The sequence below is a fragment of the Paenibacillus whitsoniae genome (assembly GCF_003955665.1).
Lineage (GTDB): Bacteria > Bacillota > Bacilli > Paenibacillales > NBRC-103111 > Paenibacillus_E > Paenibacillus_E whitsoniae.
Map to the genome: position 1 here is coordinate 1 of NZ_RXHU01000063.1, position 48,977 is coordinate 48,977.

Below are 48,977 nucleotides of genomic sequence, written 5' to 3' on the forward strand. Positions count from 1 at the left end.
TTGTTTGCTCCTGTACGTACTTAACGGCCTGCTTTTTAAACTCATCATTGTAGCGTTGGCGCTGCTCTCCCATCACGGACACCTCTCTTCGTTAAGTCTATTATCCCGGGTCACTTAACGTTGTGTCCACTATTTATTCTACATGCACGCGAGTGCTTATTTCACCAACCTCAAGCCATATATGCAGCAACTGGGTTCGTTTTGAATTGGTTTGCTTATACGATTGCATGGAGCTTCCCCTGTTTGTTCGTACTTCCGCATTCCCTCTGTGCCCCTCAATCCATACATTCACTAGACCATTAAGATAACGGAGATATCTTAATGGGTAGTTTAAAGTGAGCTATAAGGAAATAAGTTAGGTGAGCGAACTTATTTCCTGCAAACGAGCCGGAAACACGATGAAAACCCGTAAATAAGATAAGACCGTTATCTTATTTACGGAAATCAAGGGCAATCCGTGAAAATAAGTTATTGAAAGCAACCTATTGGGAGGAGCCACCGGCTTTCACATGTGAAAACTGACATTTCACGCTCGGCCTGCTGCCCTAACCTAACAACATTGCGTTCACGCGCGCGCTGCCCTGTGCGCCGCAGCGCGCGGCGTACAAACGCCGTCCCCCCGGGCCTGGCGGCGCCGACATCCTCGGATGGGCCCGCTTGCCCCATCCCTAACACAAACAAGCTGCCCGCCCACGGGGGCGAACAGCTTGCCTCACTGCCCAGCGGCGCACAGCCGCTGCTCACAGTCCCTGGCTGCTTCCCACGCCGGCCGCGCCAGCTTCAAATGCGAATGCCCGCGGAGAAATGGTTGTAATCATCCGCGGAAGGATCGAACGCCGCTTCGTCGTCGCTCGGTACCGCGTCCGCCGCCGCGGCGTAGCTGTCGGACCAATCCTCATTCACGGTATGCGCCGGAATGCGGATGGAGCCCTCCAGGTCGTACGCCATGGCGTAAGCCGCCTGCTCCGCCTGGGCCTGCTTCTCGACCATGCGGCCGCCGTGCGCCTGCGCAATCTCGATCGCGGAGGTAATCTCCTGCGCATCGAGATGGATGTGCAGCGTCGGCCGCGGCTCGCTCTCGAGCAGCTCCGGCTTGTAGCCGAGCTCTTCCAACGTATCCAGCGCCAGCAGCGCATCGCGCTTCTGCCCAAATTCAAAAAAGATAGGAACGAAGTCCTTCATCACCCTAGCCATCCTTTCTTCCTCTAAATGGAAAGTCTGTTTATAGGGTGCACCATTTGTTCCCGCTCTATTCCTGATCTCTTCTACGCCTACGTCTACTCCGCCAGCCCCGCCTGCACCATCCGCAGCAGTTCATCGTGATACGCCGGCACCGCGGCGACAACGAATTGCGCACCCGCAGGCTTGCCCTCATTCCCACCGTTCAACAGGCCCAGCGGCACACCCGCGAAGTCTGTCACCTTCACGCCCGCTTCCTGCGCCAGCAGCAGTCCGGCGTAGAGATCCTCGCCTTCGGAATCGTACAGCACGATGCCGTGCAGGTCGCCGCGCGCGAGCATCGCCCAAGCGATGGAGGGCGCCCAGAGGCGCAGCACTCTTTTCGTCGCAAACTCCAGATGATGACGAAGCCGAAGCGCGCGCAGGTTATCCTTTTTCACCACATGTCCCTGAATCCAGGAAATCGACGATTTCGCAAGCGCTCCCTGCGGATGCGGCGCAAGCTTCACGTCCTCCTGCCACGCGCCATCCCCATGTACTGCCGTATATGTGACGCCTAAATGCGAATCATAGACCACGCCCAGAATAATCTGACCTTGATAACTCAGCGAAATACAGACGCCGTATAGCGGCAGTCCAATCGCATAATTGTTCGTACCGTCCAAGGGATCGACATGCCAGACCCACTCGCTGGCCGCGCCCCCTTCCCCTGCTTCTTCACTATAAATACGATGCGTGGGAAACACGCTCATAATCTCATCGACGATCAGCCGATCTGCGAGCAAATCGATCTCCGTCACCAGATCTCCCCGCTCGTCCTTCATTTGGGTGCCAAGCTGACTTCCAAAACGGCTCCGTGCCAGCTCGCCAGCTTTCTTAGCCGCTCGTTCCGCCACTTCTCTCGCTAATGTCCACGTGCTCCGCTCCATTTGCTTCATCCCCTTTTTTGGACTTGTCATGTATTGTACATAGTTTACCATGAATTGCCTGAAAAGTTGCGGGGATGCGACTTCATTACATTGACAATCGCCCGTTCAATCTGTGATAATATAGCAAAATCAGACGACAAAAGCTGTCGAAAGGAGCAAGACGAGTATGGTAAAGCATCACCAGCATAAAATTTTGGATTGTACGATTCGCGATGGCGGTTTGGTCAACGATTGGGATTTCAGTGTTGAATTTGTTCAAGATATGTATCGCGGGTTAAGCGCGGCCGGCGTTGAATATATGGAAATCGGGTACAAAAACTCCGAGAAACTGCTCAAAGGCGGCGCTGCCGGTCCTTGGCGCTTCCTGAACGAGTCCTTCCTGCGTGATGTGATTACCAAAAAGACCGACACCAAGCTTTCCGCGCTTGTCGATATCGGCCGTGTGGATGAGAACGATATTTTGCCTCGCGAAGACAGCTTGCTGGACCTGATTCGTGTCGCTTGCTACATCAAAGACGTGGACAAGGGTCTGGAGCTCGTTGAGAAATTCAACAAAATGGGCTACGAAACGTCCCTGAACATTATGGCGCTTTCTCATGTCATGGAGAATGAGCTGACGGAAGCTTTTGAAGAAATTAATAAAAGCCCTGTCGATGTCGTGTACATTGTAGACTCCTACGGCAGCATGACCATGAAAGACATTGACTACCTGGTAACGAAATTCCAACGCCTGCTGCCTGAGAAGGAGCTTGGCCTTCATATGCACAACAACATGCAGCTTGCCTTTGCGAACACGATCACAGGCGCTGCCAAAGGCGTAACATTCCTCGATTCCTCCGTGTACGGCATGGGCCGCGCGGCAGGCAACTGCACGACGGAGCTGCTGCTGAGCCATCTGAAAGGCGCTCGTTACGACATCCGTCCGGTGCTGGAAATTATCGAGAAGCACATGATTGCGATGCGCGACAAATGGGACTGGGGCTACCTCGTTCCGTACATGATCGTTGGTGCGTTGGACGAGCATCCGCGTACGGCGATGGCGCTTTTGAATTCCGAAGAACGCAACAACTTCGTTGATTTCTACGATCGCCTGACTTCCGTCGAAACGGCTTCCGGCGTAAAATAACACAGCAAGAACCCCTCACATTCGGTCTATGGAGCGTACTCCATGCGGATGTGCAGGGGTTCTTTTTCCGTAGATGGCGTGTCCACGCCTTCGGCTACGATTTCATGATTTTCGCACCCACCACATAATTCTCCGCATACGCACGGTCAATCAGAAAAATAAAATCGTCATCCCGACGCGCCACATTTTTCTTACGGTACACTTCAATAAATTCGTTGTCAGCCAGATTCGTGCACGCCTCGTCGGTATAGATCAGACCGTCCTCCAGCCGTTTGAGCGCCTCCACCATGACTTCCCGTTTCTTGAGCTTGCCATAGATCTCCACATAGACGACCGCGCTGGCATCGTAGCTTTTCAGCATGATCGCGACTTTATTCAGCTTCGTCTTCACAGGTTCCAGCTTCTGCTCTTTCTCCTCCGATATACTCATCGCCTTCGCTCCCTTGTTGGTCATAGGTCTTTGCTTATAGTTTATGTGGAAAACGTCCAAGCGGACTAGGCTGATGGCGCCGTCCCGGGGCCGGATGTATGGTTATCCGCGGGGTTGAGAGACTAAGCAGTAGGAGCAGCCATAGGCTAATTAGGCACAAAACGTAGTGAGGTGAACGGCGCATGAGCCGAGTACTGCTGATTGAGGATGAAGAACGCATCGCCAGGGTGCTGCAGCTGGAGCTGGAGCATGAGGGCTATGACGTGCATGTGCGCACAGACGGAAAGTCGGGGCTTGCGGCGGCACTGAACGAAGGCGAATGGGGCATCGTGCTGCTCGATGTGATGCTGCCGGAGATGAACGGCCTGGAGGTGCTGCGGAAAATAAGGCAAGTGGATGCGGCGCTGCCGATTATTTTGCTGACGGCGCGCGATGCGATCCCCGACCGCGTCAGCGGTCTGGATCAGGGGGCGAACGACTACGTGACGAAGCCGTTTGCTACGGAGGAGCTGCTGGCGCGGATCCGCAGTCTTTTAAGAACGAAGAGCCTGCAGGAGCAGCCTCCCGAACAGCCGCATATCCTCAAGGTCGACGACTTGACGATGGATCTCAAGAGCCGGGCCGTCACCCGGGAAGGCACAGCCATAGAGCTGACGCCGACGGAGTTCGAGCTGCTCCGTTTTCTCATTCAGCACCAGGATGAGGTCATGTCGCGGGAGCAGATCATTTCCGAGGTGTGGGGCTATGATTTTATCGGAGACACGAACGTCGTGGACGTGTATATCCGCTACCTCAGGCAGAAGGTGGATAAGCCTTTTACCGTCAAGCTGATTCAGACGATCCGCGGCATCGGCTACTTGCTCAAATCAGGCGACGCCGCGGCAGACGACAAGACGGAGCCCGATGAGGAGGCGCCATGAGTCTCAAGCTGAAGCTGACCCTGTGGGTGAATGTTGGCTTGATGGTTGTGCTTTTTGTTAGCTTCACCTTCGTCTACTACATGTTCTTGCGTGTGTCGACCAATGGCGAGATTGAACTGTTAAAAGAAAAAGCGCGCACGCTGCTGCTGAACGACCTGCCTCACCACCCGGAGTTTTGGAAAACCGGCACGCAGATGGACGAGATGCTCATTCCGCAGGAGATGCTGCGCTACATTTTGCCTGATTCGTCTGTGGAGCATCAGATTTATTCGGACAGCAATCTGGTCCGGTATCCGGCCGTTTATCGCACTGAGGCGTCCAATTCGCTGATCAAGGACGATAACGGCATCTTGGTTTTCGTAAGAACGCCCGTCTACAAAGATGGCAAACAGGTCGCGCTGCTTGAAATCGGACGCAGTCTGCGCAAGCTTGGCGACTATGCAGATATGCTCATTTCGATTCTTATTTTGACGGCGGTCGGGGCGCTGGGGGTGACGCTCTTTGGGGCTTATTTTTATACCAATGTCCTCTTCCGCCCCCTTCAGCAGTTCATCAAGACGATGCAAAATATCGAGGAAAGCGGTTCGTTCCGCCATATCCCCTTGCCCGCCAACCATGCGAACGATGAACTCACCAAGCTGGGCACGACGTTTAACCGGATGATCGACCGGCTGCAGGAGATGTTCCGCAAACAGGAGCAGTTCCTCGCCGACGCCTCCCACGAGCTGAGAACGCCGCTCACGATTATTGAAAGCTATGCCAGTCTGCTGCGCAGATGGGCCTTGCAGAACGATCAGCTGCGCGAGGAAGCGCTTGGGGCCATCATTTCCGAGGCGGGACAGTTAAAACTGCTGACGCAAAACCTGCTCTCGCTCACAGGCTCTACCCGCAGCGACTGCGATCAGAAAATCGCCTTCGATCTGCTGCCGATCCTGGAGCAAACCGCGGCTTCGCTGCGCGTCACGTCCTCACGCGACATTCAGGTGCATGCGCGAGCCGCGGACGCCGAGCTGATCATTACGGCCGACCCTTATCAGATCAAACAGCTGCTCGTTATCCTCATAGACAATGCGCTCAAATACAGCCAAGCTTCTGTCGAAATCCGATATGAGGAGGCGGAGCAGAGCGTCACGGTTGAAGTCATCGATCACGGCATCGGCATTGCGGAAGAGGAGCTTCCGCACGTCTTCGACCGCTTCTACCGTACCGATAAAGCACGCAATCGCAAGCAAGGAGGCGCAGGTCTGGGCCTCGCCATTGCCAAGCATATCGTGGATAAACACCATGGCGACATCCGGCTCCGAAGCACGCTCGGCCTAGGCACGACGGCCAGTGTAACGCTTCCAAAGTCGTGTCAATAAAAACATTATCAGAAGATTCTCAGCGTTTTCTCAGAATCGGACTTCCTCCTTAGGGTAGCGCTTCTTGGCGCGTGTCGTGGTAAATAATAGGCCAATTTTCATCTGCTATACTGGGTACAGGTGAACGAGACACACACCTACAAGGGAGCTCAACGAATGAGCCTACCTGCAAGCATATAAGCGTCGTACGCACGCTTTCCTTATATAAGGCTTGCAAGACAACTCTAAGGAGGCAACCCAGATGAATAAGACAAACAACCTTACAACTACTTGGTACAAAAAATTAGTCGTGACCGCAATCGCGGCTACGATCGGATTATCCGCCGCTTCTTTCGTGCCTGGACAAGCCAGCGCTGCAACAGCTGACAGTACGCAAGTGAATGCGACAGCGCTTACGGCGTCCGCCACATCCGCGTCGTCCCGTGCGAGTCAGGTCATTTCCATCGGTAAACGCTATCTTGGCACACCTTACAAATTCGGTGCGAAAGCGGGGCAAACGCGGAACTTTGACTGCTCTTCTTTTACCCAATATGTCTATAAAAAAATCGGCATCAACCTGCCGCGCACATCGCAACAGCAAGCTCGCGTCGGTACGTATGTATCCCGCAGCAACCTGCGTGCAGGCGATCTAGTCTTCTTTTCCATCCCGGGCAAACCGGGCGTCATTCACCATGTAGCGATCTACATGGGCAATAACAAACTGCTGCAAACCTACGGCGCCGGCGGCGTTCGTATTACAGACATCCACAGCGGTACCTGGTCTTCCCGTTATATGACGGCCCGCCGTGTGATTCATTAATCGGCTTGTATAAGCAGCGCACCCCCTTGGGACCATCTCGGTCTTGAGGGGGTGTTGTGCGTTAATACCGGATGTAGGCCTCATGATACAGCTCCTTGAGTCCCCGCTTGCGCAGCTTGATCTCGAGCAGCCGCTGTTTGTAACGGACGCTGGCCGTTCGCGGCAGCACAAGCGTCGATAGCTTGATGATGCGACTTTTTTTACCATTCGCAAATCCCGTCAATTTGATGTGCGTCGACTTGACGAACACTTGAAGATTTCTGGCGTCCTCATCTTTCGGTATTTTCACCTTGATGATGACGTGCTCATGCGTTTCGAACACTTCATTCTGAATCGCTGCCGTGGAAAGCGTCGCTTCCAGGCCCGGCATCGCTTTTTTCAGCACGTCCTGTACATATCCTTCCGCCAGCATCATATTATCTAGAAAGGTCTGCCCTTTTTCGGCAAACGGCAGCTTCTGCCCGAGGAACTTTTCAACTTGTTCCCACTTCAGCCACGGATGCCGATTCAACCCGCTCATGCTCATCACCTCATTATGCTACCAGTATATGTGCCTACCCGGGCAAGTGACACCCTGCCAAAAAAACAGCCGCACCTCTAGGCGAATGCCTCATATACTGTACGTGAGAGATTCGCTAGGGAGGGCCTAACTATGCCAGCTATCGTCGGGAACGTCAAAATCATCAGCGTAGGCTCCAGCTCCGTCGTCCATTTTGGCGATTCTTTCATCATCGCGCCAGTGAGCACCTCCAAAACTTTTGCCGGCGCAGGCTCCTTCAATACCGGGGATTTCCCGCGCGTTTATAATGCGTACAGCACGACTGTCACGAACGATTCCGACCTGATTGAGGCGAACGCGAGCGGCAATATTCTTTAACCCGCGCTAGCCGGCTGGAAACGAGGTGTCCCCTTATGCACTGCACGATTCACCAGACAATTATGATCCAGCAGTTAAAAGTGAATTCCGTTTCCAACTCCTCCGTCCTGCAGATCGGCACAGCGGGCTCCATCCGCTCTCTGTCCAACTTGTACAACACCGGCGGCTTTGTGGAGCCTGCCCCCGAGCTGGGGACCACGCAGGTCAATCCCGTGACTCTGGTCCCGCTGCCGCCGCCAACGTAAGCTAAGGTAGCAAAAAAGGAAGGCCAGCACCGCTTCGAAAGGAGGCGCGATTTCCACATGACGACGCCGATCTCTTGGCAGCAATGGGCCCAGCACCTGTGCGCCTACGTCGAATTGCAAAAGCAGCGCATCGATCAATTGGAGCAAACGGTGAGCAAGCTTGATCAGACTGTTCAAGCGCTGACGCAGACCGTAAGCAGCCTGAAACAGACCGTCGACAAGCAGCAGGAAGACTTGAAGGCCGTGAAAGAAGAGAAACGATTCCATATCGATAAAATTGAATACAACTTCGACCAGCTTAAGGTCGAGAAGCTGGACGGCACGCTCACCATCGGCATTTCGCCGAGCACGCTGGATCAGATCGACGATTTCGCGGTGAACGGGTCCAATCCGATGAACGCCGCCGGAGCAGATCAGAACCCGTTCTATCAGGCGGGCCAGTATCAAGGGCACGCAGAGAACAGCAACCTCGGGCCGACGGTTGTTCCAGGCGGCATGCCCGACATTCGCGGCGGGAAGGACGCTGGCGGAGCGGCAGACACGCAAGCCAAGGCGCAGGGCATCCGGAAGGACGTGGCGATCGGCGTGGATCAGTATTTGAAATACGGCGTTCAGGCGGATATGGATAATCTCGAAGCCAAGTACCAGTTTCCCATCGACGAGGACTACCGTGAGCTCATTATCGGCGACATCCGCAAGCAGCTCGACATGCGCATCCAGCACTACATCAACCAGTACCGCGGCGTAGGCTTTAGCGAACCGATCGAAGCGGTAACGAGCAGCATCGTTGAAAAAACGCGGCAGGACATCTTCACCGCCATTGAAACGTACATATCGAGTCTACCGAAGAAAGAGGGGTAATTTATCATGTTAACACTTAACGTGGTCAACAAAGAGCTTTGCGTCGGAGATATTCGCATCGTCGGGGTTTCCAGTGCCTCGATTTTCCTAATCGGCGACACCGAAGTTGTCTCCCTCTCCTCCATGTTCGATACGCCGCCGGAGTCCGTCATCATCGCGCCGTTCGTGCCGCTGCCAACGGAGGAATAAGCCAGATGGCGCGCCTATCCATTGTTTCAAATCTGTATATGAGCACCGTCAGCTCCTCCAGCACCGTTCACATCGGGGATAACGTCAACACGACATTGAGCAATACCGTTTTTGCTGTGCAGCGCGAGGTCCCGTATTTTTATGACAATGAAGGCAGCTTTGCCGCTTACCCGTTCTATCAGCGGCCTTTTCCAATCCCGCAGCCGCCCGAACCTGTCACGATGTGCGTGGATAACTGGGGAAGCTGCATCCGTGTCCGCAACGTACGAGTCATTGGTGTCGCCGCCGCCTCCGTGCTCCAAATCGGCTCCAACCGGCTCAGTACCTCGGAATCCCGGATCAAAAACACCCGGCAGTTCGTCCTTGACAAGCCCGGCCCCCCTGGCCAGCAAACCTTCGTTCAAGTCGGCCAACCCGACCTCATCGGGCCGAATCCGCTGGCGATGGTGCATGTGAAGCAGAAGAGCGAGAAGTGAGGCGGCAAGCGTGAGCGCGGCGTGGGGCAACCTGGGGGCGGCAAATGCCGCGGCCTGCTTGGCTCCCGCGGTGAAATAAGAACGGTGAAATAAGAGGGGTAAATCCCTCTTATTTTTGATTTTTTGGGTTGTTTGCGCTGAATAAGAGGGGCTAGCCCCTCTTATTTGCTCTTCAACCCGCCATTTTGGGACCAAGCAGAAAAGTTAAGAGGGGTTTACCACCCTTAATTTAGAGATTTCTTGTTCTAGACGCAAAATAAGAGGGGTTGCATACGCTTACATCATCTCTGATGGCTCCTCTACTCGCCGCAGCAACTTCATCTCACCACAAACTAGTCGCTTTTCTTCACCTGCCCTGCCACTATTCCGCCGAACTAACCGATTCCCCACGTCTGCCGCTCTCCCAAAAAACTAGCTGCATTTCCACCTCTGTTACTCTACCGACAACTAACTGCTTCTCCCAAACCGCACCCTTCACCAAACTAGCTACTTTCCTCCTCTGCCACTCTTCCGACAACTAACTGCTTCTTCCAACCTGCCGCCCTTCTCCCAACCTGTCGCTCTTTCACCAAACTAGCTACTTTCCACCTCTACTACTCTCCGACAATTCGCTGCTTCTTCCAACCTGCCCCCCTTCACCAAACTAGCTACGTTCCTCCTCTGCCACTCTACCGATAACTAGCCACTTCCCCCATCCCCGCCAGAAAACGCAAAAAAGCGCAGGTCACCCCACGCTTTTCGTCGCCTGCCACGCGTCGATATTCCGCTGAATCTGCGCCAGATGCGTCTGCACGTGGCGAATGAAGCTTTGGAACAGGTCGTCCACGGAGACGTCCTTGCCATTATGGAAGGCTGCGCGCGCCCATTGCGCCTCCGCGAGCCGCCCATACACCAACGCATTGTACGCGAGAATCGCGTCAAACGCGTCCAAGCTGTCCGCCAGAGTGGCGTCGTTCGCGTGCGTGCTCGCGATCCAGTCGTCCTGCGCGTACAGCAGGTACGGCTCGCTCGGCTCCGCCAGGATTTTGCGCAGCCGAATGCTGTGCACAAAGCTGGCGTCCACCAAATGCGCGGCGATCTCCTGGATGCTCCATTTCTCCGGCGCCGGCTTCCACGCCAGAAGCTCCGGCGCTATCTCCGCCAGACGCTCGCGCAGCAGTGCGGACGTCGCCCGGTAAGGCTCAACCGAGCGACCTAAAGATTCCTTCGTTTCACTCATACCTCAACCGCTCCCCATTCCCGCAAAATATCTTCCGTATGCTCGCCTTTCCGCGGCGGCCTGCGATAAATCTCAAACGCATAGCTCGACAGCTTCACGGGATACCCCACCGTCGTCGTCGCCCCGCCGTTTGGCAGCGCAAGGTCATGCAGCAGGCCGCTTTCCGCCACAGCGGGGTCCTGCAAAATCTCTTCAAACGTATTAATCGGCGCGCACGGCACGCCTCGCGCATCAAAAATCGCCAGCCACTCCGCGGCCGTCTTCGTGAGGAACGACGCCTGCAGCAGCGCGGCCAGCTCCTTCTGGTGCTGCGCCCGCAAGGTCTGCGTGGCGAAGCGCGCATCGTCGGCCAGCCACGGCTGCCCGACCGCGTCCACCACCTCACGCCACAGCTTCTCGTTGCCCGCGGCGATTACAAAAGGCTTATCGCTGCCGCGATAGCCCTGATACGGCGCGTTGCGCGGATGCGCACTGCCGAGGCGGCGCGGCGCCACGCCGTTGCCGTAATACTCGCTCGTCTGCAGCGCGGAAATGCCAAGCACGCCGGCGAGCATCGAGCAGTCGACATAGCTGCCGCGCCCGCTCCGCGAAGCTGCATGCACCGCCGCCACAACCGAGTACGCGCCGTACAAACCGGCGACGAAATCTGCGACGGGCACGCCGCATTTCACCGGCTCGCCGTCCTCCTCGCCCGTGACGCTCATCAAGCCGCTGATGGCTTGGATCGTGACGTCGAAGGCGCCTTTTTGCGCATAAGGCCCGGTCTGCCCATAGCCCGAAATCGAGCAGTAGACCAGCTTCGGATTCGCCGCCGACAAGCTCGCGTAGTCCAGCCCGAATTTGGCGAGGACGCCGGGCCGGTAATTTTCCACAATCACATCTGCCTGCGCGCACAGCCCTTTCAGCCGTTCCAGCTCTGCCGCGGATTTAAAATCAACGACAATGCTCCGCTTATTCCGATTCAGCGAACTGAAGTTTGCGCTATAGCTCTCTCCATCCTCCGCTGTCACAAAAGGCGGCCACTCCCGCATACTGTCGCCTACGTCGGGCCGCTCCACCTTCACCACATCCGCGCCAAGATCGGCAAACAGCATTCCGGCAAAAGGACCGGCTGCAATCTGGCCGAACTCCAAGACTTTGATGCCGGCCAAGGGTCCGTGGGCTTGAACATTCATGTCTTTCTCTCCTCTCTTTCGTAAGGAAGGCTGCCAGCGTTACCCGTAAATCGCCACCTCATTCAAATGCTTCGTCACCACATCTCGAGCGCTCCCCGAAGCAACGTCATGAATATGACGGGGCTGCTTACCGATGTCCGTGCCGTAAATATGAACCGTAATCGCCGGCTCCCCAAAAGGATTCGCCACCCCATGAATATCATGATCCGGCGGATACACGAACGAAATATCGCCCTGCCGGGCTGTCACTTCGCCCACCTCCCGAATCTCATAGCGGGGCTCCGCAGCTTCACCAAGATCCACACGACGGTAGCGTTTCTCCACCACAGCGCCGCGGTACACCCCGACCAGTCCCCAAATCAAATGATCGTGCACCGGCGCAACCTGCCCAGCCCCCCACACAAAAGCGACGACCGAGAAAGCTTCGTTCTCCGGCTTATAAAGCAAATACTGCGCATATTTATCCGGATGCGGCTCGGCCAATTCCGCAGGCAGCAGCCCTTCCTCAGCCAAAAGCTTGCGCAAATGCGGCCGCACGCCCTCAATAATCGTTCGATAGTCATCGCTGGCCGCGAGAACCGCTGCAATCGCCGCCTCCAGCTCCTTAAATTGAGCGCTCATGCTCATCCCTCTTTTCTTCGTTTCGTCTCCACCACATACCGGCCAAAATGCTGCCGCACAAACAACGGATAAATGCGGCTGAGCGCATGCACCACTTCATAGCGAAGCGTCGACAGCTCCTGTGCGGTTGGCGGTGCGAGTTCAGGAATCGCAGCTGCACCTTTTCGCTTCAATCCTAGATCAAAGCCGGTGCGGCTCTGCACCTCCACGGGCTGCACACCCGTCGCCGTAGCGCCCAGTTCCAACCGCCCGTTCTCCCCCGTAGGCTTCAACACCCCCAGCGGCGTATAGACCCCGACAAGACCGGCGCGGTGATACACGCCCTTCTCCGACGTCGGCCCTGCCGTCGTAAAATCCAGTTGCTCGGGAAAACCTTTTACCCCGTGATCCGTTTTAAAAAGCAGGATGCGTTTGCACGTAAAATACACGACGCCCGAGCCCGCTCCGCCCGGCAGGCGGACCTTAGGCTTCGCATAGTCACCGATCACGTGCAAGTTGATGCGTCCATAAGCATCGATCTGCGCGCCGCTGAGAAAGAACACATCGATGCCGCCGCGCTGCATCAGCTCGAAAAACTCCCGCGTCCCCTGAAACGGCCAGTCGCACTGGCCGAGAATGTAGACGGACGCCTCTTGCGCATGAAGCGACTTCGCCAGCAGCGCAGCCGCAGCCGGAATCGGCGAGTTGTTGCCTACACCGATCACTTCATGGTTCCGCAGCTCCCTCGCCAACTGGCATATGAGCGCTTCCTCCACCGAATATCCTGGACTAATTGTATGTTCCATGCAACACCCTCCTTGCGCTGCTCAACTGATCAACCTGCCGACCAGACCTTCTCCTTACGTGCCCGAATCCCAGACTGGCGCTCGTTGCCTCTCCAGGCGCATAGTAGCGGTCAGTCCCCTGCTAAGCAGACAGACTGTACACGACAATGCCGCTTCCTATTCGGCTTTTTAGAGCCCTACGTATCAGGCCCCTCATCGCTAACGGTTGTCCTGGCGCCTATTTGGCACCAAACGTCACTTTTCTAGGGCTAACGGTTACAGCAGCGCCTATTGGGGCCAAATCGCCAGATTTTGCTCATTTTTTTAACATATAAGCGCTGTCACAACCGCTACAATTTGAAATGGCGGATTCTACGCGAAATAAGCGCCGTGGCGACCGTTACGCCTCCTCCCCATACGCTCGCGTTCGCATATATCTAGCCAGTACCTCGCTTCCGCCCTACTGCACCAGCTCGCCCACCAACAACCGCCGCACATAAGCGATAAACGCCTCCTCCGACGCCGATGCCTGCATATACACCAGCACCGCTTCATCATCGGCTTCATAATAGCCGGGGCAGGATGTCGGCAGCGCGCCGCCCGGGGCATGCACGATGCCGGAGAGGAACAGCGGCGGGATTAACGCGCCGCCCTTCCCCGCCTCACACCGCAGTTCATCTGGCGATACGATGTCCTCGACCGTAACGAACGTCTGCCGCGCCGCCTGCGCCAGCAGGCGGTTATTCTGCGCCGGGTGCGTCAGCACATGACCATCCGTATCCGCCAAGAACCCGTGGAAAATTGCCACATCGGGACGAATCGCAGGGACGACGGCTACCCTCTCCGATGGGTCGTACGGATTCGTAATCGCCCGAAAATCCGGGCGAATCGCCATATAATCCGTGCCGATGAGCCCTCGCACCGGCACGAAAGGAATACCTGCGGCGCCCGCGCCGAGCGCGGCGGTCAGTGTCGGGCACGCATGCTCCAGCCCGACCACCGCGCCCTGCTCGAACTTCCGGCGGAAGTTCGGCGCAAAACCGTACTCGCCCATCGAAATCTGCGAGAACTCCACCTCAGAGACGGCTCCCGCGCCGATGAGCAGATCCGCATTGACAGCAGCGGCGCCTGCACAAACCAGCCGCAGCCCCCGCCGCTCCGCGCGCACCAGGCCGCGGATCAACGCCATCGGCGACATCTCCATGTTGCCGCTGACCGCAAGCTGCGCGCCGTCCGGAATCCGGGCGACGGCTTCCTCTATCGTGATGAACCTGGATGCCTTGCTCACTTTCCTGTCACTCCTCCTCCTCGGATACCGCGCTCCCCAGTCTCCCCCAATGTTGTCAGGTTAGGGTATCATTTGGTGAATGAATCGCGCAGGATATCGGGAATGCCGCCGAACGAGAGGTCAAATAGCCAATGCTTCCATGGCTTAATTGCCCCAATTCGCACAAATGTGCCGATATAAGCCATAATGCCATTGCCCCGCCCCAAGCCCAAGCAGGCCCTACAGCGGATAATGGCACGCCGCATAGTGCCCCGGCCCGATCTGAGCCAACTCCGGCTGCGCCTGACGGCACAAATCCGTCGCTGCCGGGCAGCGCGTATGAAAGCGGCAGCCCGACGGCGGCTTCGCCGGCGAAGGCATCTCGCCTTCCAGCGGCACGAACGTCCGCTTGCGGTTCGGATCCGGCACCGGAATCGCCGACAGCAGCGCCTTCGTATAATGATGCGCAGGGTGCCGAAACAGCTCGTCAGTCGGCGCGATTTCCACCAGCTTGCCGAGATACATCACGCCGATCCGGTCGGAAATGTACCGCACGATATTCAGCCCGTGCCCAATGAACAGGTAGGTCAGCTTCAACTGCCGCTGCAGATCCTGCATCAGGTTGACAATTTGCGATTGCACCGACACGTCAAGCGCCGACACCGCCTCATCCGCCAAAATAAATTTCGGATTCAACGCAATCGCCCGCGCAATGCCGATCCGCTGCCGCTGGCCGCCGGAGAACTCGTGCGGCAGCCGGTTGTACCAGGCGGGATTGAGCCCGACAAGCTCCATCACACTCTCAACCTTGGCCCGCTTCTCCGCACCGCGCAGCGATTCGTGGACCCAAAGCGGCTCCCCGATAATATCGCCCACCTTCCAGCGGGGATTGATGGAACCGTACGGGTCCTGGAACACGATCTGCATGTCGCGCCGGGACGCTTTCCAATCGGCAGCGCCGGCCTTCACCAGATCCTTGCCTTCAAAATCAATGCTCCCCGCCGTAGCTTTCTCCAACTGCAGCAGCACACGCCCCAGCGTCGATTTGCCGCAGCCCGATTCGCCGACCAGCCCGAATGTTTCGCCCCGGCGAATGTCGAATGAGACATCGTCGACCGCTTTAATAAACGTGCGGCCACGCCCCAAGAAACCGCCGCCGCGAACGGGAAAATACTTCTTCACATTCCGCACTTCAATCAACTTCTGCGCCGTTTTCTCCGCATCGCCCGCTGCTTCCACGACGATCGGAGGCGCCGCCGTATCGCCAAAATACTCCGCTGCCAAATGATCGATCCGTTCCGCATTCCAGCACGCGACCTCGCGGCCGTGCAGTTGGGTGAGCGGCGGATCCTCCTGCAGGCAGCGGTCCGTTGCGTACGGGCAGCGCGGATGAAACCGGCAGCCCGTCGGCAGCGCCGTAAGGCTCGGTATCGAGCCTTTGATCGTGTACAACTTCAAGCCGCGGACATTGTCCAGCGTTACGATGGCGTGCAGCAGCCCTTGGGTGTACGGATGGGCTGGATTCTCGAAAAGCTGCCGCACCGGCGACTGCTCCACGATCTTGCCCGCATACATGACAACGACGCGGTCCGCCATCTCGGCGGCGATGCCCAGGTCGTGCGTGATCAGCAGGATCGACATGCCGAACTCATCCTTGAGCTCCCGCAGGAGGCTGAGAATCTGCGCTTGAATCGTGACGTCCAGCGCGGTCGTCGGCTCGTCGGCGATAAGCAGCTCCGGTCCACAGGCGAGCGCCATCGCGATCATCGCCCGCTGCCTCATTCCGCCGGACAGCTCGTAGGGATACTGTCCCATCCGAATTTCCGGCTCGGGGATCCCCACGCGGCGGAGCAGCCCCACCGCTTTTTCCCTCGCCCCTTGCTTGGAAATCCGCTCATGCTGCACAATCACCTCGACGATTTGGCTGCCGATCGTAAAAATCGGATCTAGCGCCGTCATCGGCTCCTGAAAAATCATTGCGACGCGCTTGCCCCGCAGCTCGTTGATCTCCCGCTGCGACAGCCCGGCCAGGCTAAGCCCGTTCAACTTCATATCGCCGTGCGTAATCTTGCCGCCGTCCTGTTCAATGAGCCGCATGATGGACAGCGACGTAATTGTTTTGCCGCTGCCCGATTCCCCGACTAGACACACGATTTCTCCTGCGCCAATCTGTAAGTTAATGTGGTTAATGACATTCACTGCGCCCTGGGACGAGCGAAAATCGACCGACAAGTCATCTATTTCCAGTAATGGTGTTGGTTTCATCCTCTACGCCCTCGATTTCTTAGGATCCATGCGGTCGCGCAGCTCGTCGCCAATCAGATTCACGACAATGACCAAGAGCGTAATCGCGAGGCCCGGGAACGTCGCCACCCACCATGCCACCGTCATATAGCTGCGCCCTTGGGACAGCATGTAGCCCCAGTCCGGAATCTCCTTGATCACCCCGAGACCGAGGAAGCTGAGGCCGGTTCCGACCAGAATCGAGCTCCCGACCCCAATCGTCATCATCACAAGCAGCGGCGAAAAGCAGTTCGGCAAGATATGGCGCACCATAATTTCCAGATGCGATGTCCCGACCGCGCGGGCCGCATCAATGAAGGGCCGATTGCGAATCGCCATCACCTGGCTGCGGACGACCCTCGCTTTGCCTGGAATGGTGGCTACGCTAATCGCGAGAATCACATTGAAGAAGCTGGGCCCCAGCGCAACGGAAATCGCAATCGCCAGTAAAATGCCCGGAATGGTCATCAAAATATCGTTAAACCGCATAAACAGCGAATCCACCACGCCGCCCCAATACCCGGCAACGAGACCCAGCAGCGTGCCGACGGAAACGACGCCCATGATGAGCGATTGCCGGCTTCCATAGATAACCAGCGTCCAGATGTCGCGGCCAAACTGATCGGTACCAAGCGGATGGGACAAGCTGGGCTTTTGCAGCAGTTGGTCGGTCAGCATGCTCGTCGGCGAGTAAGGGGCAATCCACGAAGGCACCAATGCGCACAGCACTAGGAAGGCGAGGACTGCGTATGAGCCGTACAGCAGCATTTTCGATAAAGGCAACCTCTTCAACCGAAACCAGCGGACATTCAGCAGCGTCTCCCTTTTGCGCACCAACGGCTCCGTCGTAACCGAGTTAAACAGCATCTCCACCCTCTCCTTTCATCGTTATCCCGCCCTGCGCACGCGAGGGTCGACATACGAGTATGACATATCCACTAGCAGGTTCACGAGAATATTGAACACGCTGGTAATGAGAATCGCCGCCTGGATGACGGGAATATCTTTTTGATTAATGGCATCCACAACTAACTTGCCAAGGCCTTGCCGGGAGAACACCGTCTCCGTCACCACCGCGCCCGATAGCATTTCGCCGACCAGAATGCCAAGGATCGTGACCGCAGGCAATAGCGCGTTCCGCAGCACATGTTTGTACAGCACCAGCTTCTCCGGCAGCCCCTTCGCCCGCAATGTCAGTACGAACGGCTCGTGGATGACCTCAAGCACGCTGTTGCGCACCATGCGCGTCAGCATCCCTGCCCCTGTCACGCCCAAGGCGAACGATGGGAGAATCAACTGCTTGAAGCTGCCGTTCCCGATCGCGGGAAGCAGTTGAAAATGCACCGAGAACACGAGGATCAACAAAATTCCGAGCCAGAACTTCGGCATGGACACCCCGAGCAGCGAGATGACCCGAACGATGTAGTCCAGCACGCGATTCTGGTACACCGCTGAGAGCACGCCCAGCACCAGCCCGACAATCACCGCGAAAATGGTGCTGAACAGAGCCAGCGACAGCGTAGCCGGCAGCTGGGCCAGCAGCCGGTCGAGAACCGGCTGGCTGTTGGCGAAGGAATGGCCGAAGTCGCCCTGCATGCTTTTCCACAGATACGATGCATACTGTTCCCATAGCGGACGATCCAGCCCGAACTGCTGCCTCAGGTAGGCAATCCGCTCCGGCGCCGCATCCTCACCCGCAATCATCTGGGCCGGATCACCGGGCAGCCAGTGAATGATCAGGAACACCAGCGTCAGCGAGCCGATCATGACCGGGATGGAGACGATGAGCCTGTTCAGCATATATTTCAGCAAACGTGACGCCCCCTCGTCTCCTTATTTTTGAATCCATGCATCGTAGAAGACAGGCCATGCCGGTGAATCGAACGTGATGCCGTGCACGTCTTTCGTGGACGCCACCGAGTAGTTGAAGACGTAAGTCGGTATGCCGTACACGTTATCGATGATGTACTCCTGCGCCTGCTTGTAGATTTCTTTCCGCTTCTCCGGATCGGTCTCCAGATAGCCCTGCTCTAGCAAGTCATCCAGCTTCGGGTCATTCGTTTTGGCAATGTTGTTCTGCTTCGACGGCCCTTTCGTGGAGTACAGCTGGCGCAGCACGTCCGGGTCGCCCGAGAACTGGCTGCCGGCAATCAGATCGTAATCGCCTTTGTTGCGGCGGTCCGTGTACGTGCCCGATGGCAGAGAGATCACCTTCAGCTCGATGCCTACCTGTTTGAGCTGCTGCGTGAATACTGCAATCAGATCCAGGCGCTTTTCCCGGTTGCCCTGCGTATCGATGACTTCCACGGTCAGCCGTTTGCCGTCTTTGGCCCGGTAACCGTCAGCTCCCTTCACCCAGCCGGCGGCATCCAGTGTTTGATTCGCTTTCGCTACGTCCTGCTTATACGCGTTCTCCTTCGACGGTGTATAAGCGAATTGCTGCGGCGACAACGGCGACCAGCCCTGCTTAGAAGTGCCGAGATAGATCGTTTTGACCGCACCGTCAATATCCAGTGCCGAGCGGAACGCCTGCCGAATCGCGAGATCGTTCCACGGCGCCTTTTGAATGTTCAGATAAAGGGTAAAATTTGCTTGCAGCAGCTCCGTCTCCTGGACGTTAAAGTTTTTGTCCGCTTTGAGGGCTACGAGGTTTTGCGGCGGGATAATGTCCGCCACCTGCACCTGCTTGCTCTGCAGCACGCTCACGCGCGTCGCTTCCTCGTCGACGTATTTCACCGTCAATTTATCGAGATAGGCCGGTCCCTGATGCTTGGCGTTCGCCGGACCCCAGTTGTAATCCGGGTTCTTCTCCAGTTCTACTTGGGAGCTCGGGGTGATCTTGACCAGTTTAAAAGGCCCCGTCCCCACGGGATTTTGCGGGAACGCGTCGCCGTATTTCTTCACGGCGGCCGGCGATACGAAGCCGAGATCGACCTTCGCCGCATTGCTCAGGAAGGGCGCGAACGGCGTTTTGAAATTCACCTTCACCGTGAATTCGTCGATCACGTCCGTCGACTGGTACGGCCCCATCTCGTTCAAGGAGCTTGACGCCTTGGTCGCCGGGTCGACGATTCGGTCGAAGTTGAATTTGACGGCCTCGGCGTTAAACGGCGTGCCGTCGTGGAATTTCACATCCTTGCGCAGATGGAAGGTGTAGCTCTTTTTGTCCGGGGACAGCTCCCAAGACGTCGCCAGCCATGGCTGGAACGTGTGATCCGGCAGCTCCACGATCAAGCTGTCATACAGCGAGCGCATGACCCGCGTCGTCGGAGCAAAGCCGGCTTTATGCGCATCCAAGCTATCGTTCGTAATCGTCCCCGCTAACGCCCAGACGAGCTCGCCGCCTGGCGTAACCGTCCCCTGCGCGGGGGCGGCGGCATTCTTCACTTTCTCCGTCTCACCGCAAGCGGCGAGCAGAAAGGAAGCTAGCAGCAGAGTGCCGAACATCGTACCTATTTTCTTTTTCATCATCCGTCCCTCATCTCTTAGCCTTGGGCTAATCTCTGTTTCGTATAGCGGTTTACTGGGAATTCAAAGCCCAAATGATCGCGCAGCGTGTCGCCTTCATACTCCTGGCGAAATAACCCGCGCTCCTGCAGAATGGGTACGACCAACTCCGTAAAATCCTTGAGCGCATTCGGCACGCCGGAATGGATGATGAAGCCGTCTGCCGCCCCTTCTTCAAACCACTTCTCAATCGTATCTGCGATCTTTTCCGGTGTGCCCACAAAGCTGCTGCGCGGCGTCGCAAAGCGAAGCGCCGTCTGCCGAAGCGTCAGCTTCTCTTCCTTCGCGATGCGTTTGATGCGATCGGTCGCGCTGCGGTAGCTGTTGCTGCCGAGATCGCCGAGATCCGGGAACGGCTCATCCAGCGGGTACTGCTTGAAATCGTGATAAGTAAACGGGCGGCCCAACTGATCCAGCGCGTCCTCCAGCGTCACGAGCCCGGCAATCGCCTGGTACTTGGCTTCCGCCTCTTCCGCCGTGCGGCCGATAATCGGCCCGATGCCCGGGAACACGAGAATCTCTTCGCTGGCACGGCCGTAAGCGGCAGCTCTCTTTTTAATATCCTGGTAAAAAGCTTTCGCTTCCTCAATCGATTCATGCCCTGTAAAAATCGCATCCGCGCTCTTCGCCGCCAGATTGCGACCGTCCTCCGACCCGCCCGCCTGGAAAATGACCGGCTGCCCCTGCTTCGAGCGGGCGATATTCAGCGGCCCTTGCACGGAGAAGTACTTGCCTTTGTGGTTCAGCGCATGCAGCTTGCTCGGGTCGAAGAACACGCCCGTCTCCTTGTCGCGCACATGGGCATCGTCCTCCCACGAATCCCACAGCCCGCGCACGACCTCCAGATGCTCCTCCGCGATGCGGTAGCGTTCGTCGTGCGGGTAATGCTTCTCCTTGCTGTAGTTGCGCGCTGCGCCTTCCAGCCCGGTCGTGACCACGTTCCAGCCGGCGCGCCCGGCGGAGATGTGATCCAGCGAGGCGAACTGCCTCGCCACGGTAAACGGCTGGGTGAAGGACGCTGTCAGCGTCCCCACCAGACCGATTTTCTCCGTTACGGCGCCCAGTCCGGACAGCAAGGTCAGAGGCTCCAGCCGGTTCAGATAGTGCGGCGCAGATTGCTCGGTGATGTACGTGCTGTCGACGATGAACACAAAGTCAAACTTCCCGGCTTCCGCCTGCTGCGCCTGAGCCGCATAATAGTCAAAATCCACACTCGCATCGCCCGGGATTTCCGGATTTCGCCATGTATATTTGGAAGTGCCTACACCTGTCAGGGTGGCACCCAGTTTTAATTGTCTCTTTTTGCTCATGGTTATGCAGCCTCCTCGATTAGTTTGCCGTCTGAATGGCGGCAGCTTGACTGTTGCGGTTCACCGGCACTTCGAGGCCAAGATGACCACGCAGCGTGTCGTGTTCGTACTCCGTGCGATACAAGCCGCGCTCCTGCAGAATCGGCACCACCAGCTCCACAAAATCCTGCAAAGCCCCCGGGATGCCCACGCCGATGATGAAGCCGTCCGATGCGCCCTCTTCGATCCACCGTTGGATCGTATCCGCGACTTTCTCCGGCGTGCCGACGAAATTTCCTTTCGGTGTGGCAAAACGGAGCGCCGTCTCGCGCAGCGTCAGATTGTGCTCCTTCGCGTAGCGTTTGATTTTCTCGGAGCCCCCCTGCTGGCTGTTTGCGCCGAGATCGCCAAGATCCGGGAATGGCTCGTCGAGCGGATACACGCTGAAATCGTGATCATTGAACGGCCGGCCGAGCGCGATAATCGCTTTTTCGATGGAGACAAGGTTCACCGTTTCGAGGTACTTTCGCTCCGCCTCTTCCTCCGTGCGCCCGATGATCGGGCGGATGCCCGGCAGGACGGACAAATCGTCCGGGTTGCGCCCGAAACCTGCCGCCCGGCGCTTAATATCAGCGTAGTACGCCTTCGCTTCGTCGATATTTTCATGGCCGACAAAGATGGCGTCCGCATTTTTCGCTGCAAAATTACGTCCGTCTTCCGACGTCCCCGCTTGGAAAATGACCGGCTGCCCCTGCTTCGAGCGGGAGATGTTCAGCGGCCCCTGCACCGAGAAAAATTCCCCTCTGTGATTCAGCGTGTGCAGCTTCGCCGGATCAAAAAACTTCCCCGTCGCCTTGTCGCGGATGAACGCGTCGTCCTCCCAGGAATCCCAGAGCCCCTTCACCACATTCAGATGCTCCTGCGCGATGCGGTACCGCTTCTCATGCGGCGGGTGCTCATCTTGGCTGTAATTGTTCGCGCTGCCGGACAGCCAGGACGTGACCACGTTCCAGCCGGCGCGGCCTTTGCTGATATGATCCAGCGAGGCGAACTGCCTTGCCACCGTAAAAGGCTCGCTATAGCTCACCGTCACCGTCCCGACGAGACCGATCCGTTTCGTTACAGCCGCCAGAGCTGACAGAATGGTCAGCGGCTCAAAGCGGTTCAGGTAGTGCGGGCTAGACTTTTCTGTGATATGTACACTATCGGCGATGAAGGCAAAATCGAATTTCCCGGCCTCAGCCGTCTGCGCCTGCTGCTTGTAGAAGCCGAAATTCGTGCTCGCGTCGGGCTGTGCGTCCGGGTGTCTCCAGTCTTCCCAACCTCCGCCAACCCCGTGAATCATGGCTCCTAATTTCAGTTGCTTTACTTTTTTGCTCATCTTCCTTCGCCTCCGTAAATTTAATTTGATAATTCCGATAAACTTAATGTTATTTATCATAATGCAGGATTCTTCTCCTGTACAATTCAAAAAGGTGAACGTTCAATTCAGTTTTTATGAATATATGAGTAAACCACTTGGAATAATTTGAATTCGTGATATGATAGACGATACAATAAGATGTAAGACTTTCCCATTGGAAGTTGACGAACGGAGAGGAAGGGGATGCCATGGACATTCGTACGATTAAAACTTTTCAAACGATCATCAAGCTCGGCAGCTTTCAACGCGCCGCGGAGGAGCTGCAATACGGTCAATCGACGGTGACCATGCACATCCAGAAGCTCGAAAGCGACCTCGGCGTCAAGCTGCTCGAACGCGGCAAAAAGCTGTCGCTCACCGAAGCCGGCAGGCTGTTTCACCAGAACGCCGACCTGCTGCTCAAAGACTACGACTGGCTGCAAGCATCGATGGATGAGCTCGTCAAAGGCGAGGCCGGCCTCATCCGGCTCGGTGTCATGGAGCCGACAGCGAGCTATCGGCTGCCGGAGCTGCTTGGCCCCTTTTTGCGGCATCATCCCAAAGTGAAAATCAGCATTCACATCGGCAACACGACGGTGCTCGGCACCATGCTGCACGAAGGCAGCATCGACATGGCGATCTGCTCGACGCCGGCTTCCGGCCTCGAGCACACCTTTGAGCCGCTGTTCGTGGAACAGCTGGCGCTGCTGCTGCCCGAAGCGCATCCGCTGGCCGAGAAGCCCACGATCTACCTGCGCGACCTGCAGCATGAGCAGCTGCTCATTACGAATACGCTGTGCCCGTACCGGCAAAAGCTGGAGAGCGCCCTGCTCGAGCACGGCGGCAGCCCCTACGCCGCGATGGAGATCGGCAACATGGCGGCGCTCAAATATTATGTGCAGGCGGACTTCGGCATCGCCGTCGTGCCTGTCATCACCGCGACGCCTAGCCCGCCGGGCACGATATTGAGGCCGATCGCCGACCTCGGCGACGGCCTCATGACCGGCCTGCTGCGCAAGCCGGCCGGCAGCCCCGTGTCGCTCGCGACGGAGAAACTCGTCGCGATTTTTCGCGAGCGGCTGCGGGGCGCCGCGGGGTGAGGGTGCGGCGCACGCCGCGGGATTGCGCGGTTGCGGGCGGTGGACGCGGAAGCGCAGCGGTGGCGCGGATCGCAGCAACCCGCGCGTAGTGGGCGGACGGCGGGGGGCGGTTGCCTGTAGGGAGCTGGCGCGGGACGACGGCCGCGCACGAGCTACTTGCAAGGAGCTGGCGTGGACGCCGCTCGTCCCGGCTCTGCGGTTATCTTTAAGAGGGGGAAACCCCTCTTATTTTAGGATTTTGGGCGGTTTCGCTTGAAATAAGAGGGGCTAGCCCCTCTTATTTCCCCCTCAACCCGCCATTTTCGGGGTAAACCGGATAATTAAGAGGGGGTTGCCCCCCTTAAATTGGAGATTTCTCCGCTTTTCTGTCAAATAAGAGGGGTTGCATACGCTTACATTTTCTTCGAAGGCTCGGGCGCATAGAGATGCCGAATGTTAGCCCAAATTTTCGTTGTTACTGTAACTGCCGCACGCCCCCATGGCCGCACCTTCCGCCAAACTAGCTGCTCTTCACTACCGCCGGATGCCTCAGGCGGGGCAACACCAACAGGCCCTCCCCAAAGGGAGGGCCTCGTAAACACCACCAGCGCGCACGCCTTCGCGCGCGGCATCACACCCGCGCCGCCTCACTTCGCGGCGGCGAACAACGCCTGCGCGCGGCTCAGCAGCGCGGCCATCTCGGCGCGCGTCAGCGGCGCGCCCGGGCGGAACGTGCCGTCGGCGAAGCCGTCGACAAGCCCCTTGCTGCTCATCGCAGCAATGGCCTCGGTCGACCAGCTTCCAGCCGGCACGTCCGTGAACTTGCTCGCCGCGGCGATGCCCGGCGAGCTCAGCTTCAACGCGCGAGTGAGCAGCATGCTCATCTCCTCGCGCGTGATGGTTTGATCGGGCGCGAAGACGTTGTCGCTGATGCCCTGCATCAGCCCGTGCTGCTTCGCGATCCCGATCGCCTGTGACGCCCAGTGCGTCACAGACACATCCAGGAAGGCGGCGCTGCTCGCCTTCTCCTTGTCAAGGCCGAGCGCCCGCACGATGATCGTCGCGGCCTCGGCCCGGGTCAGCTTCGCCTCCGGTGCGAAGCGATTCGTCGCCACGCCCAGCATCCAGCCCAGGTTGGCGGCGGCGAGGACCTCTTTTTGCGCCCAGTGGGTCTGCATATCCGTAAAATAAAACCCATCCGCCCACAGGTGAAAATAATTCCACGTGTCGGGCGACTCTTGATTGAGGCTCCAGCTGCCCGTGCCTTTGAGCTTATACTTGCTGACGAGCTGCAGCTTCGCCTTAAGCGACTGCTCATTCTCATACCAGACGGTATAGCTTCCCGCAGGCAAGCGCTTGCCATTCAACGTCGTCGGCGTGTCCGTGTCTTTGATCGTAAACGTCGCCACCGGCGACTGGCTCGCTGTATCATAGCGCACCGTACCGCCGTATCGACTGACTAGGGTTGGCACCATTTTCGTTGGAATGCCGGCGCCGTTATCCGCTTCGTTCCCATTCCAATAGCGGCCGTAAAATGGCACACCGAGCACGATTTTGCCGGCCGGTGCCTGCGAGACCGCATATTGAATCGATTTTTCGACAAAGGACATACTAGCCACAGGCCCTGGCGTCGGATCGCCCGGATAACTCTCATCATACGTCATAACCATCAAGTAGTCAGAAACCGCGGCAAGCGATTTGTAATCGAATATGCTGACCCAGCCTTTGGTTGAACCCGTCGGATTCGCCGCCACCGCGACCGAGACTTCCTTTGAGCTCGGGAGGCGTTCGCGCAGCTTTTTTACCAAGTCCGTGAATTTATCGCGGTAGGCGCTGTCTACATTTTCAATGTCGATCTGAACTCCGTCCAAATTATACGTGCTGACAGCGGCAGCCAGTTGGGTAACAAGGGCATCGTTGTTGTCGATCGCTTTGGCACCAATCGCAGAATCGAATTCATTGCTCAAAAAAGGAACGACCCGTTTCCCCTCCTGATGCATCGCAGTGATAAACGACGTTTGCAGACTATCGTCAATTTTCAAACTGCCGTCCGCATTCAGCACCAAATAGCTCGGCGACACGACATCCAGCGTCTCCCCGCTGCGATCCACCTGCGCCGTATACGTACTCGGACCGCCCGCAAATAAGTAAGACATATTAAAAACCCCGGACGCCTCGCCCGTTTCCGCCTTTACCTCGTGTCGATTCACATTCGCACCGCTCCACATGAGACCGATTGCGGCCAGGACAACGATACATTTTCTCAGATGACGTTTACTCCTCAATATCGTTCATCCCCTTTGCGCGCTTTTTTCCTACCTTCTATCATCCTAGAAATCTAGCAAATGGGCTACGAGTAAATATTGGTCGCTTCCCGGCGCATGCCAAAAAACCGTTCATGAACGTGAACGCTTGTCCACCTCATAACGGTTCTTCCGATACTTCCCAATTAAGGTGCAGGATGGTAAAATCGATAATGATTCCGGCCTTTCCCTTTGACTTGATATAAGGCAATATCGACTTCTTTCATCATTTGCGACACTTCCGTCAGATCGGCCCGGAACATCGTAATCCCCATACTGACTGTAGCGTGAAACTGACAGTCGAGCACATCCCAGATCTGGCCCACGCTTTGAATAACGCGCTGTGCGACGCCTTTCACATTCTCATCGCAATCTACCGCGGGCAGCAAAATCATAAACTCATCGCCGCCAATGCGGGCGAACATGTCCTCTTCCCGAAGGCATCCTTGAATGCGCCGGACAAACGCTTGCAAAAAAGCATCGCCCACATCGTGACCCATCGTGTCGTTAATGATTTTGAAATCATCAATGTCGACGATCATCAAGGCAAAAGGCCGCAGCGTCCGCTTCGCCTGAAGCAAGGACTGCTGCAAATGCTCCTTGAACAGCCGTCGGTTCGGCAGACCGGTAAGCGGGTCGTGGTATGCCATGGCGACAAGGCGGCTTTCTTGGTTTTTGCGCTGCGTAATGTCCGTAAGCCCCACGCAGATCTGCACCAGATCGCCCTCGCTGTCGCATATCGGAATCGCCAGGCACTCAAACCAGATCACGTTGTCTATCGAGGATCGCGCCCGAAATTCGATTTTACTGCTGGCCTGCGTCTGCAGGGTATGAATAAAGAGTTTTTGCACATCGACGCGGTATTCCGAATCAATGAACCTGGCGATCTGCTGGAACTCTGTCGGTATGAAACCGAACCAATCGTGAAACCGATCGGAGGCATATGTTAAGTTGGCATGGATATCGAATTGACAATAGAGGTCCCAAGACCGCTCAATAATCTGGCGTGCGAATGAATCTTCCTGTATCCAGGCATGGCCTTGTAACTTCGAATTAGCCTTCTGACTCATGACTTTCGTCGCCCCCTCTTATGTTACAACATAGAGTCAGTGGTAGCTTAGCACGTCAACATAAAAATATGATAAAGCTTCTCTTAAATTTATATCAAGCTTTGTCGAAATGTGGCGGATATTCACCATTTAAGAGGTAAGCTGTTAGTTTTCGTAAGACTTTAGCACCTATTGTCAGGTAATGAGGTGGAAGAAGGCCACATTTTGTCAATAAAAGGATAGAAATCAGCAGGACAATCGTTCTATAATATAGGTAATACATAGAGGACCGGGGCACCGCTCTTTACTTGAGGTAACTGTTCTTTACTGAGGAGGATTTCTGCATGGCGGGAGAAACGATTTTAATTGTGGATGACGAGCAAGAAATTGTCCAATTAATTCAACTTTACCTTGCGCGCGAAGGTTATAATGTTGTCCATTGCAATAATGGACCCGACGTTTTTAATATGGTCACGGAGCATAAACCCGACTTGATCATTCTGGATATTTTACTGCCTGGCCTGGATGGCATCGAGGTATGCCGCCAGCTTCGCAAAACGTGCAACACGCCAATTCTGTTCATCTCTTGCAAAAGCGAAGATATAGATATTATTCTCGGCCTCAGTATGGGCGGCGACGATTACATGACCAAACCTTTTTCGCCAAGCCAACTGGTAGCTAGAGTCAAAGCGCATCTGCGCCGCAATTCGATTCGGGAGCAGCACCAGGACGATCCGCAAATTGTCAAGTTCCCAGGACTTGAGATCGACCTTGTCAGCCATATCGTACGCGTGAACGGGCGAACTATCTCGTTGTCCGCCAAGGAGTTCGACCTGCTTTCCCTGATGGCCAAGACACCGAACCGCGTGTATAAAATCGAGCATCTGTTTGAGCTCATCTGGAGCCTCGACAGCATGGGGGACCCCCGTACGCTCATTGTTCATATCAGCAACTTGCGCAAAAAAATCGAAGTCAACCCGGCTGAGCCCCGCTACATCATTACCGTGCGAGGCGTCGGGTATAAATTCAACGGTTCCGCCGTTTAAGGATGGAGCCAGGACTGTACCGCATGGAGGAACGGCTCAGCCGCCGCGGCGAAGAGAATAGCCGGCAGCATGTTGGCGACATTGATTTTTAGAATTTGGAGTAAGTTTATCCCTACACCAATGACCAACACGCCGCCGACCGCTGTCGTTTGGATAATCATCGCATCCAGCGTCGGCTGGCTGAACGCCATCGCGATGAACGTCGCGAGCAGCGCAATCGTGCCCTGCATGAGGAACACCGATGCGGCAGAGAACACAACGCCGATCCCCAGCGTCGAGGCGAAGATGATCGACAGGAAGCCGTCCAGCAGCGCTTTCGTGTATAAAATATCGTGATTATGCCGCAGCCCGCCGTCCAGCGGACCCAGAACGGCCATCGCGCCGATGCAGTAGACAAGTGTGCAGGTGACGAAGCCTTCCGAGACCGAAGTCGCGGCGCGACCGCCGCCGGATGCGCTCGTCAGCTTGTCCTGCAGCCAGTCGCCGAGCTGCGCCAGCCGGTACTCAATCCGCAGCAGCTCGCCCATGATGCCGCCAAGCACAAGGCTCACGATGACGATAAGAATTTGCGTCGTTTTGAGCGCCATGGTAATGCCCAACACCGTTATCGCGAGGCCCAGGCCTTGCATGACGGTGTTTTTAATTGATGTGGAGATGCGGGGCAGCATCATCCCAAGCAAGCCACCGATGATGATCGCCAAACTGTTGACGATCGTTCCCCATAATGCCATGTTCGTTCCCCTTTTCCCGAGTGCGTCTCTCTCATGCCTTCCCTATTCTACCGTATTCGCTTCATTCTGTCCTCCTGTATCGAGTTGAGCGTTCTTCACACCGCGCCCTTCCCTGCCCCTCATAATTTCGCCCCGGGATGGGGATGGTATGAAGAAGGAACAGGAAAGGAGGACCTGGCATGTCAAATAACAAACAAATGGACCCGATGACCGGCGAAACCGTTGAAACGGATGGCATTTACGCTAACGAAAACGGCCAAGAGGCCGTCCTGAAGCGAGGCGATGAATTTCCCGCCGATCTGATTTTGGGAGAGACAACGTGGAAGCTGCAAGGCTTTGCCGACGAAGCCGTTGTCGATCACGACCAATCGGAATTGAATCCGATGCGCAAGCGTGTCGATACGCGAACATAAGGGCTGACGCGAGTGTTCGCGTCGGTTAGCGCCGCCCCCGTCCTATCGGGGGCGGCTTGTTTCATGTGGAGCGCTGCCGGTGTATGGGAAGCCCTTCCCGATCCATTGATCTATCGCAGCTAATCAGGTAGTATCAATATTGGATTCCGATCGGCAGGGAGGAAGAATAACAAGTGAATACAACCTATGTTGCTGGCCAATCTAAGCCCACAAGCAAACCGCGGGCACTGCTGGAAGTACTAGCTGTATCGACAAAGCTCGGACTAACGTCATTTGGGGGCCCCATCGCTCATCTTGGCTATTTTCATGACGAATACATACGCCGCCGTAAATGGATGGATGAACGAAGCTATGCGGACCTGGTCGCATTATGCCAGTTTTTGCCCGGTCCAGCCAGCAGTCAGGTCGGTATTGGTATCGGCGTTATTCGCGCCGGATTGCTGGGGGGGATCATCGCCTGGCTTGGTTTCACGCTGCCATCGCTGATTGCCCTCGTTCTGTTCGCCTTTTTGCTGCAGGGATTTGATATTGGCAGCGCGGGATGGATTCACGGTCTTAAAATCGTCGCGGTAGCCATTGTCGCTCAAGCCATCCTTGGCATGGGGCAAAAGCTGACTCCTGACCGCAACAGAGCGACGATCGCCATCATGGCCACATCCGTTACCCTGCTATGGCAGTCTGCCGTCAGCCAGATCCTGCTTATTGTTATTGCGGGCATTGTTGGCATGATGATCTATCGAAAAACAATGCCCCCGGAAACATCGCCATTATCCGTTCCCATTCGCCGCGGCTTTGCCGCTTTATGCTTGGCCGTCTTCTTTGGACTCCTGATTCTGCTGCCGCTGCTTCGACAATTCGTTGCCATGGACTGGCTGTCTTTATTCGATAGCTTTTATCGGTCAGGGGCGCTAGTTTTTGGCGGAGGCCACGTCGTTCTTCCGTTGCTGGAAAGAGAGGTTGTCCCGACGGAGTTGATTAGCAAGGCCGACTTTTTAGCCGGCTACGGGGCAGCGCAGGCTGTGCCTGGTCCGTTATTCACCTTTGCCGGATACTTGGGAGCAATGATCGGCGGAATTCCAGGAGCGATCCTCGCAACGGCGGCTATTTTTCTGCCGGCATTTCTTCTGATCGTGGGGGCGCTGCCCTTCTGGAGCACCTTGCGAAGCAGCCCTAAAGTTCAGGGCGCATTAATCGGGATCAACGCAGCCGTTGTCGGCATCTTGCTAGCGGCACTGTATAATCCGCTGTGGACGACGGCGATTCTGGCGCCCATTGATTTTGTCTTGGCTTCGCTGCTGTTTCTGATGCTCGTTTTTTGGAAACTGCCGCCTTGGGTGGTTGTGATAACAGGAGCGATTTGCGGAACGGTGATCGCACTTTTTTGACTTGGGGGACCATCCATGAATAATCAACGCATCATTATCGTAACCGGAGGCACGCTCGGCGATTGGGTACAGGAGATCATCACGCCCGATGATCTCCTGGTCGGCTCGGATCGCGGCGCGCTCTATCTGATCCAGCACGGCTACCAGCCGGATATTGCGATGGGCGACTTCGATTCCGTGACAGGGGACGAGCTTGCGCTGATTCGTCTAAAAAGCAAGGCCTTCCTCGATGTCGACCCGATCAATAAGGATTGGACCGACACGGAAATGGCCTTCAACTGGGCCCTTGAGCGGAAGCCGCGCGAGATTCTGCTGCTCGGCGCGCTCGGCACCCGGTTCGACCACTCTCTGGCGAACGTGCATCTGCTGCGCAAGGGACTCGCGCAAGGCGTGGACTGCGCCATTATCGACGCGAATAACCAGATTCGCGTCATCAACGCCAGCACGCGCGTAAAGCGCGGCAATTACACGCACCTCTCCCTGCTCCCGCTGAGCCTCGAGGTGACGGGCATCACGCTGCACGGCTTCCAGTATCCGCTGCACGAGGCCACGCTCGAGATCGGCATGTCCCTCGGTATCAGCAACGTGCTGCAGGCGCCGGAGGGCCTGATCGAGCTGCGCAGCGGGCTGCTGCTCGTCGTGCAGAGCAAGGACTAGCGGAGCATGCCCGTGCAAAAAAAACACCCGCCCCCTAAGGGACGAGTGTTTTTGCTAGGCCCAGCCGCGCATACTGCTCCGGCGGCGCCTCATGTTCTTGCATCAGCTGCACCATCTGCTGCAGCAGGCGCGCTTCCGTCGCCGCCTCCTGCAGCGGCTGCGCCTGCTTCGGATCCGCGGCGAGGTCAAACAGCAGCGTGCCGTATTGATTCGGCTTCAGGTACGTGCGGCCGCGGATCTTCATGACGGGCGCGCCTTTGGTGAAGCCGAACGGCCCGGCCAGCTCCATCCCGTGGAACTCCGCGGGATCGAAAAGCCTGTGCATATGGGCCGGCATCAGCGTGTACTCGTACAGCGGCCCATTGTCCTCCCCGGACGGCGCGCGCATGTACACGTAGCGCCCGTCCGTGCAGTTGACGTGGCCGCCGTAGATGCCGAACAACGCGGCCTCCCGCACAGGGGCGTCGCGGGCAACAGCAGCCGCGAGATCCCGCCCCTGCATGGCAGACGGCGCAGCCACGCCGAAGTAGCCCAGCAGCGTCGGCGCGTAATCAATCGTCTGCACGAGCGCCTCGCGCCGCCCGACCGCCTTGGAGCGCGGATCCCAGATGAACAGCGGGATATTTGCTATTTCGCTGTACAGCGGTTGAATGTTTTTGCCCCACCATTCGTGCTCGCCAAGCAAGAAGCCGTGATCAGTATTCACGATCAAGAGGGTATCCTTCCACAAGTCATAACGGTCGAACGCGTCCAGCACCTGCCCGAGATACGCATCGCACATGGAGACGAGCGCCGCATACTCGTAGATGAGATGCTGCACCTCTTCCGGCTCTTGCTTCACTTTGGCATAGTCCGGCCAGTCAAAATGCTTCCCCGTATACATATGGGGGTATAGTGCCTTATACTTCGGCAGTGTAAAAAACGGCTCGTGCGGATCGAACGCCTCAATCTGGAGGAACCACCGGTCCTCGTTCCAGTTACGCTCGATAAATTCAAGCCCTCGGCGAACCGTCACCGCTAGCGGCTGCTTTTCCTCCGTATCGAGATACGACCGGTTTACCCAGTCCTGCCGCCACAGATCCCCAAGCTTGGGCCCGCTCAGCGTCTCCGGAATGTTCGGGTCCTTCACGTTCCCCTTCCAAGGGTCGCCTTCCTGCCCCCGGGCAAACTCCCACGAATTGTAGCGCGTATGGTACGCGGAGCCGCCATCTTCAAAATAATGATTATGATCCGTCGTCAGATGGGTGTACACCCCATTCTTGCGGAGCTCATCTACAAACGAGTCGTCGAACGGCTCCAGCGGACCCCAACTGCGGTGCAGGAAGTTGTACCTGCCGGTATGCAGATCCCGCCGCGCCGGCATGCAGGGCAGACTGCCCGCATAACAGCGGTCAAACACAGCGGTGCGCTCCGACAAGCGCTGAAAATTCGGCGCATGCACCCAATCGCAACCGTATGGCGGCAGCATGTGCCGGTTCAGCGAGTCGAACATCAGCATGACAGCTTTCATCTGTTAGCTCCTCTCCCCCTAATCTTCCGTGTCCGAGGCTTTCTCCATCGTCAGCTCGCGGTATTGGCTCGGCGTAATGCCCTCCTGTTTTTTGAAAATCCGGTTGAAATACGTCGGCTGATACCCCACGGCTTCCGCGATGTCGTTGATTTTATAATCCGTTTCCGCAAGCAGCTCCTTTGAGCGGTGAATACGGACATCGGTCAAATAGTTGATAAAATTGATTCCCGTTGCTTTCTTGAATGCTTTGCTTAGCGTCAGCGGGGTCAGATTATGCTCATCCGCAAACTGATCGAGCGACAAATCCGCCGCGTAATTGCGCTGAATCTCGTCTACGACCTTGGAGATCGCCTGCTTCAAGCGGATATCCTGCTTTTCAAAATCCTGCCGAATCCGCTGCATATACGGAACGATCACCCGCTCGCGCAGCACGTCCATCATCTCGCCGATTTCCGTCGAGGACGCCAGCTCCTCCCGGATGCTGAACGACTCTTCCTCGAACGGATTATAGCCGTTCTTGAGCAGCCCGAACTGCAAGTTGCCGTACAACTGCAGCATCCCCTGCTGGAACAAATATTCCTTCGTCGTATGCTCCTTCAGCTCACGGCTGAACCGCTCGAGCGCCTGCACCGCCTGCTCCTCCTGCACATCCCGGATTGCCTGGAGCAGCTCCTGCTCTGCCGCGAACGGATACTGCACACCGCTGCCCGGCTGCGCTTCGAAGTCCTCCGCGTTCAGCACTTGCTTCGGCGCATCGAGATCCCGGTAGCGCACGATTCGGTTCACTTCCTCCCACGCCTCGGGGATCGCGGCGACGTCCAGCACCATTTTGCTCATGCATATCGTCGTCGGTGTCTGTAAAAAGCGGTGCAGCACGCCCGCCATCTCCTCCGCGATCCGGTACAGCTCGTCCCCGCGCTCGCCCAGCGGATCGTACTGCGGACAGCTGAGCAGCACGCAGATGGAGAGGTCGTGCAGGTTGATAATTTCGTACGGAAACGGGCTGATCCTCATAATATCCTGCGCAATGTTCACCGCGGCAAAAGAGATAAGCCCACTGTCCCGCTGCTGAAATCGACCACTCGTCGGGGACAAGCCGTGAAACCGAATGCCCAGCGTCACATAACCGACGCCTTCGGTTTCCCAGCCGAACACGCGCAGCCGCTCCTCCAGCTCCGCCGGCTTCGCCGATTGCAGCCGGCCCTGCAGCAGCTGCAGCAGGAAGCCTTCCTTCATCGCCGGCATCTGCTGCTCCAGCCGCTGCTCGAGCGTACGGCTTTCAAAGTTGACACGTTTCCACGCATCCGCGATAAACGCCACTTCATCTAACGCCTCCGGCCCTGCAGGGGCCTCGGTGCGGAACATTGTGGTCAGCGATCGGATGGGCTGGTACAGCTTGCGCGAGACGATGACGGCCGTCACCACCGCAATGAGCAGTCCGATCAACCCCAGCACATACACGAAGGTGGAAGCCGCAATGACCGGGGAATTCAGTTGATCCAACGAATCCACCGTGACAAATGTCCAGGGCTTGCCCAGCCTTTTAAACGATGCGTAAGATACGGAATAATTGGCATCCTTGCCTTTGTAGACGAACGAACCCTTTCCGGCCGCCGTACCCTCTACGAGCCCCAGCACCTCTTGCTGCGTGTAAGCCATAGCTGCTGATTTGGCGGAGCTGCCCAGCGGCTCTCCTGCCTCGTCCATCACGAACGTCCACCCGTTCTCATCCAGACTGGAGACGTCCAGCATTTGCGCGACACCGCTCGGCTTCAAATAGATGACCAGCGCGCCGAAGGGCTCGATGCTGTCCGCGGGCAGCTGATAGACCAGGCTAAGCGCGCTCTTCTCCGGCGTTCCCGCAGCGCCGACCGTCCCGAACTCGGGCAGCCACATCGCCGAATTGTCCGCCTTCAGCAAGCGATGAAAACGCGGCTTATCCGCATCCTTCAGCTCGATGGTGCCGCTGTTGTCCGTGTAGACGACGCCCGGCCGATCCAAGTAAAGATACACTTGCTCAATAAGCGGATTGGATTCCTTCATCAGCAGCAAATCCGTGTAAATATTACGAATAAATTCATAGTCGTAAAAGGTTTCCAAGCTTTTCAGCTTCACCCCGAACTCCCGATTGAACGCCCACTGCGTGGAGATTTTCTCCAGGTACGATAAGGCGTCGTCCATCCGCTGCGCCGATAGCGCAACTTGATGGTCCCGGGAGCTCGCGACCATGCTTTCCATCTGTTTAGTCCCGATCCACTTCACCCCGGAGGCGATCACGATCGTCGGCAGGCAGACGGCGAGCAGAATGATCAGCAAGCTTTTACGATATACGCGTTGTTTAAGCCATGACAACTTGCCCATATGCTGAAGAGAGGCCTTCCACTTCTTCAACTAAGACCCTCTCCCTTCCTGTAAAATGATTGGCGTGGCACCGTACAATAGGGCCATTTTATCATCTCGGACGGAAGGCTCCAAGCTGTCGAATCGTGTCCGGCCCCGCATCACGGCTTATTTGCCTTGTCTTTTCTTATAATCGTCGTTGAATTCCGCGATGATTTTCTGGTACTGCGCATCCGATTTCAGCCCGGCGATGTACGTATCCCACGCCTCGATCGGCTCGCGTCCGAGAATGATTTTGATTTTCAAATCCTGTGTGCGCTTATCGTAGTCGATACCGACTTTGTTGTACGTGTCCGAAGTTAAACCTACCGCTGGATCCCCTTTTGCCACTTTTGACAATTCATCAATAATGCTCATGTTACGCTTTAAGAAATCCGCAGGAATCCCTGTTTGGTACGCAAAAGCGTATTTGTCTGTGCTCTGGAAAATCGGGAAGATAACGCCGGTGTACGATTTCGCCTTCTCCGTAAACAGGTACATGCCGTCCTGCACGTTGTAGTGCTCCCCTTTGAAGCCGAAGTTCGCCATCACGCTGCCTTCTTCGGATGCACCGTAATCCATGAAAGCCAGAATCTTCTTCAGCTTGTCTTCCTTCACCGTCTTCGGAATGACCCAGAACCCGTAAGCTCCGCTGCCCTTCGGCGCGTATTTGCCGTTAGGCCCTTCCAGGTAGGGCAGCGCCAGCAGATCGGCCTTCGGATTTGTCGCCCGCATCTGGCCTGTCAGCAGCCAGGTCGGCTTGATCGCCTCTGTGAAAATGCCTGCCTTATTCGTCGTGATGCCTTCGCGCACCTGCGTCGACTTCAGCGTCGGGAAGTCCGGTGCGAGCAGCCCCTCGCCGTACACTTTCTTGAGCCAGAGCAGCGCGTCGCGCGTGCCTTGTTCAAAGGTCGTGTCGATCAGCTTGCCGTCCTGCTCCTTCCATTTGCCGTAGTTGCCGTTGAGCAGCGACTCGACCCAGCCGAGGTTCCCCATGTTGTTTTGACCGACAGAAGCGATGAGGCCGATGGTGTCCTTTTTGCCATTGCCGTCCGGATCTTTCTCTGTAAAAGCCTTCATCACGTTATACATGTCGTCGAGCGTCTTCGGCTGCTGGAGCCCGAGTTGGTCGAGCCAGTCTTTGCGGACGATCGGCATGCCTTCGGTGCCGTACAGTGGGCGAACGAACGGTATTCCGTAATTTTTACCGTTAAGACTGGTGTTTTTCCAGCTTTCCGCCGGATATGCGCTGAGGTTCTTGTAGTCTTTAATGTACGGTGTCAAATCCCAGAACGCACCCTGATCGGCCATTTTCCGCACCTGTGCCTGGAACGGGTCGCGAAGCAGCAGCAGCTCGGGTATATCGCCGGAGGCAAGCGTAACATTCGTTTTGTCCGTGTAGTTGTTCGAGGACACCCAGTCGATTTTCAGCTTGGTGTTGGTGCGCTTCTCAATTTCGAGACGGATCGGATCCTGCTCGCTCGGCGGCTCCGGGGAGAAGTAGTCGGACATAATGCTGATTTCCGTCGGCTTGCCGCTGTCCGCAGCTGCGCTTGCAGCCGGCTTCTCTTCCTTGCTGCCGCATGCGGTCAGCACCCCCGTCAACCCGATGATGCAGGATAATGCAGCTGCGCTTGTTTTTCTTTTCATCGACCAAACCCTCCTAATAGGCTTATTATAGTATGTCTCATTCCTTCACGGAGCCGATCATGGCTCCTTTGGCAAAATGCTTTTGCAGGAATGGATAGACCAACAAAATCGGCACGGTGGCCACGACGACCGCCGCCATTTTAATCGTTTCGCTTGGCAGCTGCAGGTCACTGCCCTGCGACATCGAGCCTCCCATGGCTGTGGAGGAATCGACAATCATGTTGCGCAGGAGCATCTGGAGCGGCCATTTGTGATAGTCGTTGATGTAGAGCATCGCGTTAAAGAACGTATTCCAGTACCCCACCGCGAAAAAGAGCCCAAACGCCACCATCGACGGAATCGACAGCGGGAGAATAATTCTCGTCCAGACGCCGATCTCGTTGCAGCCATCAATCGTTGCCGCTTCCTGCAGCGCATCCGGAATGCTATCGTAGAAGCCCTTCATCAGGAGCACATACCAACCGCTCGTCATGACCGGGATGATCAAGGACCAGAGTGAATTGATGAGCCCCATTTGCTTTACAAGGAGGTAATCCGGAATGATGCCAGCCTGGAACAGCGTGGTCAGCAGTACCAGGAGCAGCAGCACTCTGCGGCCCTTGAGCCTTTTGCGGGACAAGGTGTACGAGAAGCTCGATGTGAGCAGAATGGAGATCAGCGTCCCTACAATCGCTAGAAAGCCGCTGACGCCGATGGCGCTAACAAAAGCTTTGGTCGAAAAAATATAGCGATACGACATGATGCTCCAATGCTGCGGAAAAAGGACAAAGCCTTTGGAGATATACTCGTCTGCTGCTGTGAACGATACCGCGAAGACATAGTAAAGCGGAAACAAGGTCACGATCCCGATGATCGAGAGCAGAATTACGTTCGCAACGGTAAAGGTGCGGTCGGCTTTGGTCGGTTTCATGCGGTCAATACACCCCTTCCTCGCCCAGCTTCTTGACGACTTTGTTCGCGATCACGACCAGAATGAGGCCGGTCACGGACTTGAACAAGCCGACAGCCGTGCTGTAGCTGAATTCCCCTTGCTGAATTCCGATGCGATACACGTACGTGTCGAACACGTCCGCAACGCTGGAGACGGCGCCGTTCATCATGAGGAGCACCTGCTCGAAGCCGACGTCCATCATATGCCCGATGCGCAACACCAGCAGAATGACGATGACGTTGCGGATTGACGGCAATGTGATGTGCCACATTTGGCGGAATCGGCCTGCGCCATCCATTTTTGCCGCTTCATAGAGCTGCGGATCGATGCCCGCTATCGCGGCAAGAAACAGGATCGTGCCCCAGCCCGCGTCCTTCCAAATGTTTTGCGCCGTGAGCAGCAGCCAGAACAGCTTCGGACTCGTCAGAAATTCAATGGCCGGAAACCCGCCGGCGACGAGCAGCTTGTTAATGATCCCGGAGCCCTGCGAAAGCAGCAGAAACGAGATGCCGACAATAATGACCCAGGATAGAAAATGCGGCATGTAGATAATCGTCTGGATTAACTTTTTGAAAATTTCGTTCTTCAATTCGTTGAGCAGGATCGCCAGCATAATCGGAATCGGAAAATACAGGAACAAGCTCATCAGCGAGATCGCCAACGTATTGCGAAACAGATGAAAAAAGTCCGGATTTGTAAACAGCCGGTGAAAGTTCTCAAAGCCCACCCACGGACTGTCGAGGAACCCTTGGTACGGCGAATAATCCTTGAAGGCAATGGCGATGCCCCACATCGGTAAATATTTGAAGATGATAAAAAATAAAACGCCCGGCACGGCCAGCAGGTATAAATATTTGTCTCTTTTGAACGTGTAAAGCAGCCCTTTGCTCAGGCGAAGTTTAGATTGCCTTTTCGCTGAAAATGGGGCTGCCGCGCTATGCTGCCCATTGCGGTATGCCATAAATGCCCCTCCTTGCTCTCGATGAATCGGTTTGCGCTGAACCTTGATCTCATCATAGGAGGCCACCGAATTGCCGGCAATAACACATTTCTCCCGGTGCTTGCGGCATTGGATTGCACGTTTTATCTTCTTGCACTTTTTATCCGGTGGGGTGCCCGGCGTACGACATGGCTGAAAACGACATGGATGAAAACAGGCAAAAAGGGAGTGCTCAGGTACGATCGTGCGTAGAAAGGTGGTAGACGAATTCCTGTGAAAGGGGACTCCTTTAGGTACTTGTCGAAGAGGAGAAGGAGATTCCTGCATAAAGTCAGGCTTTCCTAAAAAACCAAGACGATTCCCTCGAAATTCCTGCTCAAAGGCAGTTTTTTACGCTGAGCTCACGCTCAAAAAGGGAATTTCATTGAAAATGCCTGCTTTTGGGCAGGCATTCGTCGGATCAGAACGGGAAAGAGGAAAATACCTGCTTTTTTGCAGGTTTCATGCTCCCAACTTCCACCTAGTCGACGGCGAAACATTGCTGGCGCTAACGGGCGCCACAGCGGCTATTCGACCTCAAACCGTTCGTTTTGAGCGGTAACGGTTACCATGGAGGCTATTTGCATGAAGTTGGCCCCATTTCACCAGATTTCATCGAAATAAGCGTTGTGGCGATCGTTACAATACATATCGCCCGTCTTTTGGGACATTAGCCGCTGTGGCAGCCGTTACGGCTTCCCCTTACCTGTCTGTTGTCCAATAAGCAGCACTCCCCCTGCTCCCTGCCAAAAATACTGCCTCCTCGCGCATTCTTGTTCACCTTACCTGCCCTAAAGGCTCGAGCCAGCAGGTACAAAAAAAGCATCTCCCCGGTCGGGAGATGCTTTTATATGTGCTACGCCTGCGCGACTTGCTCCTGAAGCCCAGCTTGCTTGGATGGCTTGGAGGTGTCCGGCTTCGGCGCCGACGTTTTCAACTTGCCGACGAAGAACGCGAGCGGCAAAGCAACCAGGACGATAATCGTTGCGATCGTGTAGACGTCGTTGACGCTCATCGTGAACGCCATGGCGCCTGCGTGCTGCTGGTTCGTGTCGCCGCCGGCCATCAATGTTTTGGCGTGATCGACGGAACGGGAAGACAGCAGCGTCGTAAAGATAGCGATGGCGAAGGAACCGAACACGTTGCGGACCCAGTTCGAAATCGAGGAAGCATGCCCCGACAAATGACGGGGAACGGTTTCCATCGACGCGTTGCTCGCCGGCATCATCACCATGCCGATGCCGAGGTTGCGCACGACCATCCACCACACGATATAGCTGTGCGGGATGTCGAGGCTGCCCCAGCTCAGCATGAAGGAGCCAAGCGCCAGCAGCACGATGCCCACGACCATGAGCCAACGCGGCCCGATGGAGGTGTACAGCTTGCCGATGATCGGCATGACGAGTGCCATTGCGAGCGACGCCGGCAGCAAGATGAGACCGGTGTCCATCGCCGATACCTGCTGAATGCGCTGCAGGAAGAGCGGTGTAAGCAGCGTACCGGAGTACAAGCTGATGGTTAGAATGACCGAGATGATGACATTCAGCGTATAGCGGCCGTACTTGAACACGCGCAGATCCAGCAGCGGCGTATCCGTCGTCAGTTGACGCCATACGAAGGCGACCAGCATAATAATGCCGACCGCGAACAGCGACAGCACTTTGCCGGATTGCCAGCCCCATGCATGCCCTTGCCCGAGCGCAAGCAGCAGCGTTGAGGAGCTCACAAGCACTGTAATGAAGCCGAAGCCGTCAAACTTCTTAGGAACGCTGAGACGATAGTACGGAATGTATCGGAACACCAGGAAGGTTGCAATGAGACCGATCGGAATGTTCATCAGGAACAGCCACTGCCAGTCAAAATTTTGCAGCAGCCAGCCGCTGAATGTCGGCCCGATGGCCGGTGCCAGCATGGACGCTAGCGCCCACAAAGCAATAGCCATCGCCTGTCTTTCCCGCGGTACCACTTGATACACAACCGCCATGGATGCCGGAAGAATCAATCCGCTGAACGTCCCTTGCAGAACGCGGAATGCGATCAGGGAGTACGGATCCCAAGCGAGCGCACACAGGCAGGAAGCGACAGTAAAGCCGATAATGGAAAAGAGAAACAGGCGCTTGTAGCTGAATTTCTCTCCCAGGTAGCCGACCATCGGCGCAAACGTGCCCATCGCCAGCATGAAGCCCGTTAACGTCCACTGAATCGTGCCAAGGCTTGTGGTAAAATGATCTTGTAAAATCGGCAGCGCAATATTAATCGTACTCGATGCCAGTACGCATAAAAACGATCCGACAAATATAGCAATCATAATCGGCCAAAACTTGATTGCCGGTTGTTGCTCAGTTGCTTGCATGATGGTTTCGCCTCTCTCTTCTCTTTACGATATGTCTTTATTTACATATAATTATGCCGTGAACTATCGTACACCAAATGCAAGCCGATGTCTATGTAAAAATTGATATATAGAAAGGATTTTTCATGAATACGCTATCCTACGGATTGTTGAGCATGCTTTCTTACGCTCCTTTTTCCGGTTACGATTTGATGCAAAAAATCCAGCCCTTCTGGCCCGCGAAGCACAGCCAAATTTATCCGCTTCTCGCCCAGCTGGAGCGTGACGGCTACATTCAGCACGAGCTCGTCGTTCAACCCGACAAGCCGGATAAGAAAGTGCATTCCTTAACGGATCTCGGCCGTGAGGCCTTATCGCAATGGCTGTCCCAGCCGGCTTGCCCGCCAGTTACGCGCGATGAGCTCAGCTTGAAAATATTTTGTATGAACGAAGGTGACCCCGTGGATATTCAGCGGCTGCTGGAGCAGCGTGTGGAATACTGCCGGGAGAAGCTGGTGTGGTTCCACGCCAAGTCGGAGCTGTTTGCCCACAAGCGGATGGACTCGTCTCCCGGCATCGTGCTGCTGATGCGGCGCGCGCTGTTCAGCTTCCAATCCGAGCTGGACTGGGCCGAGTGGGCGCTGAAGGAACTGCGCGGCGAGGGGTAGCGTGTGCTGGCGCGAAGGCGATGTGTGTTGCACGGAGGTTGATGAACGTGGGCGCTTGTTTGGCGCAGGTGGAGATATACGTACGCGATCTTGGGCCTCGGAAGTGCCGGTGCGGCATAATCGTGTGAACCTCTACCGTTAAGAGGGGTAAACCACTCTTAATTTGTGATTTTAGCGGATTTGCTGTGAAATAAGAGGGGCGAACCCCTCTTATTTCATGATGCAAACGCCATTGCCGCCCGTTTTCACCAAAATAGAGGTGGCTAGCCCCTCTTATTTGGTGAATAGGCCGGCACTCTCGCTCAATAAGAGTGGTTTCCCCCTCTTATTGGATTGCCGCAACGCGCGGTTCGCAGAGATGCGCGACTGCATCCCCGCACCGCGCCGCACCGGCGCAGCGAAGTGCGAAGAGCAACGTCGGCGTTACACCACACCGCCCATCGCAAAAAAAACCTTGCCGCCGCTCAAACATGAGCGGTTCGGCAAGGTTTTTTTTTGCCTCTGGGGTGATGTGCGAGAGCCCGTGCAACCGGGCAGCTAAGACGCAGAGGCAGATGTAGGTGCAGGTGCAGGTGTAGATACAGATACAGATACAGATACAGACACTGACACAGACACAGACACTGACACAGCTACAGGTGCAGATGTAGACACTGACACAGGCGCATACCGCGGATGCAACCGCGGCGCCGCAACAATGCGCGGACAGATCCGCGCAGGCCGGCCGATCCCACCGCCCAACAGGCTACCCCCGCGCCACGTGCGCGTCCGGCGCCTTGTCGCCGACCAGGCCCAGCACGAGGCCGTGCTCGAGGTAGGCTTTCAGCCCGCAGAGCACAATCGTGAAGCCCTCGGTCGCATCAAGGGCTTCACTAACGGGGTCCTCCCCCGCGAAGCCGGAGTTGGTGATCGTGACGATCGTCTCATCCGCCGATCGCGGCGTAAACCTCCACTCGACGCGAGAACCGAAGTCGACAACGATCTTGCGGTTCTCTTCGAGCTCGAGCACCTTCACATCCGCAGCGGCGCCGTACATCTCCCACTCCCAGTGCACGGTCTGGCCCAGCGCCAAGCTGCCGCTGCTTCGGGTGAACCAGAACTTCGTCGTCAGCTCAGGCTGAGTAAACGCTCGAAACACCTCGGCAACCGGTTTACGGATCATCATCTCTACTTTTGCAACGGGTGCAGAACTCGACATGGACATTCTCACTCTCCCTCTCGGATCAAATCGCACAACTTGTACTTACAACTTGGCAGCAAGCTTGCCAACAAACTGCTCCAGATACTGCTGATCGATCGCGTCGAAACGATCCACCCGCGGGCTGTCGATATCCAGTACGCCGATCAATCGGTCTCCCGCCACAAGCGGCACGACGATCTCCGACCGCGACGCCGCGTCGCAGGCGATATGCCCCGGAAATGCGTGCACGTCGGGCACGAGCACCGTATCGCGGCGCGCAGCAGACGTGCCGCAGACCCCGCGGCCGAACGGAATCCGCACGCAGGCCGGCAGGCCTTGGAACGGCCCCAGCACCAGCTCTTCTTTGCCGGCAGCCGCCAGCTCCTCATCCACTAGGTAGAAACCCACCCAGTTAATCTCCTGTAAAAACTGCCCGAGCAGCGCAGCTCCGTTCGCCAGATTGGCAATCAGATTCGTCTCGTCGTGAATCAGAGCTTCCAGCTGCCCCAGCAGCAATGTATATTGTTCCTCACGCGTACCGTCATAGTGGACTGGTGCAAACATCGAGTCATCATCCTTTTCATCATAGTGCTCCTCACTATCATAAAAGAAAAAAAGACAACCGGTCAAATAACCGGTTGTCTCCCTTTTATTTTTGTCCGTAATAGGCGTTCGCCCCGTGCTTACGAAGAAAATGCCGATCCAACAGCGTCTGGTCCATCGGCTGAATGTCAGGATTAAGCGCAAATGTGCGGTAAGCAATCTTCGCCACTTCTTCAACCACAACCGCATTGTGGACCGCATTATGCGGGTCCGTTCCCCAACAAAACGGCGCATGGCAGTACACCAGCACCCCCGGCACCATCGCAGGGTCGCGATCCTGAAACGTCTCGATAATGACGTTCCCGGTCTCCAGCTCGTACGCACCTTGAATCTCCGCTTCCGTCATCGCCCGCGTACACGGGACCTCGCCGTAGAAATAGTCCGCGTGCGTCGTTCCAAGCGCCGGAATGGATCGCCCAGCCTGCGCCCAGCTCGTCGCCCACGGCGAATGCGTGTGCACGATGCCGCCGAGCGTTGGGAACGCACGGTACAAAGCGAGATGCGTCGGCGTATCCGACGAAGGCTTCAGTCGCCCTTCCACCACATCGCCCGCCAAGTTCAGCACGACCAAATCCTCCGCCCGCAGCGCCTCATACGGCACACCGCTCGGCTTGATCACCACAAGTCCCTGCTCGCGGTCAATTCCGCTGACATTGCCCCAAGTAAAGGTCACCAGCCTATGCTTGGGCAAATCCAAGTTCGCTTCCAAAACCGCCTGTTTCAAAACTTCCAACACAAGCGCTCAACACCTTCCGTCAAATGTACGTACACTCATTATACACTTGTACGTACATGTTGACTAGATGTTTCCGAAATTTCTGCACCTACAACAATCTTGTATGTACACCAGCAGATAAAAAATGAATCCGCGGCATTACACTCCTACGTATGAATAATCGAAAACACGATCGTCTTCCCGTCCGCTTCCAGCCGCGTCTCGACCGAGAAGCTGCCGATCTGCTTCGTCGTCGTCTCCAGCACGCCTTTGGCCGAAGCCTCCGTGCAGGCCGCCGTAAACTGCCGATAAAAAATATCGGCGTCATACCCAAACAAGAAATCCGTAAACTTACGGATGCTTTCCGTATTGCGCGCAAGCGCTCCGTCCTGCAAGCGGACGGTCACGCCGTAGGTCGCGAACTGCGGGTCCAGCCACAGCGACACCTCGCCGCTGTTTCGCGCTTCCGCCGTCGCGCCGCTTAACGCCTTATTTTTCGCCTCCGCATTCTCAAACAGACGCAGCGTCGTCTCCTCCAGATCATAGTTCGTGCCCCGCAGCTTGCCCGCCGCCTCCATGACCTCATACGCCTGCAGCATCCGCTCATCCGGAAAAATCAGCTTCTTATAGCTGCCCTCCTTCGTCGGCACGACCTTCACATACCCTTCGCCGACGCTGCCTACGTTGAGCCGCTTCGACTTGTCCTGCAGGCGGGCGATAATTTCCAGCGCCTCCGCGCGGGTCACATACCGGCCCACGCCGAAGTAGCCGTTCGGATACCCTTCCATGATGCCTTTGGTCAGGGCTTCGCCGATGAATTTTTGCTGTCTGGCCGTGGCGCTCTGCAGATCCCCAAACCGCGCAGCCGCGCGCAGGCTGTACGTTTCATCCTCCAGATACTCCGTTTCCTTCATTAAATAGTACAAAATCTCCGCGACATCCTCCCGCTTCAGCGCCGCCTTGTAATCCGCAAATTGCCCCTTGGAGATAAAATGCAAATCCGTCGCCAGATCCAGATACGGCTTTGCCCAATACCCGACCGTGTTCGGCTTGAACGTAAAGTCCCGGTAATCCTGCTGCAAAATGCTCTGATTGCTCGCACTCAGCGCTCCCAGGAAGGAGCTCTTCCATTTCCTCTCCCCGTTCGGGTACAGGTCGGTATAGGCGAGCAGCGCGATTTTCACAAATTGATCCGCCGTCACCGTCTCATTGGGTCGAAACGTACCGTCCGGAAAACCGTCCAACAGGCCCTGCTGCCCCATCACAGAGATCGTAGGCTCCGCCCAATGGCCGTGCGTGTCCGTGAACCCGGCTGCCGCCGCACTTCCCCCGGCCGTCAGCATCCCGGCGATAACCATTGTCGAAACCCATGTATGCCATCGTTTCATGTCGTATTTGCTCCGCTTCTGTCTAAATTTAGGTAGGTACCATCCTATAGGATAATCTTTCCGCCTCCCTTTGAGAACGGGCTTTAAGCCCAACTCTTGCGCCCTTCGGGGCCCTACGCTTCCTGGGACCAGCGCCATGGAGAAAACAAAAAGAACCTCACCCTCCACCTAGGTAGAAAGTAAGGTTCCGCTGCTAACTGCCAAGCTTGCGGCCTGCGCCGACGGTTCGCTGCGAGTTGTAATAACGCATCCAATCGACAAAATACATCATTTTCGACAAATAATCCGGTGCGCTCCCTTGCAGATACGCATACTTCTCGTCCTGAAGCAGCTGATGCAGCTCGTACGCTTTCACGTACAGCGCCTTCGTAAATGCCTCTTCCGTCTGCGGCTTGTGCAAATCCGACCCGCGCGACAGCTCAATCTCCTCGATGACCACTCCACGATAATAAGGATACACGTCCACGAGCAACCCTTTCTCCACATAAGCCAGCCCGGTGAACTCCCACGGAAGCCAGATCAGATTCGTCTTGCGATCCTCCAGCTTCACCGTGTGAACCACGCCCAGATTCAGGGCGATCGGCTGCGGATAGTTGCTGATATGACCGGACCGGAAATGATCCGCAATATGTTCAACGAAATTCATGCTGTTCTTCCTCTCGCCTACCGTTTCTCTTTCTTATAGTATTCGCCTGCCGATCGACAAAATCCTCCATCCTGCAAGCCATCGCTGCATAGAATTTACTTCCGTTTTCTGGGAATAGGGCTTAAACTGAAGGTGGGGTGCGAATGGTATAAAGGGACTTATTTTATTTTGAAAAATGTAAACCTTTCTAGCCCCTCCTGCGTCTATTTAAAAGAGGTGAGAAATTTGGAAACCACGGGTGTTCATGTTTTTGATTATTTGAAATACATATCCGAGACGACGGATCAAAAGACGATCCTGCGCAATCTAATGGAAACGTACGGGAACGATGTCTGGAATTATGCCTTCAGCATTTGCCGCAACCGGGATACCGCTGACGATATTACCCAAGACGCTTTTCTGAAAGTATACCGCAATCTGACGACTTTTCGAGGCGATGCCGCTGTCAAAACGTGGCTGCTGACAATCACGCGCAATACCGCCTACGACTACCTGCGCAAAGCGTTCTGGCGCAAAGTCACGCTGGTCGGGTTCATTCAATCCGGCGGCACTTCGCAATCCGCGGAAAGCGAGGCCGTGGAACAGCTCTATGCCAGCGACATTTGGAAAAAGGTGCTGACACTGTCGCCCAAATACCGCGAGATTCTCATTCTGCATGCGCATTACCACCTTACCACCAAGGAAATGGCAGCGGTCCTCGGCATCTCCGAAGGCACTGTGAAATCGAGGCTCCACCACGCCAGGCTAAAAGCGCTTAGCTTGAAGGAGCGTGAGGCGCTTGAGCACGAACCCTCCTGATCAGGACGATTTCCAGCAAGATCTGGAATCGGGACCGCTGCGGCGGGAGGGCTTTACACCCCGGCTGCAGCATAATATCGAAGACAAAATCCGGCGGTCTGAGCGTATCAAAATCAAGGTAAAACCCCTGTTGGTAGCAACCGGGTTTGGCACCTTTCTTCTGGCTGCTGTGCTTTTTCCATGGAGCAGCCTCCATACTCGCAGCGATGCGGCGGCGCTGCTGAACAGCCCGGTGCCGGCTGAGGCGATGTACAGCTCGCTTCCCGCACCGGTGCCGATCTCCACAGCGCTGCTCATCGGGCTCCGTACGGAGCATGAGCCGGCTGTTGCCGGCGGCACGGACGGCCGCCCAAAAGGCCTGCGCTACAGCACGTATCGCACGATGCTGATTGCCCCGATTCGCGGGCAGCTGCGCAAGACGTCCGAGGGCGAAGGCATTTTGATGCCGTATAAGCAAAATTTTTGGAAAATCGATTCGCTCAAGCAAACGACCAAAATGGGCGAAATCCGCTACTTATCCACGCATATGGCGGATCAGCCGGCTGGGCCGGAGCGGCCGACGGCGGATAACGCCGTTGGCGCAGGCGCTGGCGCTGCAACGGGAACCGACGCGTTCAACCACGTGGAAACGCTGCTGTTCGCCGGCAACCAGTACTTGTCCATCGCCGAGTCCCAGAATACGTGGGACGGCACAGCGGCCCGCCAGGGCGATCGGCTTTGGGTGCGTACCCTCCCGCAGCTTAAGGAAAACCAGGGCCGCGTCCTGCCATTCGCCAAGAAGCCGGCGGCCGCGGACAAGAACCACGTGACCCTGGCCGATCTGTACGGGGCCGGTCTTGGCGGCGAGCTGGCGCGCATTCCTCGCGCCATGCAAGGCGTGCCCGGCGAGATCACCGGGCAGAGCTGGGCGATCCAGCGCGAGTCCGGCCGCTGGGTCGGCAAAGTCGCCGAGACGCTGCCCGTCAGCGCCGTCTCGCCCGATCGCTACGTGGTTCACGACTTCCCGAAGGAACTTCCGGATAAAGTCGTGAACCACGACGACCTCTGCTGCACGTGGACGGACATCCACGCAGCCTGGCCGGAGGCGACGGATGCTTTGACGTCGCCGATGAACGATATGCTTGTCGTCTTCGAGGACGGCAAGCTCAAGTTTTACCCCTACGGGCAGGCGCCGGGCAACGCCCCGCAGCTTACGATCGACCTGCAGCCGGGCGAGCAGCTCGTCATGGCGCAATGGGCGACCGATCACTACGTGCAGGAGTGGGTCGACAAGGTCGCCCGCTACCTGCCGGAGCGCCCGATGGCCGCCGGGGAATAAAAATAGCGTCCGCTGCAGCCTCCTTTGGGACTGTGAGCGGACGCTATTTTGTGTTGGGCAGATTGCGTTTGTTCCAGTCAGGCTACCGTTTCCTTACCGCCTGGATCGGACGGGACAGCAACAAGCCTGCAAAAAAGCAGGCATTTTTCTCTTTTCCTTCCTGTCCCATTGAAATACCTGCAAAATGGCAGGCATTTTGGGCAAGAACCCTCTTTTGGAGCGAGTCTGGCCAGAAAAGCTGTTTTATTGCAGGCATTTTGAGAAAACCGCCATTTATACGAAAAATGCCTGCCTATTC

Annotated in this window: 47 protein-coding genes; 18 read left to right on the forward strand and 29 right to left on the reverse strand. The window is 56.2% G+C overall.

Features of this window, described 5'->3' with window-relative positions; genetic code table 11:
- Positions 1-780: 780 nt before the first annotated feature.
- Both EJQ19_RS20205 and EJQ19_RS20210 read right to left on the reverse strand, forming a co-directional pair.
- The gene (locus tag EJQ19_RS20205; protein ID WP_126143052.1) at positions 781-1,182 is read right to left on the reverse strand and encodes a hypothetical protein; all 402 of its coding nucleotides are present in this window, start codon (positions 1,180-1,182) and stop codon (positions 781-783) included.
- A 95-nt stretch (positions 1,183-1,277) separates the two neighbouring features.
- Positions 1,278-2,108, reverse strand: coding sequence for an inositol monophosphatase family protein (locus EJQ19_RS20210; RefSeq protein ID WP_241243009.1), 831 nt, complete (start codon positions 2,106-2,108; stop codon positions 1,278-1,280).
- A 166-nt stretch (positions 2,109-2,274) separates the two neighbouring features.
- On the opposite strand from EJQ19_RS20210, the gene EJQ19_RS20215 reads away from it, so the two are divergent.
- On the forward strand, positions 2,275-3,234 hold the full coding sequence (locus tag EJQ19_RS20215) for an aldolase catalytic domain-containing protein (RefSeq protein ID WP_126143053.1): 960 nt from the start codon (positions 2,275-2,277) through the stop codon (positions 3,232-3,234).
- A gap of 94 nt (positions 3,235-3,328) precedes the next feature.
- Here EJQ19_RS20215 and EJQ19_RS20220 read toward each other — a convergent pair whose 3' ends face one another.
- Positions 3,329-3,664 carry a hypothetical protein gene (locus tag EJQ19_RS20220; protein ID WP_126143054.1) on the reverse strand — a complete coding sequence of 112 codons (336 nt, stop codon included), beginning with the start codon at positions 3,662-3,664 and terminating at the stop codon, positions 3,329-3,331.
- Positions 3,665-3,846: 182 nt separating this feature from the next.
- Here EJQ19_RS20220 and EJQ19_RS20225 point away from each other — a divergent pair, with 182 nt between their 5' ends.
- The 3 genes from EJQ19_RS20225 to EJQ19_RS20235 all read left to right on the forward strand — a co-directional run bounded on the left by EJQ19_RS20225 (position 3,847) and on the right by EJQ19_RS20235 (position 6,744).
- Positions 3,847-4,584: a response regulator transcription factor gene (locus tag EJQ19_RS20225; RefSeq protein WP_126143055.1), complete on the forward strand. Its 738-nt coding sequence runs from the start codon at positions 3,847-3,849 to the stop codon at positions 4,582-4,584.
- Positions 4,581-5,945 (forward strand): sensor histidine kinase, encoded by a 1,365-nt coding sequence (locus tag EJQ19_RS20230; protein WP_126143056.1) that lies wholly within the window; start codon positions 4,581-4,583, stop codon positions 5,943-5,945. The genes EJQ19_RS20225 and EJQ19_RS20230 overlap by 4 nt, the downstream gene beginning before the upstream one ends.
- 241 nt (positions 5,946-6,186) lie before the next feature.
- Positions 6,187-6,744, forward strand: coding sequence for a C40 family peptidase (locus tag EJQ19_RS20235; protein ID WP_126143057.1), 558 nt, complete (start codon positions 6,187-6,189; stop codon positions 6,742-6,744).
- A gap of 61 nt (positions 6,745-6,805) precedes the next feature.
- On the opposite strand, the gene EJQ19_RS20240 is transcribed toward EJQ19_RS20235, so the two are convergent.
- Complete coding sequence (locus EJQ19_RS20240; RefSeq protein ID WP_164716641.1) at positions 6,806-7,264, reverse strand: CS domain-containing protein; 459 nt, start codon at positions 7,262-7,264, stop codon at positions 6,806-6,808.
- Between the two features lie 132 nt (positions 7,265-7,396).
- Between EJQ19_RS20240 and EJQ19_RS20245 the strand changes: the two genes are divergently transcribed.
- Genes EJQ19_RS20245 through EJQ19_RS20265 form a run of 5 tightly spaced genes read left to right on the forward strand, consistent with a single transcriptional unit; the run spans position 7,397 to position 9,392 of the window.
- The gene (locus tag EJQ19_RS20245) at positions 7,397-7,621 is read left to right on the forward strand and encodes a spore germination protein (RefSeq protein ID WP_126143059.1); all 225 of its coding nucleotides are present in this window, start codon (positions 7,397-7,399) and stop codon (positions 7,619-7,621) included.
- Between the two features lie 35 nt (positions 7,622-7,656).
- A complete protein-coding gene (locus EJQ19_RS20250) occupies positions 7,657-7,866 on the forward strand; it encodes a spore germination protein GerPB (RefSeq protein WP_126143060.1) in 210 nt (69 codons plus the stop codon).
- A gap of 57 nt (positions 7,867-7,923) precedes the next feature.
- A complete protein-coding gene (gerPC, locus tag EJQ19_RS20255; protein ID WP_126143061.1) occupies positions 7,924-8,727 on the forward strand; it encodes a spore germination protein GerPC in 804 nt (267 codons plus the stop codon).
- Between the two features lie 6 nt (positions 8,728-8,733).
- Positions 8,734-8,916, forward strand: coding sequence for a spore gernimation protein GerPD (locus EJQ19_RS20260; protein ID WP_126143062.1), 183 nt, complete (start codon positions 8,734-8,736; stop codon positions 8,914-8,916).
- Between the two features lie 5 nt (positions 8,917-8,921).
- On the forward strand, positions 8,922-9,392 hold the full coding sequence (locus EJQ19_RS20265) for a spore germination protein GerPE (RefSeq protein WP_126143063.1): 471 nt from the start codon (positions 8,922-8,924) through the stop codon (positions 9,390-9,392).
- Positions 9,393-10,116: 724 nt separating this feature from the next.
- Here EJQ19_RS20265 and EJQ19_RS20270 read toward each other — a convergent pair.
- The 11 genes from EJQ19_RS20270 to EJQ19_RS20320 form a co-directional block, all read right to left on the reverse strand.
- Complete coding sequence (locus EJQ19_RS20270; RefSeq protein ID WP_126143064.1) at positions 10,117-10,611, reverse strand: DinB family protein; 495 nt, start codon at positions 10,609-10,611, stop codon at positions 10,117-10,119.
- Entirely contained in the window at positions 10,608-11,786 is a 1,179-nt protein-coding gene (locus EJQ19_RS20275) for a CaiB/BaiF CoA transferase family protein (RefSeq protein WP_126143065.1), read from the reverse strand. Before EJQ19_RS20275 ends, EJQ19_RS20270 begins: the two co-directional genes overlap by 4 nt.
- 39 nt (positions 11,787-11,825) lie before the next feature.
- On the reverse strand, positions 11,826-12,407 hold the full coding sequence (locus tag EJQ19_RS20280; RefSeq protein ID WP_126143066.1) for a cysteine dioxygenase family protein: 582 nt from the start codon (positions 12,405-12,407) through the stop codon (positions 11,826-11,828).
- 2 nt (positions 12,408-12,409) lie between these two features.
- Complete coding sequence (locus tag EJQ19_RS20285) at positions 12,410-13,192, reverse strand: CoA-transferase (RefSeq protein ID WP_126143067.1); 783 nt, start codon at positions 13,190-13,192, stop codon at positions 12,410-12,412.
- Between the two features lie 439 nt (positions 13,193-13,631).
- On the reverse strand, positions 13,632-14,459 hold the full coding sequence (locus tag EJQ19_RS20290; protein ID WP_164716642.1) for a CoA transferase subunit A: 828 nt from the start codon (positions 14,457-14,459) through the stop codon (positions 13,632-13,634).
- 219 nt (positions 14,460-14,678) lie between these two features.
- Positions 14,679-16,703, reverse strand: coding sequence for an ABC transporter ATP-binding protein (locus EJQ19_RS20295; RefSeq protein WP_126143069.1), 2,025 nt, complete (start codon positions 16,701-16,703; stop codon positions 14,679-14,681).
- A gap of 3 nt (positions 16,704-16,706) precedes the next feature.
- On the reverse strand, positions 16,707-17,588 hold the full coding sequence (locus EJQ19_RS20300; protein WP_126143070.1) for an ABC transporter permease: 882 nt from the start codon (positions 17,586-17,588) through the stop codon (positions 16,707-16,709).
- Positions 17,589-17,609: 21 nt separating this feature from the next.
- Complete coding sequence (locus tag EJQ19_RS20305) at positions 17,610-18,533, reverse strand: ABC transporter permease (RefSeq protein WP_126143071.1); 924 nt, start codon at positions 18,531-18,533, stop codon at positions 17,610-17,612.
- Positions 18,534-18,554: 21 nt separating this feature from the next.
- Positions 18,555-20,189, reverse strand: coding sequence for an ABC transporter substrate-binding protein (locus EJQ19_RS20310; protein WP_241243010.1), 1,635 nt, complete (start codon positions 20,187-20,189; stop codon positions 18,555-18,557).
- A 17-nt stretch (positions 20,190-20,206) separates the two neighbouring features.
- Entirely contained in the window at positions 20,207-21,538 is a 1,332-nt protein-coding gene (locus EJQ19_RS20315; RefSeq protein WP_126143072.1) for an LLM class flavin-dependent oxidoreductase, read from the reverse strand.
- 19 nt (positions 21,539-21,557) lie between these two features.
- On the reverse strand, positions 21,558-22,898 hold the full coding sequence (locus tag EJQ19_RS20320) for an LLM class flavin-dependent oxidoreductase (protein WP_126143073.1): 1,341 nt from the start codon (positions 22,896-22,898) through the stop codon (positions 21,558-21,560).
- Positions 22,899-23,101: 203 nt separating this feature from the next.
- Between EJQ19_RS20320 and EJQ19_RS20325 the strand changes: the two genes are divergently transcribed.
- Entirely contained in the window at positions 23,102-24,019 is a 918-nt protein-coding gene (locus EJQ19_RS20325; RefSeq protein WP_241243011.1) for a LysR family transcriptional regulator, read from the forward strand.
- Positions 24,020-24,645: 626 nt separating this feature from the next.
- Here the strand turns inward: EJQ19_RS20325 and EJQ19_RS20335 are convergent.
- Both EJQ19_RS20335 and EJQ19_RS20340 read right to left on the reverse strand, forming a co-directional pair.
- Positions 24,646-26,283, reverse strand: coding sequence for an S-layer homology domain-containing protein (locus EJQ19_RS20335; protein ID WP_126143075.1), 1,638 nt, complete (start codon positions 26,281-26,283; stop codon positions 24,646-24,648).
- Between the two features lie 164 nt (positions 26,284-26,447).
- Positions 26,448-27,371, reverse strand: a complete 924-nt coding sequence (locus EJQ19_RS20340; RefSeq protein ID WP_126143076.1) for a GGDEF domain-containing protein — start codon at positions 27,369-27,371, stop codon at positions 26,448-26,450.
- Between the two features lie 323 nt (positions 27,372-27,694).
- Between EJQ19_RS20340 and EJQ19_RS20345 the strand changes: the two genes are divergently transcribed.
- Entirely contained in the window at positions 27,695-28,396 is a 702-nt protein-coding gene (locus tag EJQ19_RS20345) for a response regulator transcription factor (RefSeq protein WP_126143077.1), read from the forward strand.
- Here EJQ19_RS20345 and EJQ19_RS20350 read toward each other — a convergent pair.
- Positions 28,393-29,127 (reverse strand): DUF554 domain-containing protein, encoded by a 735-nt coding sequence (locus EJQ19_RS20350; protein ID WP_126143078.1) that lies wholly within the window; start codon positions 29,125-29,127, stop codon positions 28,393-28,395. The genes EJQ19_RS20345 and EJQ19_RS20350 overlap by 4 nt on opposite strands.
- 179 nt (positions 29,128-29,306) lie before the next feature.
- Between EJQ19_RS20350 and EJQ19_RS20355 the strand changes: the two genes are divergently transcribed.
- The 3 genes from EJQ19_RS20355 to EJQ19_RS20365 all read left to right on the forward strand — a co-directional run bounded on the left by EJQ19_RS20355 (position 29,307) and on the right by EJQ19_RS20365 (position 31,582).
- Positions 29,307-29,540, forward strand: a complete 234-nt coding sequence (locus EJQ19_RS20355) for a hypothetical protein (RefSeq protein WP_126143079.1) — start codon at positions 29,307-29,309, stop codon at positions 29,538-29,540.
- Positions 29,541-29,713: 173 nt separating this feature from the next.
- On the forward strand, positions 29,714-30,925 hold the full coding sequence (locus EJQ19_RS20360) for a chromate transporter (protein ID WP_126143080.1): 1,212 nt from the start codon (positions 29,714-29,716) through the stop codon (positions 30,923-30,925).
- A gap of 15 nt (positions 30,926-30,940) precedes the next feature.
- Positions 30,941-31,582: a thiamine diphosphokinase gene (locus tag EJQ19_RS20365; RefSeq protein WP_126143081.1), complete on the forward strand. Its 642-nt coding sequence runs from the start codon at positions 30,941-30,943 to the stop codon at positions 31,580-31,582.
- 34 nt (positions 31,583-31,616) lie between these two features.
- Here EJQ19_RS20365 and EJQ19_RS20370 read toward each other — a convergent pair whose 3' ends face one another.
- From EJQ19_RS20370 to EJQ19_RS20395, 6 genes are all read right to left on the reverse strand, one after another.
- Positions 31,617-33,092 (reverse strand): sulfatase, encoded by a 1,476-nt coding sequence (locus EJQ19_RS20370; RefSeq protein WP_126143082.1) that lies wholly within the window; start codon positions 33,090-33,092, stop codon positions 31,617-31,619.
- 18 nt (positions 33,093-33,110) lie between these two features.
- Complete coding sequence (locus EJQ19_RS20375; RefSeq protein WP_126143083.1) at positions 33,111-35,483, reverse strand: AraC family transcriptional regulator; 2,373 nt, start codon at positions 35,481-35,483, stop codon at positions 33,111-33,113.
- Between the two features lie 117 nt (positions 35,484-35,600).
- Entirely contained in the window at positions 35,601-37,121 is a 1,521-nt protein-coding gene (locus tag EJQ19_RS20380; protein ID WP_126143084.1) for an extracellular solute-binding protein, read from the reverse strand.
- Between the two features lie 37 nt (positions 37,122-37,158).
- Positions 37,159-38,031: a carbohydrate ABC transporter permease gene (locus EJQ19_RS20385; protein WP_126143085.1), complete on the reverse strand. Its 873-nt coding sequence runs from the start codon at positions 38,029-38,031 to the stop codon at positions 37,159-37,161.
- Between the two features lie 4 nt (positions 38,032-38,035).
- Positions 38,036-39,013 (reverse strand): ABC transporter permease, encoded by a 978-nt coding sequence (locus tag EJQ19_RS20390; protein ID WP_126143086.1) that lies wholly within the window; start codon positions 39,011-39,013, stop codon positions 38,036-38,038.
- Between the two features lie 874 nt (positions 39,014-39,887).
- Positions 39,888-41,384 (reverse strand): DHA2 family efflux MFS transporter permease subunit, encoded by a 1,497-nt coding sequence (locus EJQ19_RS20395; RefSeq protein WP_126143087.1) that lies wholly within the window; start codon positions 41,382-41,384, stop codon positions 39,888-39,890.
- Positions 41,385-41,509: 125 nt separating this feature from the next.
- Here EJQ19_RS20395 and EJQ19_RS20400 point away from each other — a divergent pair, with 125 nt between their 5' ends.
- Positions 41,510-42,031: a PadR family transcriptional regulator gene (locus EJQ19_RS20400; protein WP_126143088.1), complete on the forward strand. Its 522-nt coding sequence runs from the start codon at positions 41,510-41,512 to the stop codon at positions 42,029-42,031.
- 745 nt (positions 42,032-42,776) lie between these two features.
- Here the strand turns inward: EJQ19_RS20400 and EJQ19_RS20405 are convergent.
- The 5 genes from EJQ19_RS20405 to EJQ19_RS20425 all read right to left on the reverse strand — a co-directional run bounded on the left by EJQ19_RS20405 (position 42,777) and on the right by EJQ19_RS20425 (position 46,563).
- Positions 42,777-43,235, reverse strand: a complete 459-nt coding sequence (locus tag EJQ19_RS20405; RefSeq protein ID WP_126143089.1) for an SRPBCC family protein — start codon at positions 43,233-43,235, stop codon at positions 42,777-42,779.
- A gap of 39 nt (positions 43,236-43,274) precedes the next feature.
- Positions 43,275-43,775, reverse strand: coding sequence for a GAF domain-containing protein (locus EJQ19_RS20410; protein ID WP_126143090.1), 501 nt, complete (start codon positions 43,773-43,775; stop codon positions 43,275-43,277).
- Positions 43,776-43,860: 85 nt separating this feature from the next.
- Positions 43,861-44,550, reverse strand: a complete 690-nt coding sequence (gene araD / locus EJQ19_RS20415; protein WP_126143091.1) for an L-ribulose-5-phosphate 4-epimerase — start codon at positions 44,548-44,550, stop codon at positions 43,861-43,863.
- A gap of 146 nt (positions 44,551-44,696) precedes the next feature.
- A complete protein-coding gene (locus EJQ19_RS20420; RefSeq protein ID WP_126143092.1) occupies positions 44,697-45,917 on the reverse strand; it encodes an S-layer homology domain-containing protein in 1,221 nt (406 codons plus the stop codon).
- Positions 45,918-46,110: 193 nt separating this feature from the next.
- Positions 46,111-46,563 (reverse strand): hypothetical protein, encoded by a 453-nt coding sequence (locus EJQ19_RS20425; RefSeq protein WP_126143093.1) that lies wholly within the window; start codon positions 46,561-46,563, stop codon positions 46,111-46,113.
- A gap of 225 nt (positions 46,564-46,788) precedes the next feature.
- On the opposite strand from EJQ19_RS20425, the gene EJQ19_RS20430 reads away from it, so the two are divergent.
- The 3 genes from EJQ19_RS20430 to EJQ19_RS32210 all read left to right on the forward strand — a co-directional run.
- Positions 46,789-47,361 (forward strand): RNA polymerase sigma factor, encoded by a 573-nt coding sequence (locus EJQ19_RS20430; RefSeq protein WP_241243012.1) that lies wholly within the window; start codon positions 46,789-46,791, stop codon positions 47,359-47,361.
- Positions 47,342-48,679, forward strand: coding sequence for a hypothetical protein (locus tag EJQ19_RS20435; protein ID WP_126143094.1), 1,338 nt, complete (start codon positions 47,342-47,344; stop codon positions 48,677-48,679). The genes EJQ19_RS20430 and EJQ19_RS20435 overlap by 20 nt, the downstream gene beginning before the upstream one ends.
- Positions 48,680-48,729: 50 nt before the next feature.
- Positions 48,730-48,977 (forward strand): hypothetical protein (locus EJQ19_RS32210; RefSeq protein WP_206438457.1); only part of this gene is annotated, 248 nt, incomplete at its 3' end.

Excerpts from the sequence above, each read along its gene's own strand:
- EJQ19_RS20390 (WP_126143086.1), bottom strand. The coding sequence starts at position 39,013 with ATGGCATACCGCAATGGGCAGCATAGCGCGGCAGCCCCATTTTCAGCG.
- EJQ19_RS20395 (WP_126143087.1), bottom strand. The coding sequence starts at position 41,384 with ATGCAAGCAACTGAGCAACAACCGGCAATCAAGTTTTGGCCGATTATG.
- EJQ19_RS20420 (WP_126143092.1), bottom strand. The coding sequence starts at position 45,917 with ATGAAACGATGGCATACATGGGTTTCGACAATGGTTATCGCCGGGATG.
- EJQ19_RS20380 (WP_126143084.1), bottom strand. The coding sequence starts at position 37,121 with ATGAAAAGAAAAACAAGCGCAGCTGCATTATCCTGCATCATCGGGTTG.
- EJQ19_RS20240 (WP_164716641.1), bottom strand. The coding sequence starts at position 7,264 with ATGAGCGGGTTGAATCGGCATCCGTGGCTGAAGTGGGAACAAGTTGAA.
- EJQ19_RS20230 (WP_126143056.1), top strand. The coding sequence starts at position 4,581 with ATGAGTCTCAAGCTGAAGCTGACCCTGTGGGTGAATGTTGGCTTGATG.
- EJQ19_RS20355 (WP_126143079.1), top strand. The coding sequence starts at position 29,307 with ATGTCAAATAACAAACAAATGGACCCGATGACCGGCGAAACCGTTGAA.
- EJQ19_RS20400 (WP_126143088.1), top strand. The coding sequence starts at position 41,510 with ATGAATACGCTATCCTACGGATTGTTGAGCATGCTTTCTTACGCTCCT.
- EJQ19_RS20385 (WP_126143085.1), bottom strand. The coding sequence starts at position 38,031 with ATGAAACCGACCAAAGCCGACCGCACCTTTACCGTTGCGAACGTAATT.
- EJQ19_RS20320 (WP_126143073.1), bottom strand. The coding sequence starts at position 22,898 with ATGAGCAAAAAAGTAAAGCAACTGAAATTAGGAGCCATGATTCACGGG.
- EJQ19_RS20210 (WP_241243009.1), bottom strand. The coding sequence starts at position 2,108 with ATGGAGCGGAGCACGTGGACATTAGCGAGAGAAGTGGCGGAACGAGCG.
- EJQ19_RS20250 (WP_126143060.1), top strand. The coding sequence starts at position 7,657 with ATGCACTGCACGATTCACCAGACAATTATGATCCAGCAGTTAAAAGTG.
- EJQ19_RS20245 (WP_126143059.1), top strand. The coding sequence starts at position 7,397 with ATGCCAGCTATCGTCGGGAACGTCAAAATCATCAGCGTAGGCTCCAGC.
- EJQ19_RS20260 (WP_126143062.1), top strand. The coding sequence starts at position 8,734 with ATGTTAACACTTAACGTGGTCAACAAAGAGCTTTGCGTCGGAGATATT.
- EJQ19_RS20275 (WP_126143065.1), bottom strand. The coding sequence starts at position 11,786 with ATGAATGTTCAAGCCCACGGACCCTTGGCCGGCATCAAAGTCTTGGAG.
- EJQ19_RS20215 (WP_126143053.1), top strand. The coding sequence starts at position 2,275 with ATGGTAAAGCATCACCAGCATAAAATTTTGGATTGTACGATTCGCGAT.
- EJQ19_RS20345 (WP_126143077.1), top strand. The coding sequence starts at position 27,695 with ATGGCGGGAGAAACGATTTTAATTGTGGATGACGAGCAAGAAATTGTC.
- gerPC (WP_126143061.1), top strand. The coding sequence starts at position 7,924 with ATGACGACGCCGATCTCTTGGCAGCAATGGGCCCAGCACCTGTGCGCC.
- EJQ19_RS20265 (WP_126143063.1), top strand. The coding sequence starts at position 8,922 with ATGGCGCGCCTATCCATTGTTTCAAATCTGTATATGAGCACCGTCAGC.
- EJQ19_RS20365 (WP_126143081.1), top strand. The coding sequence starts at position 30,941 with ATGAATAATCAACGCATCATTATCGTAACCGGAGGCACGCTCGGCGAT.
- EJQ19_RS20315 (WP_126143072.1), bottom strand. The coding sequence starts at position 21,538 with ATGAGCAAAAAGAGACAATTAAAACTGGGTGCCACCCTGACAGGTGTA.
- EJQ19_RS20295 (WP_126143069.1), bottom strand. The coding sequence starts at position 16,703 with ATGAAACCAACACCATTACTGGAAATAGATGACTTGTCGGTCGATTTT.
- EJQ19_RS20405 (WP_126143089.1), bottom strand. The coding sequence starts at position 43,235 with ATGTCCATGTCGAGTTCTGCACCCGTTGCAAAAGTAGAGATGATGATC.
- EJQ19_RS20425 (WP_126143093.1), bottom strand. The coding sequence starts at position 46,563 with ATGAATTTCGTTGAACATATTGCGGATCATTTCCGGTCCGGTCATATC.
- EJQ19_RS20300 (WP_126143070.1), bottom strand. The coding sequence starts at position 17,588 with ATGCTGTTTAACTCGGTTACGACGGAGCCGTTGGTGCGCAAAAGGGAG.
- EJQ19_RS20370 (WP_126143082.1), bottom strand. The coding sequence starts at position 33,092 with ATGAAAGCTGTCATGCTGATGTTCGACTCGCTGAACCGGCACATGCTG.
- EJQ19_RS20350 (WP_126143078.1), bottom strand. The coding sequence starts at position 29,127 with ATGGCATTATGGGGAACGATCGTCAACAGTTTGGCGATCATCATCGGT.
- EJQ19_RS20285 (WP_126143067.1), bottom strand. The coding sequence starts at position 13,192 with ATGGAACATACAATTAGTCCAGGATATTCGGTGGAGGAAGCGCTCATA.
- EJQ19_RS20205 (WP_126143052.1), bottom strand. The coding sequence starts at position 1,182 with ATGAAGGACTTCGTTCCTATCTTTTTTGAATTTGGGCAGAAGCGCGAT.
- EJQ19_RS20225 (WP_126143055.1), top strand. The coding sequence starts at position 3,847 with ATGAGCCGAGTACTGCTGATTGAGGATGAAGAACGCATCGCCAGGGTG.
- EJQ19_RS20340 (WP_126143076.1), bottom strand. The coding sequence starts at position 27,371 with ATGAGTCAGAAGGCTAATTCGAAGTTACAAGGCCATGCCTGGATACAG.
- EJQ19_RS20410 (WP_126143090.1), bottom strand. The coding sequence starts at position 43,775 with ATGTTTGCACCAGTCCACTATGACGGTACGCGTGAGGAACAATATACA.
- EJQ19_RS20220 (WP_126143054.1), bottom strand. The coding sequence starts at position 3,664 with ATGAGTATATCGGAGGAGAAAGAGCAGAAGCTGGAACCTGTGAAGACG.
- EJQ19_RS20280 (WP_126143066.1), bottom strand. The coding sequence starts at position 12,407 with ATGAGCGCTCAATTTAAGGAGCTGGAGGCGGCGATTGCAGCGGTTCTC.
- EJQ19_RS20235 (WP_126143057.1), top strand. The coding sequence starts at position 6,187 with ATGAATAAGACAAACAACCTTACAACTACTTGGTACAAAAAATTAGTC.
- EJQ19_RS20270 (WP_126143064.1), bottom strand. The coding sequence starts at position 10,611 with ATGAGTGAAACGAAGGAATCTTTAGGTCGCTCGGTTGAGCCTTACCGG.
- EJQ19_RS20310 (WP_241243010.1), bottom strand. The coding sequence starts at position 20,189 with ATGAAAAAGAAAATAGGTACGATGTTCGGCACTCTGCTGCTAGCTTCC.